The 54,022-nt window shown below is 40.2% G+C and carries 48 protein-coding genes and 8 tRNA genes; 39 read left to right on the top strand and 17 right to left on the bottom strand.

Going from position 1 to position 54,022, the window contains the following annotated elements:
• The first annotated feature begins 83 nt into the window (after positions 1-83).
• Positions 84-1,316 carry a LamG-like jellyroll fold domain-containing protein gene (locus AB1721_01780; protein ID MEW5805435.1) on the top strand — a complete coding sequence of 411 codons (1,233 nt, stop codon included), beginning with the start codon at positions 84-86 and terminating at the stop codon, positions 1,314-1,316.
• A gap of 287 nt (positions 1,317-1,603) precedes the next feature.
• Here AB1721_01780 and AB1721_01775 read toward each other — a convergent pair whose 3' ends face one another.
• Complete coding sequence (locus AB1721_01775; protein MEW5805434.1) at positions 1,604-2,092, bottom strand: NUDIX domain-containing protein; 489 nt, start codon at positions 2,090-2,092, stop codon at positions 1,604-1,606.
• Between the two features lie 179 nt (positions 2,093-2,271).
• Between AB1721_01775 and AB1721_01770 the strand changes: the two genes are divergently transcribed.
• From AB1721_01770 to rpsR, 20 genes are all read left to right on the top strand, one after another.
• Positions 2,272-2,943, top strand: a complete 672-nt coding sequence (locus AB1721_01770) for a TIGR00730 family Rossman fold protein (protein ID MEW5805433.1) — start codon at positions 2,272-2,274, stop codon at positions 2,941-2,943.
• Positions 2,944-3,004: 61 nt separating this feature from the next.
• Positions 3,005-3,268 carry a hypothetical protein gene (locus AB1721_01765; GenBank protein MEW5805432.1) on the top strand — a complete coding sequence of 88 codons (264 nt, stop codon included), beginning with the start codon at positions 3,005-3,007 and terminating at the stop codon, positions 3,266-3,268.
• Positions 3,269-3,338: 70 nt separating this feature from the next.
• Positions 3,339-4,490 (top strand): aromatic amino acid transport family protein, encoded by a 1,152-nt coding sequence (locus AB1721_01760; protein MEW5805431.1) that lies wholly within the window; start codon positions 3,339-3,341, stop codon positions 4,488-4,490.
• Between the two features lie 6 nt (positions 4,491-4,496).
• The gene (locus AB1721_01755; GenBank protein MEW5805430.1) at positions 4,497-5,132 is read left to right on the top strand and encodes an endonuclease; all 636 of its coding nucleotides are present in this window, start codon (positions 4,497-4,499) and stop codon (positions 5,130-5,132) included.
• A 1-nt stretch (position 5,133) separates the two neighbouring features.
• A tRNA-Arg gene (locus AB1721_01750) sits at positions 5,134-5,205 on the top strand.
• Between the two features lie 106 nt (positions 5,206-5,311).
• Positions 5,312-5,695 carry a hypothetical protein gene (locus AB1721_01745; GenBank protein MEW5805429.1) on the top strand — a complete coding sequence of 128 codons (384 nt, stop codon included), beginning with the start codon at positions 5,312-5,314 and terminating at the stop codon, positions 5,693-5,695.
• 157 nt (positions 5,696-5,852) lie between these two features.
• Entirely contained in the window at positions 5,853-7,151 is a 1,299-nt protein-coding gene (locus AB1721_01740) for an endonuclease Q family protein (GenBank protein ID MEW5805428.1), read from the top strand.
• 45 nt (positions 7,152-7,196) lie between these two features.
• Positions 7,197-7,541: a hypothetical protein gene (locus AB1721_01735; GenBank protein MEW5805427.1), complete on the top strand. Its 345-nt coding sequence runs from the start codon at positions 7,197-7,199 to the stop codon at positions 7,539-7,541.
• Positions 7,529-10,060 carry an ATP-dependent Clp protease ATP-binding subunit gene (locus tag AB1721_01730; GenBank protein MEW5805426.1) on the top strand — a complete coding sequence of 844 codons (2,532 nt, stop codon included), beginning with the start codon at positions 7,529-7,531 and terminating at the stop codon, positions 10,058-10,060. Before AB1721_01735 ends, AB1721_01730 begins: the two co-directional genes overlap by 13 nt.
• 83 nt (positions 10,061-10,143) lie before the next feature.
• On the top strand, positions 10,144-10,329 hold the full coding sequence (locus tag AB1721_01725; protein ID MEW5805425.1) for a hypothetical protein: 186 nt from the start codon (positions 10,144-10,146) through the stop codon (positions 10,327-10,329).
• A 62-nt stretch (positions 10,330-10,391) separates the two neighbouring features.
• Positions 10,392-10,631, top strand: a complete 240-nt coding sequence (locus AB1721_01720; protein MEW5805424.1) for a hypothetical protein — start codon at positions 10,392-10,394, stop codon at positions 10,629-10,631.
• Between the two features lie 160 nt (positions 10,632-10,791).
• The gene (locus tag AB1721_01715) at positions 10,792-14,010 is read left to right on the top strand and encodes a DNA-directed RNA polymerase subunit beta (protein ID MEW5805423.1); all 3,219 of its coding nucleotides are present in this window, start codon (positions 10,792-10,794) and stop codon (positions 14,008-14,010) included.
• Between the two features lie 10 nt (positions 14,011-14,020).
• Positions 14,021-17,737 carry a DNA-directed RNA polymerase subunit beta' gene (gene rpoC / locus AB1721_01710; protein MEW5805422.1) on the top strand — a complete coding sequence of 1,239 codons (3,717 nt, stop codon included), beginning with the start codon at positions 14,021-14,023 and terminating at the stop codon, positions 17,735-17,737.
• 60 nt (positions 17,738-17,797) lie between these two features.
• Positions 17,798-19,942 (top strand): DNA translocase FtsK, encoded by a 2,145-nt coding sequence (locus tag AB1721_01705; GenBank protein MEW5805421.1) that lies wholly within the window; start codon positions 17,798-17,800, stop codon positions 19,940-19,942.
• Positions 19,929-20,585 carry a helix-turn-helix domain-containing protein gene (locus AB1721_01700; protein MEW5805420.1) on the top strand — a complete coding sequence of 219 codons (657 nt, stop codon included), beginning with the start codon at positions 19,929-19,931 and terminating at the stop codon, positions 20,583-20,585. The genes AB1721_01705 and AB1721_01700 overlap by 14 nt, the downstream gene beginning before the upstream one ends.
• Before the next feature lie 41 nt (positions 20,586-20,626).
• Positions 20,627-21,655: a recombinase RecA gene (recA, locus tag AB1721_01695; protein MEW5805419.1), complete on the top strand. Its 1,029-nt coding sequence runs from the start codon at positions 20,627-20,629 to the stop codon at positions 21,653-21,655.
• Positions 21,656-21,662: 7 nt separating this feature from the next.
• Positions 21,663-22,892 (top strand): LamG domain-containing protein, encoded by a 1,230-nt coding sequence (locus tag AB1721_01690; GenBank protein MEW5805418.1) that lies wholly within the window; start codon positions 21,663-21,665, stop codon positions 22,890-22,892.
• Between the two features lie 46 nt (positions 22,893-22,938).
• The gene (locus AB1721_01685) at positions 22,939-23,376 is read left to right on the top strand and encodes a 30S ribosomal protein S6 (GenBank protein ID MEW5805417.1); all 438 of its coding nucleotides are present in this window, start codon (positions 22,939-22,941) and stop codon (positions 23,374-23,376) included.
• Positions 23,366-23,827 (top strand): single-stranded DNA-binding protein, encoded by a 462-nt coding sequence (ssb, locus tag AB1721_01680; GenBank protein ID MEW5805416.1) that lies wholly within the window; start codon positions 23,366-23,368, stop codon positions 23,825-23,827. The genes AB1721_01685 and ssb overlap by 11 nt, the downstream gene beginning before the upstream one ends.
• Positions 23,828-23,881: 54 nt before the next feature.
• Positions 23,882-24,085 (top strand): 30S ribosomal protein S18, encoded by a 204-nt coding sequence (rpsR, locus tag AB1721_01675; protein ID MEW5805415.1) that lies wholly within the window; start codon positions 23,882-23,884, stop codon positions 24,083-24,085.
• A gap of 93 nt (positions 24,086-24,178) precedes the next feature.
• Here the strand turns inward: rpsR and AB1721_01670 are convergent.
• The 6 genes from AB1721_01670 to AB1721_01645 form a co-directional block, all read right to left on the bottom strand.
• Positions 24,179-24,253: transfer RNA gene (locus AB1721_01670), tRNA-Asp, on the bottom strand.
• The gene (locus AB1721_01665; protein MEW5805414.1) at positions 24,254-24,907 is read right to left on the bottom strand and encodes an LAGLIDADG family homing endonuclease; all 654 of its coding nucleotides are present in this window, start codon (positions 24,905-24,907) and stop codon (positions 24,254-24,256) included.
• 478 nt (positions 24,908-25,385) lie between these two features.
• Positions 25,386-25,462 (bottom strand) — tRNA-Met (locus AB1721_01660).
• 236 nt (positions 25,463-25,698) lie between these two features.
• On the bottom strand, positions 25,699-26,880 hold the full coding sequence (locus tag AB1721_01655) for a putative glycoside hydrolase (GenBank protein MEW5805413.1): 1,182 nt from the start codon (positions 26,878-26,880) through the stop codon (positions 25,699-25,701).
• Entirely contained in the window at positions 26,873-28,258 is a 1,386-nt protein-coding gene (locus AB1721_01650; GenBank protein MEW5805412.1) for a L,D-transpeptidase family protein, read from the bottom strand. The genes AB1721_01655 and AB1721_01650 overlap by 8 nt, the downstream gene beginning before the upstream one ends.
• A gap of 546 nt (positions 28,259-28,804) precedes the next feature.
• Positions 28,805-29,098 (bottom strand): hypothetical protein, encoded by a 294-nt coding sequence (locus AB1721_01645; GenBank protein MEW5805411.1) that lies wholly within the window; start codon positions 29,096-29,098, stop codon positions 28,805-28,807.
• Between the two features lie 163 nt (positions 29,099-29,261).
• Between AB1721_01645 and murB the strand changes: the two genes are divergently transcribed.
• From murB to murA, 8 genes are all read left to right on the top strand, one after another.
• Positions 29,262-30,197: a UDP-N-acetylmuramate dehydrogenase gene (murB, locus tag AB1721_01640; protein MEW5805410.1), complete on the top strand. Its 936-nt coding sequence runs from the start codon at positions 29,262-29,264 to the stop codon at positions 30,195-30,197.
• Between the two features lie 418 nt (positions 30,198-30,615).
• Positions 30,616-30,978, top strand: a complete 363-nt coding sequence (gene raiA / locus AB1721_01635) for a ribosome-associated translation inhibitor RaiA (protein ID MEW5805409.1) — start codon at positions 30,616-30,618, stop codon at positions 30,976-30,978.
• On the top strand, positions 30,979-33,411 hold the full coding sequence (gene secA, locus AB1721_01630; GenBank protein MEW5805408.1) for a preprotein translocase subunit SecA: 2,433 nt from the start codon (positions 30,979-30,981) through the stop codon (positions 33,409-33,411).
• Complete coding sequence (locus AB1721_01625) at positions 33,389-34,102, top strand: ScpA family protein (GenBank protein MEW5805407.1); 714 nt, start codon at positions 33,389-33,391, stop codon at positions 34,100-34,102. The genes secA and AB1721_01625 overlap by 23 nt, the downstream gene beginning before the upstream one ends.
• Complete coding sequence (locus tag AB1721_01620) at positions 34,092-34,673, top strand: SMC-Scp complex subunit ScpB (GenBank protein MEW5805406.1); 582 nt, start codon at positions 34,092-34,094, stop codon at positions 34,671-34,673. The genes AB1721_01625 and AB1721_01620 overlap by 11 nt, the downstream gene beginning before the upstream one ends.
• Complete coding sequence (locus AB1721_01615; protein ID MEW5805405.1) at positions 34,660-35,604, top strand: serine hydrolase; 945 nt, start codon at positions 34,660-34,662, stop codon at positions 35,602-35,604. Before AB1721_01620 ends, AB1721_01615 begins: the two co-directional genes overlap by 14 nt.
• 19 nt (positions 35,605-35,623) lie before the next feature.
• Positions 35,624-36,673: a hypothetical protein gene (locus AB1721_01610; GenBank protein ID MEW5805404.1), complete on the top strand. Its 1,050-nt coding sequence runs from the start codon at positions 35,624-35,626 to the stop codon at positions 36,671-36,673.
• Positions 36,674-37,957: a UDP-N-acetylglucosamine 1-carboxyvinyltransferase gene (murA, locus tag AB1721_01605; protein ID MEW5805403.1), complete on the top strand. Its 1,284-nt coding sequence runs from the start codon at positions 36,674-36,676 to the stop codon at positions 37,955-37,957.
• A gap of 21 nt (positions 37,958-37,978) precedes the next feature.
• Here the strand turns inward: murA and pyrH are convergent, their stop codons facing one another.
• On the bottom strand, positions 37,979-38,674 hold the full coding sequence (gene pyrH, locus AB1721_01600; protein MEW5805402.1) for a UMP kinase: 696 nt from the start codon (positions 38,672-38,674) through the stop codon (positions 37,979-37,981).
• Between the two features lie 816 nt (positions 38,675-39,490).
• On the opposite strand from pyrH, the gene AB1721_01595 reads away from it, so the two are divergent.
• Entirely contained in the window at positions 39,491-39,739 is a 249-nt protein-coding gene (locus AB1721_01595; GenBank protein MEW5805401.1) for a hypothetical protein, read from the top strand.
• A gap of 62 nt (positions 39,740-39,801) precedes the next feature.
• On the opposite strand, the gene AB1721_01590 is transcribed toward AB1721_01595, so the two are convergent.
• The 6 genes from AB1721_01590 to AB1721_01565 all read right to left on the bottom strand — a co-directional run bounded on the left by AB1721_01590 (position 39,802) and on the right by AB1721_01565 (position 42,716).
• A tRNA-Leu gene (locus AB1721_01590) sits at positions 39,802-39,883 on the bottom strand.
• Positions 39,878-40,387 carry an HNH endonuclease signature motif containing protein gene (locus AB1721_01585; GenBank protein ID MEW5805400.1) on the bottom strand — a complete coding sequence of 170 codons (510 nt, stop codon included), beginning with the start codon at positions 40,385-40,387 and terminating at the stop codon, positions 39,878-39,880. Before AB1721_01585 ends, AB1721_01590 begins: the two co-directional genes overlap by 6 nt.
• Positions 40,388-40,471: 84 nt before the next feature.
• Positions 40,472-40,669, bottom strand: a complete 198-nt coding sequence (locus AB1721_01580; GenBank protein MEW5805399.1) for a hypothetical protein — start codon at positions 40,667-40,669, stop codon at positions 40,472-40,474.
• A gap of 36 nt (positions 40,670-40,705) precedes the next feature.
• Positions 40,706-40,777 (bottom strand) — tRNA-Cys (locus tag AB1721_01575).
• 11 nt (positions 40,778-40,788) lie between these two features.
• The gene (rbfA, locus tag AB1721_01570) at positions 40,789-41,130 is read right to left on the bottom strand and encodes a 30S ribosome-binding factor RbfA (GenBank protein MEW5805398.1); all 342 of its coding nucleotides are present in this window, start codon (positions 41,128-41,130) and stop codon (positions 40,789-40,791) included.
• A gap of 23 nt (positions 41,131-41,153) precedes the next feature.
• Positions 41,154-42,716 (bottom strand): translation initiation factor IF-2, encoded by a 1,563-nt coding sequence (locus tag AB1721_01565; GenBank protein ID MEW5805397.1) that lies wholly within the window; start codon positions 42,714-42,716, stop codon positions 41,154-41,156.
• 186 nt (positions 42,717-42,902) lie between these two features.
• Between AB1721_01565 and AB1721_01560 the strand changes: the two genes are divergently transcribed.
• The 6 genes from AB1721_01560 (at position 42,903) to recG (ending at position 46,606) form a co-directional block, all read left to right on the top strand.
• Positions 42,903-42,989, top strand: a tRNA-Ser gene (locus AB1721_01560).
• 20 nt (positions 42,990-43,009) lie between these two features.
• Positions 43,010-43,507 carry a hypothetical protein gene (locus AB1721_01555; protein MEW5805396.1) on the top strand — a complete coding sequence of 166 codons (498 nt, stop codon included), beginning with the start codon at positions 43,010-43,012 and terminating at the stop codon, positions 43,505-43,507.
• A gap of 112 nt (positions 43,508-43,619) precedes the next feature.
• A tRNA-Arg gene (locus tag AB1721_01550) sits at positions 43,620-43,691 on the top strand.
• A gap of 41 nt (positions 43,692-43,732) precedes the next feature.
• A tRNA-Ser gene (locus tag AB1721_01545) sits at positions 43,733-43,822 on the top strand.
• A gap of 57 nt (positions 43,823-43,879) precedes the next feature.
• Positions 43,880-44,353, top strand: coding sequence for a hypothetical protein (locus AB1721_01540; protein ID MEW5805395.1), 474 nt, complete (start codon positions 43,880-43,882; stop codon positions 44,351-44,353).
• 51 nt (positions 44,354-44,404) lie between these two features.
• The gene (recG, locus tag AB1721_01535; protein ID MEW5805394.1) at positions 44,405-46,606 is read left to right on the top strand and encodes an ATP-dependent DNA helicase RecG; all 2,202 of its coding nucleotides are present in this window, start codon (positions 44,405-44,407) and stop codon (positions 46,604-46,606) included.
• Between the two features lie 2 nt (positions 46,607-46,608).
• Here recG and AB1721_01530 read toward each other — a convergent pair whose 3' ends face one another.
• The 3 genes from AB1721_01530 to AB1721_01520 form a co-directional block, all read right to left on the bottom strand.
• On the bottom strand, positions 46,609-46,821 hold the full coding sequence (locus AB1721_01530; GenBank protein MEW5805393.1) for a hypothetical protein: 213 nt from the start codon (positions 46,819-46,821) through the stop codon (positions 46,609-46,611).
• Positions 46,822-46,925: 104 nt separating this feature from the next.
• Complete coding sequence (locus AB1721_01525; GenBank protein MEW5805392.1) at positions 46,926-47,315, bottom strand: hypothetical protein; 390 nt, start codon at positions 47,313-47,315, stop codon at positions 46,926-46,928.
• 445 nt (positions 47,316-47,760) lie between these two features.
• Positions 47,761-48,390, bottom strand: coding sequence for a ribonuclease HII (locus tag AB1721_01520; protein MEW5805391.1), 630 nt, complete (start codon positions 48,388-48,390; stop codon positions 47,761-47,763).
• A 71-nt stretch (positions 48,391-48,461) separates the two neighbouring features.
• Here AB1721_01520 and AB1721_01515 point away from each other — a divergent pair, with 71 nt between their 5' ends.
• The 3 genes from AB1721_01515 to AB1721_01505 form a co-directional block, all read left to right on the top strand.
• Positions 48,462-51,644: a DNA polymerase III subunit alpha gene (locus AB1721_01515; protein MEW5805390.1), complete on the top strand. Its 3,183-nt coding sequence runs from the start codon at positions 48,462-48,464 to the stop codon at positions 51,642-51,644.
• Positions 51,645-51,685: 41 nt separating this feature from the next.
• Entirely contained in the window at positions 51,686-53,551 is a 1,866-nt protein-coding gene (gene ftsH, locus AB1721_01510) for an ATP-dependent zinc metalloprotease FtsH (protein MEW5805389.1), read from the top strand.
• A partial coding sequence (locus AB1721_01505; GenBank protein ID MEW5805388.1) for an HD domain-containing protein occupies positions 53,548-54,022 on the top strand: 475 nt, incomplete at its 3' end. The genes ftsH and AB1721_01505, both read left to right, overlap by 4 nt.

Genomic DNA, 54,022 nt, shown 5'->3' with positions numbered 1-54,022 from the left:
CGAGCTTTAGAAGAATATCATCAGAGATTATTAGAATGGCAAAAACAGCAGGAAAAGAAAATATAGATAATTTATAAGTTTTTATGAGATTCTCTCTTAGAGTTAGGTCTGTCCAATCCTTTACCCTTCTCGAGCTTCTGATCGTTATCGGCATCTTGGCAGTCTTAGCCAGTGTGAGTTTTATTGCTTTAAACCCAGTGGAACAGCTAAGAAAAGCAAGAGATTCTCAGCGCTTAGCTGATTTAAGGTCATTGAACAACTCTCTGGCTATCTATGAATCTCAAACCCTGAATCCAGTCATGGGTTCTTCTACTAAGATCTATCTCTCTTTACCAGATACAAGCAGTTCTTGTGCTTCTTATTCTTTACCCCCAGCTCCGTCTGGATATAGCTATGCTTGTGTCACTGAAACTAATCTCAGAAAAACCAATGGCTCTGGCTGGGTACCAGTTAATCTGGCTGGTTTAGAGATTGGCTCTCCTTTAGCTAAATTACCAGTTGATCCAACTAATAATAGCCAGTATTACTATACCTATACCACTGGAGGCAGTTTTATGCTCACTGGTTTAATGGAATCAACTAATAACAAGGTGGCTGACCAAGCAATTAATGATGGTGGCAGAATGCCAGGAGTGTTTGAGCTTGGCTCTAATCTTAATCTTGGACCATTTACCCGAGACAAAGGCCTAGTAGGCTACTGGACCTTTGATGAAGGAACAGGAACAACAGCTTATGATTACTCAGGCAACAATAACACTGGCACCTTAACCAATGGACCAACCTGGCAAACCAGTACCAACTGCAAGAAAGGAGGGTGCTTGTTGTTTGATGGGGTGGATGACTATGTGATGGCGTCTGATTCCCCAAGTTTGGACATAACGCCCAACTTCAGTACTGGGGCTTGGATTAAGGCAGATTTGTTTCCCACTTTTTCTTCAATATTATCAAAAGCTTTTCAGGGTAGCGCAACTACTTTCAATTATGGCTTCTGGTCCTATTCCGGAGGCACAGTGAGGGGTGCGATAGGGGATGGTATAAATTATAACCTAGGAGATTATTCCTCGTCCCTTTCAACAGGACAATGGTATTATGTTATTTTCACGGTAGATGGTTCTAAGCTTAAGCTTTTTATCAATGGGCAATTAGATAGATCTACATTACAAACAGTGACACCCGCTGTAAATAATTATAATGTTTATATAGGTTCAGACAGCTCAAATAGCTATCGTTTTGATGGCACCATTGACGAAGTCCGCATCTATAACCGCGCTTTATCCGAAGCAGAGATAAAAGCAATTTACGAAGCCACGAGATAAACTAATAACCTACAACCGGTAACTAACAGCAAATAATTTCAATCGATTGGTTTCCGGATTTTGACTTATTCTTCACTTATCATGTCTTAGTCAGTTAGCGACACCGCAAGATCTATTTTCGACATACTCCTCAACCAAACCCTAGCAACTAGTTCGCGATCGCGAACTAGTTGCTAGGGTTTAAACTTAGACCTTAGACTCTGAACCCGTTAGACTTCAACCAAATCTTGAGATTTAACCCAGTTTCATACTTTAAAATATGGAAGTGGGTTAAAGTATAGTTAAGTTTAGAATTGAGTTTTATCAGTGGTTATCTCTTCCAGTCTCTCAATCAATTGTTTTTGGCTGGAATGGATTTTTTGTTTGGCAATCTCGACCGGGAAGAACCCGCCTCGGTCTATCTCTGGAAACTGGTATTTTTTACCCGAGCCCTTTTTGAACTCAAGCTCAAATAAATTGCTTTTTATTTCAAAATTTTCCGGCAGGTTATATTCAATTGCCCAAGCATAAACTTGTTTGTAGTTTTTGTAAGCAATAAAGCCGAGTTTAGTAAACTTTTCTTCAGACAGACTAAACAGATCGATGCCGGTTTCTTCTTTTAATTCTCTTAGAGCAGTTTGGAATAAGTCATTATCTTCATTACCATTTTCTCCCTTGGGAATAGACCAAAAGCCATTGTCTTTGTTTTTGAAAAATGGCCCGCCAGGATGAACTAAGAAAATTTCTAATTTTCCTTGATTAAAACGATAGATTAGGATTCCAGCACTTGTTTTCATTGCTTGATTGTTAAATTACTGTATCCTGCCAATTTACTAATCAGCACCAATAATACTGTAAGATTGATTGGTAATTATCAGTAATAATTCATAAATTAGTAGGGTTCTATTAGAAATTAAAAATTGGAAATTTTCTTTGTGGCCGTGCTATACTTTATTAAATATAACAAAAATATACTATGGTAAACAAGCATTATGATTTTCGCAACACGATTATCTGGCGGATCTTCCGGATTATGGCTGAGTTTGTTGATGGGTTTGAGCTGATCTCTGATTATAGAAAAAGCGCCAGTATCTTTGGTTCGTCCCGGGTGAAAGAAGATGATTTTTATTATCAAGAAGCGAGAAAGCTGGCTAAGCGGTTAGGAAAAGCGGGTTTTGCGGTGGTAACCGGCGGAGCCGCCGGAATTATGCAGGCAGGCAATCAGGGCGCTAAAGAGGCTGGAGCTGAATCAGTCGGGCTGAATATCAGCTTGCCCCATGAGCAAAAGCCCAATCCTTACACCACTAAATCAATCAATTTTCATTATTTTTTCACCCGAAAGGTAATGTTGGCTTTTGCGGCTGAAGCTTATGTGTTCTTTCCGGGCGGGTTTGGCACTCTGGATGAGTTTTCAGAATTAACCACTCTGATTCAAACAGAGAAGATGAAGCCCGTGCCGATTATTCTGGTGGGCAAGGATTATTGGCAGCCATTAATAGATTGGCTTAAGGGCACGCTTTTAAAAAATGAGTATATCAGCCCAAAAGATTTAGAAATTTTTCAGTTAGTGGAGACTGCCGATCAGGCTTTTGAGCTGATTCAAAAATCAGTTAAGGAGATAGACAAAGACGGTCGAGCAGAGTTTTAGAGATCTGTTATAATAATAACAATAAGTTAAAATAAGAGGTCGAAACAATTTTTTAAAATTTATGGCAAAAAAAATCGGCACAGTTACCCATCTTTACGGTAAAATCAGCGTGGTGATTTTAGAGCTGGATAATGCCTTGAAAGTTGGCGATACGTTAGAATTTCAAACCAAAGACGGTGGTTTGTCGCAAAAAGTTGACTCAATTCAGATTGAGCACGAACAAGTGGAAAAAGCAAAAAAAGGCGATGCGATCGGCTTGAAAGTTTCCGCTGAAGTTTTGGAGAGCGTTAGAGAAGGCGACGAAGCGTTTTTGGCTGAAGCTTAGTTTGGGCTTTGGCCGGAGTTTGAATCAGCTAAGCTTAGCTGAGTGATAGTTTGGTTTGACTCTGAAGAGCATGAAAAAACAACTGGTCTTTTTTGAAGCGGTTTTTCTTTTGGTCGGCACGATTATCGGCGCCGGCTATTTAGTTTTGCCTTACTCATTTTTGAAAGCCGGTTGGCTGGCAAATGTTTTTTGGCTGGCAGCATTTGGATTTTTTGTTACTTTGCTTCATCTGTTCTATGCTGAAGTGATTCTGGCAACCGGCAATAGCCATCGTTTCCCCGGCTATGTTAGAATTTATTTGGGCAAAAAGGCGGAGATCGTTGCCGCGGCCTCTTTTGTTCTGGGCGTGTTCGGCAGCTTGTTGGTTTATCTGCTTTTAGGGGCAAGATTTTTGGGGCTGTTAATTAAACCGGTTTTGCCACTTGCTCAAGAGTTAATTATTTTTGTTTTCTGGCTTTTAGCTACGGCCTTGGTTTTGGCAAAGCTGAAACTCTCGGCCAGAATTAATTTCTATATCACGACGATTACTTTGTCTTTATTTTTGATTCTTAGTAGTTTGGCTTTTTTAAAGATTGATTATGCTAATTTTGCCATTTCTCCGGCCGAATCATTTTTCTTTCCTTATGGGTTGTTCTTGTACGCCCTAATCGGCTCAATGGTGATTCCGGAGATAGTTAATCTGCTGAAAATTGAGCATCAAAAAATTAATTTAATCAAACCGGTGATTATTGTTGGCACCTTGATTCCGGCTTTGGTTTACCTATTTTTTTCTTTGTCTATCTTCGGCGCCAGCGGAGCTAAAACTTCAGAGGAAGCGATCAGCGGCTTAACTTCGGTTCTGCCCGCTTTTTGGGTTTATGCCGGAATCTTGCTGGCGTTTTTGGAGATTATGACTTCTTATCTGGCTTTTGGCATTAATACGGTCCAGACTTTTGCTAAAGATTTTAATTTTGGCAAGTTAGGCTCAAAAGCAGCAGTGGCGCTTTTGCCTTTAGGTTTGTTTTTTATCGGAATCAACAACTTTGTCCAGGTGATGGGCGTTTTGGGTTCGGTTTTGATAAGCACTGATTCTATTTTCGTAGTTTTGATGTTTATTAAACTTAAGAAAAAATATCCTGATTATCGCCATCAGCTGATTTCAATCTCAAAACCAGTTGTTTTGGCTTTAATAGGAATTTTACTGGTTGGCGGCGGCTTGGGGCTGTATTATAGTTTGTTTTAATCAGAGATGAAAAACAGGATTTATTCGCTTTATCAAAAACTTCTTAATCAATATGACCAGCCAGTTGGGTATTGGCCGAACTGGTGCGCTCGGAATAAAACCCTAAAACAAAAAGAGATTATTATAATTAGCGCAGTTTTAACCCAAAGAACCACCTGGCATAATGCCGAGTTGGCTCTGAAAAATTTAGATCGGATCGACGTTCTGTCAATTAAGAAAATTGTCGGACTAAAAGAAAAATTTTTAGCAAAGTTAATTAAACCAGCCGGGTTTTATATCGTTAAGTCCAAACGATTAAAGGATTTATGTTCTTTTTTAATCAAAGACTATGCCGGCTTAAAAGGTTTTTTAAAAGAAGATTTAATTGTCGCGAGAAAAAAACTGCTCTCGCTTTATGGTATTGGCCCGGAAACTGCTGATTCAATTTTGCTCTACGGTTGCGATAAACCAAGTTTTGTTATTGATGAATACACTCGCCGCTGGGTAAAAAAACATCGTTTGGCGAAAAATTTAACCTATGATTATTTAAAGAATTTATTTGAAAAAAATTTGCCTAAAGATTATCGGCTGTATCAGGATTTTCATGCTTTAATTATTATTGACCAGAAAGGAGCAGAAAAATCAAAGATGGCAAAGTTTTGATGTCCCTGTAGTTTAATGGACAAAACGCAACCCTCCGGAGGTTGAGATAGCAGTTCGATTCTGCTCAGGGATACTGGTTGGAGTTTCCGCCAAAGGCGCTTGCTGGCTTCTGGCAGGGATTAGTTTTTGGTTAGTGATTCTTTTCAGGGGCGCTTGCAGTTGTGGTATAATTTTTTTATATGAATACCAATTTTTTGCTTACCCTTGCTTTGGTTTCAATTCCTGTTAGCCTTTTTGGCTTTTGGCTGGTTTATCTATACGGCAGAAAAACCAAAAGATTTCGCTGGAGCGAATACTTGGCTCTTGTGACGGTGCCTTTATTGCCGATTGCAGTCCTGTCCTATTTCGAGGGAATTAAAATTTGGGTTTTGTTTTTAGTTTATGCTGTTGTCGGCACTTTTGCCGAGTATTTTTTAGGCTGGATTTATAATAAAATTTTGAATAAAAAGCTTTGGGTTTATAAAAAATATTCTATTAGTGGCTATACTAGCTTTTTAAGTCTGCCTTTATGGGGGGTTGGTGGCTTTATTTTCTGGTTTTTAGCCAAAGCTATTGGCTTATGAATCTCGTTAGAGACAGGCAATGCTATTATGTCTATGTTCTCAAAAGTAATAAAAAGAATAATCTTTATTAAGCGAATTAGCTTTTTAACTAAGGCGAAGCCAACTATTGTCTTCGTCTCTTTGAACAAAGAATTAGCTTTCTTAAATTTCTAATGAGATGAAGATTGTTGCTGATTTACAGATTCACTCTAAATATTCTCGGGCGACCAGCGCTAAAATGGAGCTAGAGAGTTTAAGCGCTTATGCCAAGTTAAAAGGCATTCAGGTAATCGGTACTGGCGATTTTACTCATCCGGATTGGTTTAATGAGTTGAAGAATAAGTTGGTTCCGGCAGAATCGGGCCTTTTTGTTTATAAAAACGACCCCGATTTTGGCTCTGAAAAAGCAACTCGGTTTATGCTAACCGCGGAAACCAGCCATATCTATTCAAAAACAGGAAAAACCAGGCGAGTTCATATCTTAATCTGGGCGCCTTCTTTAGAAGCAGTAGAAAAAATCAATACCCGGCTCTCTTGGGTAGGCAACCTGAAGTCTGACGGCCGGCCGATTATTGGCATGGATTCTAAGGAGTTGGCTAAGATTGTTTTAGAGTCCAATCCAGACTGCATGGTGATTCCGGCTCATGCCTGGACTCCCTGGTTCTCAGTTTTTGGCTCAATGTCAGGTTTTGATTCTTTGGAACAGTGTTTTGAAGAATTAACTCCGCAGATTTATGCGATTGAAACGGGATTAAGTTCAGATTCAGCAATGAACTGGCGCCTGTCCCAACTGGACAAAGTCGCTTTAGTGTCTAATTCAGATTCACATTCTTTAGTACGGATTGGCAGAGAGGCAAATGTGTTTGAGTTAGAGGGGTTAAGTTATCAAAATATTATTAAAGCAGTAAAAAACAGTTCGCCGGCAAAACTTTTATCCGGGCAAGGGGATCCGAAAGCAAAGCTGGCTTATACAATTGAGTTTTATCCTGAAGAGGGCAAGTATCATTATGACGGGCACCGAGACTGCGGTATCAGCTTTGCTCCAAGCCAGACTAAAGAGCATCAAGGCCTTTGTCCAAAATGCGGCAAACCGCTGACAATCGGCGTTTTGTCCCGGGTCGAGCAGTTAGCTGATCGGCCAGAGGGTTATCAGCCGGAGAAATTTGTGCCTTTTAAAAACCTAGTGCCTCTGGACGAGTTAATTGCTGAATCTTTAGGCCTGGTTACTAAAGGCAAACAAGTTTATGCGCTTTATAACCAGCTTTGTCAGCAGTTCGGCGGCGAGGTTAATATCTTGACTGATCTGGAAATTGAAGAGATTAAATCCATTGGCCAGCCGATTTTGGCTGAAGCAATCAAGCGCGTTAGGGAGGATAAGGTGATAAAAAAAGCGGGTTACGACGGCGAGTATGGCAAAATCAGTGTTTTTGAGGAAAGCGAGAGAGAAGATTTAAAAACCCAGAAATCTTTGTTTTAACAATGAAAATCCGTAATCTAAAACCCTTAATCAATAATTCAAACAATGTTAGAGTTTATTTTTAGAAAAATTTTTCAGGAGATTATTGGTTTTTTCCGGGGTTGGTATATTGGCGGGACAGCTCGTTTTTGGTCTTTGGCCCTATCCTTTTTGGCTGTTTTAGACCAGCAGTTTGCTGTGGTAATTAATTTAAAACTGATTAATAAGCCGCTTTATGGCGATTATTCAGCGGTTGGGCGGGTTATTGGCCCGATCTTCCGTTTGTTCCGAATTTTGCTTGGTTCAACGATTTATCTGTTAATCTTTATTTTGGCTCTGTTAATTTGGCTGGTTTGGGTTTTAGTCCTGCCAGTCGCGGTTTTCTTAATTATTAGTCAATGGGGAACTTAATTTTTGACAATTCTTTTTTTAGGCTTAGCCGGACCGAAAGGTTTTTAGTTGAGGCAATTTTTTATTTTTTGTTTATTGCTTCGTTTATCTTGGCTTTGATTTTTTTAGGAGATCCGAAGCTCAGTTTTAGAGTTTTGGGCATGCTGTTATTGATTTTTCTTGCCGGGGTTGGTTGGCGAATACTTCAGGGCCAGCATTTGGTTGATTCAAAAGTTGTTCAAGCTTATCAGGAAGGCGGGAAAATTCTTTTAAATCAGTTTATTGATTTAAAAACATTTAATTTTTTAAAGACTTGTTTTAACCGGGCTGAAAGTTTGTCTGCCGAAACTTTGGGAGTTTTTATTTTGGCCGAGCTTTTGAACTATAAAGAGATTAAGCAAATCTGCTTGAGGATTGGGATTGATCAGGCGCTGTTAAAACAAGCAATTGAAGAAACCTTTCGCCAAGACCAGAGCTTTCAACTTGATTCTTTAGCTAAACAAAAAAAGCAAGAATTCTTGGCTGAACTGGAAAAAGTCATCAGTAAATCTTTTGAGGAATCAATTAGCCTGAACCAGAAAACCATTGTTCCGGAAGCGATTTTTTTAGCGGTTTTTTCTTTAAAAACCAAGTCAATCCAGGAATTGGCCCCAAAAATTAATTTTTCCCGGGAAGATTTTAAAAATGCGATTATCATTGCCGGGCTGTCAAAAAAAATCAGTCAAAGGATTATTAGAAAAAGAGCCTTGGCAGATAAACCCATTAAAAAAAAGCCGAGAATTAATCGGGCTTGGACTTCAAAACCAACGCCTTATTTAGACTCTGTTTCTGAAGACTTAACCGAAACCGCCCGTCAGGGTTTGGTTGGGTTTTTGATTGGCCACGAAAACGAATTGGCAACCATAATGAATATTTTGTCCCGAGAAGAGCGGAATAACTTGGTTTTAATTGGCGAAGAAGATATTGGCAAGACAACAATTATTGAGCATCTGGCCCTGCGAATAATTAAAGATACGGTGCCGGAAAAGATCTTTGATAAAAGGCTGGTTAAACTTGATCTGGCCCAGATAACTTCAGGGGCAACCACTGCCGGCGAGGTTCAGGAACGGTTTCAAAAATTAGTTGACGAGATTCTTTTGGCCGGCAATATAATTTTGTTTATTCCTGACCTGCATAACTTAGCCTTAACCGTCAAAGAACAAGAATTAGGCGGCTTTGAAGTGATTGAACCGGTTTTAGCGGCTTCTTTGATTCCGGTGATCGGGACGACCACGCCAAAACTCTATCGGGCAATTATTGAAACTAATCCAAAGTTTGAACAGCTGTTTGAGCCGGTCAAGGTTAAAGAGCTCAACCAAGAGCAAACAATCCGGCTTTTGGTTTATGAAGCGTTTATTTTAGAACAGAAATGGAAATTGACCATTACTTATCCGGCAATTAAAAAAATTGTTGAGTTGGCCTATCGCTATCTTCATTCTCGGCCTTTGCCTCGGGTTTCAATTGACCTGCTTCAGGAAGCGGCAGCGGAATTAAGAAGTAAAAACCAATCAGTTTTAACCCCGGAATTAGTGGCTGATTTAGTTGCCAGAAAAACCAATATCCCAATTAAGATTGCTGGGGGCAAAGAGGCAAAAGAGCTTTTAAATTTAGAAGAGAATATTCATCAAAGATTAATTAACCAAGACGAAGCAGTTAAGCAGGTTGCTTCAGCTCTGCGTCAGTACCGGGCTGGTCTGTCTCGGCCTAAAGGTCCGATTGCCAGCTTTCTTTTTGTTGGTCCAACTGGAGTGGGCAAAACCGAGCTGTCAAAGGTTCTGGCCAGCTTATACTTTGGCTCTGAAGACAAGATGATTCGGTTTGATATGTCAGAGTACCAAGAACAAAAATCGATCTGGAACTTTATTGGTTCGCCTGATGGAGAGATTCATGGGCTTTTAACTGAAAAAATCAAAGCTAATCCGTTTTCTCTGATTCTCTTTGATGAGTTTGAAAAAGCTAATGAAAAGATTGCTGATTTGTTTCTGCCTTTGTTTGACGAGGGCATTTTAGTTGATAACCTAGATGAGAAAATTGATTTCCAAAACGCGATTATTATCTGCACCTCAAATGCTCATTCTAATTTTATCCGGGAAAAAATCGAGAGCGGCAAAACTGTGCCGGAGTTTCAAGAAGAATTAAAGCATAAATTAACCGAGATCTTTAAGCCCGAACTGCTTAACCGGTTTGACAATATTATTGCTTTCCGTCAGTTAAGCTTGGCAGAGATTGAAAAGATCGCCGCGCTTCATTTAAACAAATTAGCCAAGCAAATTCAGCAAACCCAGGGGATTTTTCTGGAGTTTGCTCCGGAAACAATCAGGTTTATTGCTGGACAGGGTTATGACCCGGTTTTTGGCGCCCGGCCTTTACGCGGAGTAATTTCCCAAAAAATTAAAGACGTTTTAGCTCGGCAGATTTTAGAAGGAAAGATTGGCCAGAGTGATAAGATCAAAGCGGTTTTAAATCAAGCTGAAGTCAGGTTTGAAAAAACTCTCTCTTGACGTGGACTCTTAATCGTGTTATTATTTTGATTGAAAGGAGGTAAGATGGAAAATTTAAAGTTTTTAACGGCCATAATGTTTTTATGGCCGATAATTTCTTGTTTGGTTCTCGTTGCCGCAGTTTGGCTGCGGCAATGGGAAATAGCCAAGTGGGCAGGGATTTGCCTGCTTGGCTGGATTCTGGGAACGCTGGCCTATGTTTGGCAGGCCAGCAGAAAACCCAGGAATTAAGCCGGGTTTTGCCCGGCTTAATTTATGATAAAATTTAGAAAGTATTTTAGGGGAACCTTGTTCATTATTTATTATTCTTAGCTCGCCCTTTGGTTTTTACATGATTACAGTTTCTTTTTCAGTAAAAAACAAGCTTTACAGCTTTGAGACAGAAAAATCCGGCCAGATAATTCTTGGGCTTGACAAATTTTTAAAATCGCATAAAATAAAATCCAGCGCTTTAGATTTTTTTCATATTCAAGCTTCGGAGAAATCTGGCTTATTGGACTGGTATTTGGTTCAGGCGATTATCAAAGCCAAGCAGACAGCTAATTTTTTTGATCAAATAAAGACAAAATAGTCTCAGCGCTTTTATTAACCATTGCCAAAGGTATTATTCCCACTGAGATTAGCAATTAAAGATTGAAAACAATTTTTAAAAACTCTTAATCAAGAGGATTTTTATTTTTCTTTTTTTATTATTTGTTAAAAAATATTTTTTAGATTTTTGATTTAGTTATATGTTTGCCAAAACAAAAGTTTTTTCTTCAGCTTCAAAAAAGTCTTTAAGCTTGCCTCAACTGGACCAGGTTCAGTTTGATTCTTTTCACTGGTTTATTGAAAAAGGCATTCGCCAGGTGTTTGATGAGTATTCTCCGATTAAGGATTACACCGGCAAAGAATTTGAGCTCTATTGGGGGGATTACTGGTTTGATGATTCCAAAACTACCGAGACAAAAGCTCGGCGCGATTTTTTAACTTACGAAGCGCCTTGGCGGGTAATGGTTAAGCTGATCAACAAGCAAACTAAAGAAACAAAAGAGCAGGAGATCTATTTAGGTGAGCTGCCAATGATGACCTCAAAAGGCACTTTTATTGTTAATGGGGTGGAAAAAGTGGTGATTTCCCAGTTGATTCGTTCATCTGGGGTTTATTTTGTTGAGAGCTCGCTTCGGGGCGGGAAACAGACTTTTGGCGCCAAAATTCTGCCCAACCGGGGTTCTTGGCTTGAATTTGACATTGACGCCTATGGGACAATCGGAGTCAAGATTGATAAAAAAAGACGGGTAGCAATTACTTCGCTGTTAAGAATTTTTGGTTTAGAAACCGATGAACAGATAAAAAAACAGTTTGCTGAGGTTGATAAAAGTTCCGGTTTTATTGAGAAAACCTTAAAGATTGATTCGGCTAAAAGCGTTGCCGAAGCCCATTTAGAGATTTATAAACGGTTAAAGCCGGGCGAGCTGCCGGTTTTGGAAAATGCCAAATCGTTTTTAGAAGCAATGTTCCAGCGGCCAGAAAGGTATGATCTGGGCGAGGTGGGCAGATTTAAACTTAACCAACGGTTGTTCGGTGATTCTAAGCCGAAAAACTATTCCCAAGCCGAGCGGCTGTTAAACCAGCAAGATTTAGTTGCTGTGGTTAAAGAGATGATTCGGTTGAGCAACACTCCAGGAGCAAAGCCGGATGACATTGATCATCTGGGCAATCGAAGAATCAGGGCGGTGGGCGAACTTTTGAAAGAGCGTTTGGTTGTTGGCATGGGTCGGGCCCGAAGGATTATTCAGGACAGGATTTCAACCGTTGATCCGGCGACAATCAATCCGGCTCAATTAATTGTTCCTAAACCGATTATTTCAGCGATTAAAGAGTTTCTAATGCTCTCTCAATTATCTCACTATAATGAGCAAACCAATCCCCTGTCTCAATTGGAGCATAAAAGAAGAATCTCAAGCACAGGGCCGGGCGGATTGAAGCGAGAGCGGGCTGGTTTGGAAGTCCGAGATGTTCATTTGAGTCATTACGGCAGAATCTGTCCAATTCAAACGCCCGAAGGCGCTAATATCGGCCTGGTTGCTTCTTATGCTTGTTTGAGCCGGGTCAATCACCTTGGTTTTATTGAAACTCCTTATATAGAGGTTAAAAATGGAAAAATCACCGGCAAAGTAATTTGGCTAGATGCCTATGAAGAAGAAAAGTATAAAATCGCTCATGGTGCCGCCGAATTAAATGAAAAAGGAGAATTGATAAAAAATATTGTTCGGGTTCGGATCAGTGGCGGAGTTGATGCGGTCAGAAAGCAAGACGTTGATTTAATTGACGCCTCAGCCCATCAGTTAGTTTCTATTGCTGCCGGCTTAATTCCTTTTTTGGAAAACACTGACGGCAATCGGGCTTTAATGGGTTCGAATATGCAGCGCCAAGCGGTGCCTTGTATTATTCCTCAAGCGCCATTAGTTGGCACCGGATTTGAAGAAAAAGCCGCTTATGATTCTGGTCAGGTGATTGTTAGCCAGGGCGAAGGCGAAGTAATTGAAGCTGATGCAGAGAAAATAATCATTAAATATTTAAAGCCAGAGAAAAAACAGATTGTTTATCAATTGAGCAAGTTTTTAAAAACTAATCAATATACTTGCATCAACCAAAGGCCATTAGTTAAAAAAGGCGACCGGGTTCAAAAAGGCCAGGTTATTGCCGATGGCGAATCAACAGACAAAGGAGTTTTAGCTTTGGGCCAGAATTTATTGGTGGCTTTTCTGCCCTGGTACGGTTATAACTTTGAAGATGCGATTATTATCTCTGAACGAGTGGTGAAAGAGGATTTATTCAGCTCAGTCCATATCCATGAATTTAGTTGCGATGTCCGGGAGACCAAGCTCGGAAGCGAGATGACTACTCCGGACATTCCTAATGTTGCTGAAGAAAAATTAAAAGATTTAGATGAAGAAGGTGTTGTCAGAATCGGCGCCGAGGTTAAAGAAAATGACATTTTAGTCGGCAAGATCACGCCTCGGGGCGAAGAGGAGCTGTCTGCTGAAGAAAAGCTCTTGCGGGCAATTTTCGGAGAAAAAGCTAAAGACGTAAAGGATAGTTCTTTGCGGTTGGAGCATGGTCGGAGGGGCCGGGTGGTTGGGGTTAAAGTTTTTTCCCGAGATAAAGGTGATAAGCTCCAGCCCGGAGTAATTAAAAGAATTTATATTGAAGTAGCAGAATTAAGAAAGATCACTGTTGGTGATAAATTGGCTGGCCGGCACGGCAATAAGGGCGTAGTTTCAATCATCGTTCCGGTCGAGGACATGCCTTATTTAGAAGATGGCACGCCGGTTGATATTGTTTTAAATCCAGTTGGCGTAATCAAAAGAATGAACTTAGGCCAGATTTTGGAAACTCATCTTGGTTGGGCCGCGTCAAGATTGGGCTATCGGGCGGTGACCCCGGTTTTCAGCGGCGCTAAAGAAGATCAGATAAAGCAAGAGTTAAAAACAGCTGGTTTGCCCGAATCTGGACAGGCCAGGGTTTTTGATGGCCGGACCAATGAGGCTTTTGGGAACAAGATTACTGTTGGTTATATTTACATTATGAAACTGAACCATCTGGTTGAAGACAAGATTCATATGCGTTCAATCGGACCTTATTCTTTGATTACCCAGCAGCCATTGGGCGGTAAAGCTAGGGGCGGCGGCCAAAGATTTGGCGAGATGGAAGTTTGGGCTTTAGAAGGTTATGGCGCCGCCCATACTTTACAAGAAGTGATGACAATAAAATCTGACGATATCTTTGGTCGGGCGGCAACTTATGAGGCTTTGGTTAAAGGCGAAGAGATCAAAAAACCCAATATTCCGGCTTCTTTTGCGGTAATGGTGAGTGAACTAAAGGGAATGGCCCTGGGGACCGAACTGATTGGCGAAAAAACCCAGGCCGAGAGGCGGGCTGAAGAAGCTGAAGACGAAGAAGATTAAATTTTAAGCCATGGTAACAAAACTCCAAAAACAAATAAAAAAACACCAGAGCATTTTAAACATTGTTGATTTTGAAGCAATCCGGCTCTTTCTTGCTTCTGAACAAGAGATTTTGTCTTGGTCTTATGGTGAAGTAACTAAGCCGGAGACAATTAATTACCGAACCCAGCGGCCGGAAAAAGACGGTTTGTTTTCCGAAAGAATTTTTGGCCCAACCAAAGATTTTGAGTGTTATTGCGGCAAGTATAAAAAAATCCGTTATAAAGGCGTGGTTTGCGACCGTTGCGGGGTTGAGGTGACTAACTCAATTGTCAGGCGAGAACGGATGGGCCACATTGCTTTGGCAGCTCCTTGCGTCCATATCTGGTTTTTGCGCGGCATTCCCTCACGAATTGGCAGTTTGCTTGATCTTTCTTTGCCCCAGTTAGAAAAAGTGATTTATTACACCGGCTATATTATTACCCGGGTTGACCAAGAGGTGAAGAAGAAAGTTTTGGCTGATTTAGAAACCGAGTTTTCTTCAAAAACCAAAGTTCTGAAAAAAGAAAAAAAGGGTAAAACCCTGGCTGATGATCTGAAGAAGCTGGAGAGCATTTACAAAAGGATAAAAGATAGCATTCTTTCTATTGAAGAAAAACGAATTTTAACTGAACTTGAATATCAGCAATTGGCAATGAAGTTCGGCCATGTTTTTGAAGCAGAGACCGGCGCTGAACCGATTAGGAAAATTTTGGAAAACTTAGACTTGAAGAAACTCTATCGTTCCTTAGTAAAGGAGTCAAAAGAAAAAAAATCGCAATCAAGGAAAAAGCTTTTACAGAGATTAAAATTCGTTAAGTCTTTAATTAATTCCGGGGTCAATCCGGAAGCGATGTTCTTTACGACTTTGCCAGTAATTCCGCCAGATTTGAGACCAATGGTTCAGTTAGACGGCGGCCGCTATGCTTCTTCGGACCTAAATGATCTTTATCGCCGAATTATTAATCGGAACAACCGATTGAAAAAATTGATTGAATTGAACTCTCCTGAAGTGATTGTTAGGAATGAAAAAAGAATGCTTCAAGAAGCGGTTGACGCCCTGATTGATAATTCTAGTCGGAAAACCCAAGCCGGGTCCCGGACTGCAATGACTGCCGGCCGCCGGCCGCTGCGTTCTTTAGCGGATATTTTAAAAGGCAAACAGGGCCGGTTTAGGCAAAATCTTCTTGGCAAAAGGGTTGATTATTCTGGACGTTCAGTAATTGTTGTTGGCCCAGGGCTTGGTTTAAATGAGTGCGGAGTGCCGAAAAAAATGGCTCTGGAAATTTTCAAACCCCTAATTATCCACGGTTTAATTGCAAAAGAACTGGCCCACAATACTAAAACTGCTTCTAGAATGATTGAGGACCAGGATCCGGTTGTCTGGGATATTTTGGAAGAGGCAATTCAGAATAAATACATTCTTTTAAACCGGGCGCCAACTTTGCATCGGCTTTCGGTTCAAGCTTTTAAGCCGGTTTTAATTGAAGGATTGGCAATTCAGATTCCCCCTTTGGTTTGTCAGGCATTTAATGCTGATTTTGACGGCGATGCCATGGCAGTGCACTTACCTTTATCAAAAGAAGCCCAGGCCGAAGCTGAAGAATTGATGCTTGCCTCAATAAATGTTTTAAAACCGGCCACTGGCGATCCAATTGCCGAGCCGACCAAAGGAATCATTCTTGGGCTTTATTGGTTAACTGATTTTAGTCAACCAGAAGCAGGGGCTTTAAAAGTTTTTTCTTCGTTTGAACAGGCAATTTATGCATATGAACTTGGGCAAATTGGCCTAAAGGAAAAAATTAAAATTTTAGTTGACAAAAACAATTCTCGCTTAAAGCGAATTGAGGAAAAATATTTAGAGACAACCGTTGGCCGGATAATCTTTAACCAGATTTTGCCAGAAGAAAGTTTATTTGTTAATCAGGCGATTGACAAAAAAACAGCCCAGAAAATCATTAATGAGCTGATTAGATTAAAGGGGCCGGAATCAGCCGGAGAGTTTTTGAATGGTTTTAAAGATTTGGGCTTTAAATATGCGACTCTATCCGGAACTTCTTGGGGCATGGATGATTTGATTATTCCCGAAGAAAGAGAATATTTGGTTAACGAGGCAAAAAAGCAGATTCAGTTAATTACTGACCAACTGGTGAACGGCCTGATCTCTGAAAAAGAAAAAGAGATCAGAGCGATTGAGATCTGGACTAGAACTATCTCTGAACTAAAGGGATTAATTAGCAAAACTCTGCCTGCTGATGGTTCGGTTTTGAACTTGATTAAGTCAAAAGCAAGCGGCAACGAAGATCAAGCCCAGCAGATGATGGTGATGAAAGGTTTGGTTTCCGGGCCATCAGGCCGGGTTTATGAAGTGCCGGTTGAGGGCTGCTATAAAGAAGGCCTGAACCCCTTAGAGTATTTTATCTCTGTTCATGGGGCGCGCAAAGGTTTGGTTGATACTGCCTTGCGAACCGCTGATGCCGGTTATTTGACTCGACGTTTGGTTGATGTGGCTCAAGATGTAGTGATTCGGGAACAAGATTGCGGCGATAAAGTTGGCCGCCTAATCAGCAGAAAAAGAGTCGAAAAAGTAATGATGCAGGATTTTTTCAAGGTTATTTATGGCCGGGTTTTGGTTGAAGATGTTAAGCTGGGCAGGAAGGTTTTAGCCAAAAAAGGCGAGGTAATTGATTGGACTAAAGCAAAATTAATTGTTGAGAGCGAGATTGACAAAATCAGGGTTAGGTCGCCGATGTATTGTCGGACCAGGTTTGGGCTTTGCCAAAAATGTTTTGGCTATGATCTGGGTCGGGATAGACTGGTTAATTTAGGAGATGCGGTTGGCGTTGTTTCAGCTCAATCTATTGGCGAACCCGGCACCCAGCTGACCCTAAGAACTTTCCATACCGGCGGGATTGCTTCTGCTGTTGATATTACCCAGGGTTTACCCCGGGTGGAGGAGATCTTTGAGCTTCATTCACCGAAAGGTAAAGCTGGTTTAGCAAAAAGAGCCGGTCTGGTTAAAGATATTATCAGTGTCGGAGCAGAAAAAGTAATTCAGATTAAGCCAGAATCAGAAAAAACAAAATCTAAATCTAAGAAAAAACAAGCGCTTGATGAATATCCAGTTAGCTCGGGCTTAGATGTTTTAGTCAAAACTGGACAAGCAGTGAAAAAGGGTCAACCTTTGTCAGAAGGAAACTTTGATATTGGGGAAATTTTAAATATTCTGGGTAAAAAAACAGCCGAAGAGTATATTATTAAAGAGATAAAGAAGATTTATCTTGGCCAGGGAGCTGATATTGATGACCGGTATATTGAGGTAATTGTCAGGTTGATGTTCTCTCGGGTTCAGATTAAGGATCCGGGGGATTCTGGATTTCTGCCCGGAGAGGTTATTGATCGGTCAAGATTTTTGTTAGTTAACGACCAGCTGAAAAAAGAAAAGAAAAAATTAGCCAAAGCCGGTCAGTTGATTACCGGAATTACCAAAGCCGCCTTGAGCGCTGAAGGATTTTTGTCAGCGGCTTCTTTCCAGCACACTTCCCGGATTTTGATTAACGCCGCTTTAGCCGGTAAGGTTGATTATCTCCGCGGCCTTAAAGAAAATGTGATTATCGGCAAGATGATTCCGGCTGGGACCGGATTTAGAAAACAAGATCGGACTAGATTCGGTGGAGCTAAATCTCAGAAAAAGAAAAAATCCCGCTAAGCGGGATTTTTTCTTTTTAATTTGAAAATTGTTCGGAGACGGGCTACAATTTCAATAGCAATGGCAAGAAAAAGAAAAACTAAATCTCGCTTGAAAACACCACTTCGTCTGTTGGGCATCTTTAATTATCTCAAATTCGGCAAGCTGAATCCCGAGGCAAAGAAAGTTATTCTCGGCGCCGGCTCGGTATTTTTTGGATTTTTATTTGTTTTAGCCTTTTTTAATTTAGCCGGACCGCTGGGCAGGCTATTGTTGGCTTTGTTTGAAGATTTATTTGGCTGGGGCAAGTGGCTGGTGCCATTGAGCTTTTTTGTTTTTGGTTTTTTCACTTTATTTAAACCGGATCAGGAAAAAAATTATTTTGATACCGGTTTTGGCCTGTTTTTAATTTTAGTTGCTTTGCTTGGTTCGGGCGACTTGCTTGGTCCGGGTTGGTTTGGGATTTTGGGCCGCTTTTTTGGCAGTTTGGAAAAGATTATTGGTTTTTGGCCAAGCTTGATTGGCTTTTTGACCCTTTTAATCATTGGTTTTGTCCTGGATTTTGGCAATCTGGCTAAAGATTTCTTAGCCGCAAGAAAGCAGCGGCCTTTAGTTAAGTTGGACAAGATTCGTTTGCCTGTTTCTGAACCAATTCAACCGGATGGTTTAGAAGAAAAAATTGAGCCAAAATCCGTTGTTCAGGCAGAGAGAAAAATAACCGGTGTCCAGAGATTTAAAAAACCTTTTATTGATTCTTCGGGCTGGCAGTTTCCGTCTTTAGATTTATTAGAAACCGATGGTACTAAACCGACTGTTGGCGATATTCGAGTTAATTCCCAAATTATTCAAAGAACTTTAGCGGATTTTGGCATTGCCGTGGAGATGGGGGAGATTAATATCGGCCCGACCGTAACCCAGTATACTTTAAAACCAGCCCAAGGGATTAAGCTTTCCCGAATCGTGGCGCTTCAGAACGACTTAGCTTTAGCTTTGGCCGCCCATCCATTACGGATTGAGGCACCAATACCAGGCAAATCTTTGGTTGGGATTGAAGTGCCGAACAAAACTCCGAGCTTGGTTAGGTTGAGATCTTTAGTTGAATCCCCTGGCTTTGCCGATTCCCCGGCGCCTTTGCTTTTTCCTTTAGGCCGAGATGTAATGGGCGCTCCGGTTCTGACTGATGTTTCCAAGCTGCCCCATTTGCTTATTGCTGGCGCGACCGGCGCCGGTAAATCAATTTTTATTCATAGCATCTTAACTTCATTGGTTTATCGCAATCCGCCTGATTCGCTTCGGTTTATTTTGATTGATCCAAAAAGAGTTGAGCTTTCTGCTTACGAGGATATTCCTTATCTTCTTTGTCCGGTGATTACTCAAGGTAAAAAAGCGATTTTGGCCTTAAAATGGGCGATTACTGAAATGGAACGGCGTTATGATCTTTTGCTTGAAGAAAAAGCCAGGGATATTCTTTCTTACAACCAAAAAATCGGCAAAAACAAAGAAAAAGCCCTGCCTTATATTTTGATTTTTATTGACGAGTTAGCTGATTTAATGTCAGTTTACGGCAAAGAGCTTGAAGCAATTATTATTCGTTTATCCCAGATGGCCAGAGCAACCGGAATCCATTTAATTGTTTCAACTCAACGGCCCTCGGTTGAAGTGATTACCGGTTTGATTAAAGCCAATATTACTGCCCGAATCGCTTTTCAGGTTGCTTCTCAGGTTGATTCAAGAACAATTTTGGACGCGGCTGGAGCAGAAAAGCTTTTGGGCCGGGGCGATCTGCTTTTTATCTCTGCGGAAACTTCTAAACCAAAAAGAATTCAAGCTTCTTATATCAGCGAAAAAGAAGTTGAGCGGGTGGTTGATTACTTGAAGCAAACAGGCAAAAAAATCTTGGGTGAAGAGTTTGGCTATGATTCAGATATTTTAGAGATGCTCAATCAGGATTTGGCTGAGGTTCGGGAGTCAGAGCTTTTGGGCGATGAAGACGAGCTTTATCAAAGAGCTTATGAAGTGGTGGTTCAATCGCGAAAAGCCTCTGCTTCTTTGCTTCAGCGGCGCTTGCGAATTGGTTATGCCCGGGCGGCCCGGCTTTTGGATATGCTTGAAGCCAGAGGCGTAATTGGCCAGGCTCAAGGGGCAAAACCCCGGGAAGTTTACATTCAAGATCAGGAGTTTACCGGCCAAGATAATTCAGATGAGTTTAATTATGAAGCAGACTGAAAACCAAAAACAACCGTTAGGTATTGGCGAGCAGTTAAAAACTCTTCGGGAATCAGCTGGCTTGAGTTTAGTTCAGCTGTCCCAGCTCTCGGGTTTGTCCGAAGAGCTGATGATGGAAATTGAGGCGGATAATTTTTCTCGGATTTCTTCTCTGCCTTATCTAAAAGGCATTTTAAAAAAATACGCCCGTTTTTGCCAAGCTGATTACCAAGAGCTGTTTGGGTTGGCTAAAAATCAGGTCGAGTTTAAGCAATCAGGCAAAAATGATCTGCTGCCGCCGAATCGGTTCAAGTTGAATCGGTTTTTCTTTCGGTTTAATTGGCACCCTTTACTGATAGTTGTTTTTATTTTTTTGGCTTATCTAATTTATCAGCTGGCTTCTTTAGCTCTGCCGCCAAAAATTATTCTGGCTGATTTTTCTGAAACCAGCAGTTCAAGCTATTATTTAGTTTCCGGCAAAGTCTGGGGCAAAACCAAGGAGTTTTTCATTAACGGGGAACGGGTTTTTTTGAAAAACAACCATCAGTTTGAAAAAAATCTTTATTTGAGCGGCGAGGTTAATTTGATTGAGCTTAAAGCGATTAATTATTTTGGCCAAGAAACCAAGCTTAATAAAATGGTGATTTTTCAGTCGGCGTTTTGAATGGTATAATTTTATTAAGCTATTAAATTTTTATTTTATTTATGTCGCCCCAGAAAGCAAAAAAAACAAAAAAACTCTCTTCAGCCAAAGAAGAAAAACTTGAGGAATTAATCAAAGATCTTCAGTCGCGCTATGGCGAAGGCACAATTATGGTCCTTGGCCAAGTGGCAAGAGTTGATGTTGATGTGATTCCGACCGGATCTATTTCTTTAAACCTGGCTTTAGGCGTCGGCGGCTTGCCTCGGGGCAGATTAATCGAGATCTATGGTCCAGAGTCTTCCGGCAAAACCACTTTGGCTTTGCATGTTGTTGCTGAAGCCCAGAAACAAGGCGGCCAAGCGGCTTTTATTGACGCAGAGCACGCTTTAGATCCGGAATACGCTAAAAAAATCGGAGTTAAGGTTTCTGATTTATTGATTTCTCAGCCGGATACAGGCGAGCAGGCCTTGGAGATTGTTGAGTCTTTGGTTCGGACCCAGGCCCTGGATGTGATTGTGATTGATTCGGTTGCGGCGCTGACTCCGCGGGCAGAGATTGAAGGAGCAATGGGAGATCAGTTTATTGGCTTGCAAGCCAGATTAATGTCTCAAGCTTTGAGAAAGTTGACCGCGATTGTTTCAAAATCAAAAACCGTGGTTATTTTTATTAATCAGATCAGGATGCAGATCGGAATGTACGGAAATCCAGAAACCACTCCCGGGGGCAAGGCGCTGAAATTTTATTCTTCGGTCAGGATTGAGGTCCGCCGAGCGGCCCAGATTAAAAAAGGCGATGAGATTGTCGGCAATCGGGTTAAAGCCAAAGTCGTGAAAAATAAAGTGGCGCCGCCATTCCGGACCGCTGAGTTTGACATTATGTATAACCAGGGAATCTCTTATCTTGGCGACTTGATTAATACTGGAATAAAATACAATCTGGTTAAGCGGGCCGGGGCGAGCTATGCTTTTAATGAAGAAAAGCTCGGAGTTGGTTTTGAGGCAGCCCAGTCCTATTTAGCAGAAAATCCCCAGACCGCGAAAAAAATTGAATCAGCGATAAACCAATTATTTAAAAAACCGCCGGAGAAATAAAATCCTTATGAATTTTTTTGCCTTCTGGCACAAACCGGGTCAGGTGGTTGGAAAGGCTAAGAGTTTTTTAAGCTTTTCTTTTATAGAGCTTCTGCTTGCTCTCGGAATTGTTTCGATTATTTTTTCTTTGGCGGTTTTTTATTCTAATCCGATTTTTTTATTCAAGGGAGTTAGGGACGGCCAGAGGGTTAAAGACCTTAATCAATTGTTTTTAGAAATTAATCATTTATCAGAAAAATTTCCTTCTGAATCATTAGGCAATAGCAGTGTTGTTTATCTTTCTCTGCCTGATAGCGCTGCCGATTGCTCAAGCTATAATTTGCCTGCTTTGCCTTCAGGCTGGAGCTATTATTGTTCAGACTTCCAGAACTATAGAAAATCAAACGGCTTGGGTTGGCTGCCGATTAACTTCAGTTTAGATTCAATTGGTCCCCTGCCCGAAGACCCGCTGAACAGTAAAGATTATTATTATGCCTATGTTGTTGATAATAACCGGCAATTTGTTTTAACTTCGTTGCTTGAGTCAGAAAAATATTTAAAGGGATTCGCTTTTAAAGACGGCGGCATTGACGACTCCCGGTTTGAGATTGGCGCCAATCTTTTTCTTTGGTCTTTACCCTTAGGCTTGAGCGGATATTGGGATTTTGACCAGCTTTCTGGCAGTTTAGTTTTAGACCGTTCCGGTTATGCTAATAATGGCGATGTTTTTGGAGCGGTTTTGGTTCCAGGGAAAACTGGCTCGGGCTTGAGTTTTGATGGTAATGGCGATTATGTTCAGTTTAGCAATCTGCCGGTGGACACTGCGTCTGGGGGATTTAATTCAGTTGAACTTTGGATGTATTGGAACGGCCAAGAAGATGAGATAGTTTTTGGCTGGGATGCGCCTTATGGTTTGAGTTTAGATCATGGCTGCTTAGGGTTTAATGTTGGCCAGGGCAATCTCTTGGGCGTGTCGCACCAAGGTTTGGCTCAAAATTGGGCTCATCTGGTGGCAGTTTTTTATAATGGCGTACCTGCTTATGATAATGTCAAGCTTTATTTAAACGGCAAAAGCCAAGATCTGCAGAACTGCCACGGTTCAACTACGCCGGCGAAAAACGCGACTCAAACCGGTTTTGTTGGCACTTGGGGAGCGGGTCAGCAAAGCCAGTTTAACGGCATTATTGACGGGTTTAAGATTTACAATCGCATTTTAACCGAGGCCGAGGTTCAAGCTTTGTACCAAGCGACTAAATAATCAGTTAAATTGACTAATTGCTTCAGCTGTGTTAAATTCTTTAATAATGGGAACAGGAATTTATCAGATCTGTTTTTGGCTGAAAGATCCGGGCGCGGACCGGATTCCGGAAGCAGAGCAGAAAAAAATTGAACAAGCAATTAGCCGCGCCGGAGGCGCGATTATCTCTTCTCGGCCATTGGGAAAACGGCCAATGGCTTATCCGATTAAAAAACAAACCACCGGCTTTTGGGGTGAGGTGGTTTTTTCTTTGACTCCGGGAAAATTAAAACAAGTAGAAAAATTGCTTTTATATGAAGATCAAATCTTGAGAAAAACTATTTTTACGGTTTTGCCGGAGAAACGTAAAAAAGCCGTTAGGCCAAGAAAGCCGGCGCCGGTTTTTGAAACAGCTCCGACTGATTCTGCCAAAGAAATAAAAGAACCGGTTTCTGATAAAGTTTTAGAAACAAAATTAAAAGAAATTTTAGAGGATGAATCTTAATAAAGTTGTTTTAATTGGTCGGGTGGTTCGGGAGATCGAGCTTCGGACTACGCCTCAAGGCCAGTCAGTGGCCAGCTTTCCTTTGGCGACCAACCGGTTTTGGACTGACAAAGCCGGGCAAAGGCAGGAAGAAACTGAGTATCACAATATTGTTGTCTGGGGCCGGCAAGCCGAAATCTGCAAGCAATATGTTGATAAAGGCAGGCTGTTAATGGTTGAAGGCAGATTGAAAACCCGGTCCTGGGATGCGCCGACAGGCGAGAAAAAATACCGGACCGAAGTGGTTGCTGATCGGGTTCAGTTTGGGCCAAGAGCTGCATTCAGCCAAGAAAAAATGGACCTGCCCGAAGTTCCGGAAGAAAAAATTTCTGACCAAAACGAGATTCCGGTGATTGAACCGGGCGAGCCGGTTGAGTCAGACCTGGATTTAGACGAAAACCTGCCGTTTTAAATTATGGCTAAATGGCTTTATTCCTCAACCAATTTCTAATTTAACGATAAAATAATGAAAAAGACAAAACAATGTTATTTTTGCGGCCGAGCGCCAATAAATTGGCAAGACGCTGAAACCTTAAGGCGTTTTTTAGCGGTTTCCCAAAAAATCAAACCTCGGGCAAAAACCGGACTTTGCGCCAAACATCAGCGGGAGCTGGCCCGAGCAGTTAAACGAGCCCGGCAGATGAGCTTGTTGCCATATCTGCCCGAGTAAACAGAGAATAAAGAATTGGGAATTAAGAATAAAAACAAGCCCCAAGAGCTTGTTTTTTTGTTTTATTTTCTAAGTTTAGTTAGAAATTTTTAGCGGGCCAGACGGGATTTGAACCCGCGACCTTCTCCGTGACAGGGAGACGAGCACTCCGGGCTGCTCCACTGGCCCTTAATTTTTATATCTTTCAAAAATCCTCTTTTTTCTCGTTAAAAATAAACCATTTTCGACGTTCTGATAAAGAAAGTTATAGAGAGATAAAGAATCATGAATGGAAAACCAAAGACGGTAGCTACGTTCATGAAAATATAGGGTCCCACCAGCTATAATTTTCTTCAGTTTTAGATTCCGCCATATTTGTTTTAGAATCAATTTGCCGCCAGAAGTAAAACCCGAGCTTAAAACCGTTGATTTTTTGTTTCTGTCTTTTCGTTGATATGTACAGATGTTGACACTTCCGTCGCCATCAAAATATCCTCTCAAAAAGTCAGAAAAGTATTTACTGGGAATTTTGGGCAGTTTTTCATGACAACTTTTCTTTGGTTTTATGCCGAGTTTTAAAAGATCTGTAAATATTTTTTTAGAACCAATCTGAAGACGGTATCTTATCCGGCCCTTTTTGGGTTTGTAAACGCTGATTTTTAAATCCGAATCAAAAACTTTCCTTATTTTCACGATAATTTCTTTATCTATAGATTGAATCTCTGTAAAATAAGCGCCTCGTTTATTTTTGATTAAGGAGCCATCTGCTAAAATATATCCCAAAACATAAGCCATTTGACTAGTCCATTTTTCAAAGAGCACTTCATTCTTTCTTCTAAACATTGGGCTCATGAAATTTTATTTTACTAAAAAAACTTAGTTTTAGCAATGAAAAACCCCTCGCAGTTGCGAGGGGAGAGTTGTTTGGGGGTGTCCGCAAAAGACAGAGTCTTTAGGCGGCTAAGGCCGCCAGCCTTCTGACAACCCCCGATTATACTTATATTATAGCATACTTCCTTATGATTGTCAAATAGATGTTAGGTCAAACTGTTTTAAGCAAAAAATATGCTAAAATTTCTTAAACAAAGTTTTAAAGGAGGTTGCTATGAAAACCAAAATAATTTCCTGGATAATTTCCTGGATTTGGTTTTTGGTCCAAGGAGTTTTGATTTTTTTCTTGGCTCTTTGGATTTTAAAAAATTTCTTTTTTAAATAGCCCGTCTAGGAGAACGGGCTATTTTGTTTTTAAATAAAAAATCCAGGCAATGCCTGGGTTAGAAAGCCATCGGCTAAGAGCCGATGACCGCAATGAATAATTTTTTGGTGCCAGGGGAGAGGCTTGAACTCTCGACCTCGGCGTTATGAGTGCCGCGCTCTAACCAGCTGAGCTACCCTGGCCTAAAGTTTTTTCTAAAGCATTATAATCGTTAAACAGGACTAAATCAACGAATAACGAATCAGTTGCGAATAAGCGAATATACGAATAACAAATAAAGAAAAATTCGTTTATTCGTAAATTCGTATAAATTCGTTATTCGTTGGGATTGTTCCATTCATCTTTAATCTAAAATCTGATTTTTTCTCGTCTCGCGAGATCTGGCGTAGCCAGAAAATTGGTAATTGAAAATTAATGTTTATTCTTTTTTAAGCGCTTTGGGGTTGTAAATGTTGTTCGGGTTCCATAAATACCAGCCAAAATCTAAGCCATTATCATCAATTGCTTGAATCTGCTTTCTGACTATTTCCGGGGTATAGTCAGCGCCCAGATTAAATGCTTGGAGCCAGGGCCGGAGTTCAGCCAACTTGATTTTTTTCTGTTCTAATTCAGTCGTGCCAGAAGCTAATCGGCTGAATAGCTCAACTCGGCGCTGGATTGCGCTTTCTAAGGAATAATCAATTACTTCATAAGGATATAAAGCCGGGTTTTTATAGCCTAAAAAGCCGTTAGCATAATGAGACGGATAAACCATTGGTGAAACATAATCAAAATATAAATAAGCATCTTCAATAATTTGGCCAATATTCATATCTGATTCATCAAAAGTCGCCTGGCCAAATAAATCTGCAGAAAGAATTATCCCCTCGGGTTTTAGGCTTTCATTTAAGTATTTAAAAAACCTTTTGATAGTTTCGAACTTGGTTTCTGTTTCCGGATTATAAACCGGATAAGCTAAATTAGAGATATCGCCATCAGAAGGGAACCGGATATAATCAAAATTAAGCTCGTCAACTCCTAAAGCAATTGCTTGTTTGGCAATCTCTAAGTTATAATCCCAGACTTTTCGGCTGGCCGGATCAACCCAAGCTAAGTTTTTCTGGTCACGCCAGATCTTGCTGTTGGTTTTATTTTTCACTGCCAGTTCTGGTTTGGTTTCAGCCAGATAAAGGTCCTGAAAAACCGCGATTCTGGCAATGATATAGATATTTTCCTGATGAAGTTTTTGGATTAGCTCTTTAAAATTTTTAATTCTGATTTCTTTTGAACCAATCTGTTTGATTAACTCGCTGTTTGTTTCAAACGCGACTTTGCCGGAATAATCTTTGATATCAATCACCACCGCGTTAATCTCGGTAGTTTTCGCTAACTCAATAACTTGATTGATTTTTTCCGGATTACCCGCAGACCAAGAAGTTAGATAAACTGCTTTGACAGTTTTGGGTACAGGATTTAATCTTTGCGGTATTGGACTGGGCGAGACTTTGGCGATTAGTTTTTTCAGTTCCAAATCAGCGGAAAAGTTATATCTGCTTTTTAAAAGCAAAGCGCTAGTTAAAAAAGCGCCGGCTAAGCCAAGAACAATCAGTTTTTTACTCATAAGCCGCTTTTATCTGGTTGACAATCGCTTCAACATCCTGGAAATAATTATCTGAACCCAAAACAATCACGGCGACTGGCCTTTTTTCGCCTCTAATCTCAAGCTCAAACAAAGAAACAATTGTTTCCTTGCTCGCCCGAGTTAGACCAATCTTGCCGCCGATAAAATTATCCCAGATTGAGCCGGAGTATTTTGGTTTATTAAAGTTAGCCAAGCCGGTAAATTTGGGCTGGCCGTAAGCCGAGGCCAAAGTCTCGCCAGTGCTGATTTTTAAGATAAAGTTGCGGTTAAAATAAAGGTATTTTGCCAGAACAAACAAGTCTTCGGCATTAGAAGCGCTGACCGGACTGATGCCGGAGGAGTCGGCAAAAATAGTTTTTTCCATTCCTAAAGCTTTGGCTTTTTTGTTCATTAGCTCAATAAACCTTTGGGGTCCGGTGAAGTAGCTTAACGCCTGAGCTGCTTCATTAGAAGATTCTAACATTAACGGGAAAAGCAGATCATAAGCAGAATAAACCTGGCCGATCTTTAGTCTTGGCACAGTGGTATAAGTCAGCATTGTGCCGGTAATCGTGATTTCTTTTTCCAAATTAATATATTCAGTGGCAATTAAAGCAGTCATTAGTTTGGTTAACGAGGCAATCGAGACCACCTCTTGAGAGTTTTTTTGGAAAAAAACAAAATTGTTTTTCAAATCAACTGCTAAATATTGGTCAGCCGAGACTTTTGGCTGTTTGACTGAATGAGAAAACTGGTCAGTTTCAAAATCTTTTTCAAAAACTAAAACCGGCATACCTAACTCGGCTTTTTCAAAGATTTCTTTGGCGTCATTGGTAAAGAGCTTAATACAGCCGCCAGTATAACTTAGCTCGGTTTCTCGGCCGTCAGGATAATAAGGAATGCCGTGAATAAAAAAATTGCCTTGAAACTGCATTGAATAAGGCATATAAACCTGGCCGATTGAGGAAAAATGGATCTTCTCTTTGGTTTCAATTTTATAAACTCCAGCCGGGGTTTCCCACCAAGAACCTTCCTTGCCCTTGCCGACTATCTTGGCCTTTTTTATTTCTTGGCCGCTTTCATAAAGAGCAATTTCCATAGTTGAGAGATTGGCTTCAATAAAGTTAGCTCTATCATTGACGAGCTGGTTTTTGACTCGGCTGAAAAATCCTGGTTCAGCCATTTTGGGCCAAGAGCCGTATTCTAAATTAAAAGCTGAAGCGATCTGGTTTTCATCCTGAAGCACTAATTGGTATTGATAAACTACTTGCCGGTAAATAAAAAATAAAACTATAGCAATGATTAGAAAAATAAAAATGGCTGTTAAGGAAAGCCAGAAAGGAATTTTTTTTGCCAACAGAGCTTTTAATTTAAGCATACCCGGTAGTGAAAATTTGACTAATTTTTAACTATCTTTGGTTTTTTTGAATTTAATTATTTTTAAACTCGATTTTCCTGTATTTCTTGTTCCCCAGTAAATAGATGGCGTCAGGCGCTGTCAAATTTCTACTGCCGGGCATATTGATAAATATACCATAAATTAAATCACGCCTCTATAAATAAAGGCGTGATTCAATGACAGGAGCTGTCTGCTTCGTGAAAAATCGCGAATTAGACACACTCGCTTATGTTGCTATTATAGCACAGACTTACGGAGAAATCAACCCCGTTAGAGAAAAGTCGCTGTAAATCCCGTTAGAGATGAAATCTCTAACGGGGTAAACAACTGAAGTCGCGCCTTTGGCGCAGCGTTCTCTAACGAAGCCAACCCCGCACTGAATTTTGGCGGTGGCTCAACACTTTTTGTTAATTGCTTACAAGCATTGATGATGCTTAATAAAAGAGTTAGACCAGCTCTGGATTATTTTATTAGGTTTTAGCTTCGCCGCAAAAAGTTGCCAAAAATCTAGTCTAGAGCTTGCCCCTATGCTTTGGCTAAGTGATTTTGGGCACCCCGCAGCTCTTGCTGTTTTGTTTGAATCTGTGATTCTAAAGAATGGATTGCTCTGCCGGTTCCCAGTTGTGCCTCGGCCTTTCCTGATTCTGAATTTTGCCTTAAAACACCTAGTCTTGCCTGAAGCGCTTGAAGTTCTTGTCTTATTCGTTGAATCTCGGCTTGCAAATAAGCAATTGTTTCCGGACTAGATTCTGATTTTCTAATCGCTTTCTCGGTGTCAAATGATTCTCTCACCGGCTTTTTATAGAAGTTAAATTTCATTGAATTGATCGGGATTAATTATGCTTTGTTTCTCTATCCTGGTCCCGGCTAAGAGTTTACTCCTGTCAAAATAAATAAGCGAGTGCTGCTTAGCCGGGGCCAGGCCGGAGAAAACTGCTATAATTATAGCATTAAGAGTTTTTTTGCCAAGATAATCTGATTAATGTTTAAGGTTCAAAAAAATATTTCCCTAAAGCCTTATACCAGTTTTAAGATTGGCGGCAAAGCCAGATTTTTTATTCAGGCAAAAACCAAACAGAATTTAGTCACCGGCTGCGAGTTGGCTTTAAAAGAGAGTTTGCCAATTTTAATTTTAGGCGGAGGCAGCAACTTATTGATTAATGATAAGAAAACAATCAATGCTGCGGTAATCCTGATTACCAATCAAGACTTTGAAATTTCTAAAAACAAAATTAAAGTTGGCGCTGGTTTTGGTTTAGACAGTCTAGTTAAGAAAAGCGTTGAAAACAATCTCCGCGGTTTGGAATATTTGTCCGGTATTCCCGGAACAGTTGGCGGCGCTATTTACGGCAATGCCGGCGCTTATGGGAAATCAATCTCTGATTATTTAGTTGAAGCAGAGGTTTTTAATGGCAGAGATTTTAAAAAATTTTCTAAACTTAATTGTCAGTTCAGCTATCGGGACAGCTTTTTCAAGAGAACTAAATTTGCTATCTGGCAAGGTTTATTTGAATTGGAACCGGGCAACAGAAAGGTTTTGGAGAATATCCGACAGGCAATTTTGGCTTATCGCCAGATTCGTTATCCAAATAAATTTAAAAGCGCGGGCAGTTTTTTCAAAAACGTTTCCCAGGGCAAATTTGCCAAAAAAGCCTTAAAAAACTTGCCTAAATGCGCCTTTTCCGGCCAGGAGGTGGCAGCCGGTTTTTTGATTGAGCAAGTTGGTTTGCTGGGTAAAATCTTTGGCGGAGCAAAGATCGCTGATCATCAAGGCAATTATTTGATTAATTTTAAAGATGCTAAGGCCGAAGACGTGATTAAATTGGCAAAATTAGCAAGAAAAAAAGTCTTCCAAAAATTTGGAGTTGAATTGGAGCCAGAAGTGCAGTTGATTGGTTTTAGTAATAAAGTTTTTTAAGTACTTTATTTATTGGGTTTTGATTAAAAATTAAAAGTTGATAATTGAAGATTTAAAATCAAGAATTTTTCAAAAAATTCTTGATTTTGAGTTATCCACAATTGCCAAACAAATTTTATTTACTTAAAATTAAATTAAAAGATTGTTTTAATTTTTTTGTAAGTTCTTTTGGCAAGTGTTGAATTTTTTCAAGGTCGACGCTTGCCAATTAAATTTTTTTAAAAACCATGGCAGTAAAAAAAAGAAAAGCCGCGGCTAAAAAGGCAGCGCCCAAAAGAAAAGCGGCGCCAAAGAGAAAGGCCGCAGCTAAAAAAAGAAAATAATTCAGGGATAGGAAAACAAAGCCCCGCTTTTAATTTAAGCCAAAGCGGGGTTTTTGTTTGTCAAAACAAAGATTTTGAGTTAAACTTGATTAATTATGAAACTTCAGCTTTCTACTAATGATTTTCAACTGACTCCGGCGATTGAAAATTACTTAGAAAAGAAGCTTGGCAAAACAGAAAAGCTTCTTTCTCGGTTTGATGGCGAGTTTTTGTTTGAGGTTTCCATTGCCAGAATTTCCCATCAGCGAGAAGGCAAGATTTTAGAGCTGGTTCTGAACCTGCATCTGCCGAAGAAAATTATTCGGACCCAAGAGAAAGGCGGCGATATCTACGCCTTGATTGATATTGTCGAAGAAGAAATAGCTCGCCAGGTCAAAACTGAAAAAAACAAATCATTAACTAAGGTTAGAAAAGGGGCGAGGCAAGCAAAGAAAAAAATTGTTTCTGACAAAGGCTAAGTGTTTAAATTTTTTAGAAAATTTTTTAAAGATGCTAACCAAAAAGCAATTGAAAAATTATTGCCTTTGGTTGAGTTGGTTAATCAGCAAGAAAAAGATTTAGCTTCTCTTTCTGATCAAGAGATCAAGCAGAAAAGCTTGACTTTAAAGGGGCAGGTTCAGTCTGGGAAAGAAAAAGATTTGGGAGCGGTTTTGCCCGAAGCTTTTACTTTGGTCAGAGAAGCGGCGAAAAGAACTTTAGGCCAGCGGCATTTTGATGTCCAGGTCCTGGGCGGGATAGTTTTGAGCCAGGGGAAAATTGCCGAGATGAAAACCGGCGAAGGCAAAACTTTGGCCGCAACTTTGCCGGCTTATCTTCATGGCTTGACCGGCAAGGGCGTTCATATTGTTACCGTAAATGATTATTTGGCTCAGCGCGATGCAGTTTGGATGGGCCAGATTTATTATTTCTTGGGATTGTCAGTTGGCTGTTTGGTTCATGAACAAGCGTTTTTATACGATCCTGATTGGAAGCAGGGGCTGGGAGATAAAGAACGGGATAAGCTGGGCGGGTTTAAAGTCTTTCACGAGTTTTTAAAACCGGTGGAGAGAAAAACCGCTTATCAGGCGGATATTGTTTATGGAACCAACCACCAGTTTGGTTTTGATTATCTCAGGGACAATTTAGCTTACCAGGAAAAGGATTTGGTCCAGCGTCCGCTTTATTTTGCTATTATTGACGAGGTTGACAGCATTCTGATTGATGAAGCGAGAACGCCTTTAATTATCTCGGCGCCGGATCAAGATGCGACCAGGATTTATAAAGAATTTGCCAAAATTATTCCTCGGCTTAAGCCGAGCGAGGATGTTGAGGTGGAAGAGAAAAAGAAAAAGGTTTTTCTCACCGAGGCCGGGGCAGAAAAACTGAAAAATCTTTTGGGCCGGGATATTTACGAAGAAAACAACTTGGTTTTAATCCACCATTTAGAAGAAGCCTTGCAAGCCAATTTTCTGTTTCAGCGGGACAGGGACTATGTTGCTAAGGATGGAGAGATAATTATTGTTGATGAGTTTACCGGTCGGTTGATGCATGGCCGGCGTTATTCTGGCGGCTTGCACCAAGCCCTGGAAGCAAAAGAAAATTTGAGAGTTCAAGAAGAAAATCGGACTATGGCAACAGTGACGATCCAAAATTATTTTCGGCTTTATCCAGTTTTATCAGGCATGACCGGCACCGCTTTAAGTTCAGCTGAAGAGTTCGCTAAAGTTTATCAGCTTCAGTCTTTACCGATTCCAACCAATAAACCAATGATTCGGAGAGATCTGCCGGACAAGATTTTTGTTTCTGAAAAAGCCAAGCTTAAAGCTTTAGTTGAAGAAATAAAAAAGCGGTATCAGCAAGGCCAGCCGCTTTTAGTCGGAACAATCTCAATTGAGAAAAATGAGTATCTTTCCAAACTTTTAAAAAGAGAGGGGATTCAGCACTCGCTTTTGAACGCGAAAAATCATGAAAAAGAAGCCGAGGTTATTGCCCAGGCCGGAGAAAAAAATGCGGTGACCGTGGCGACTAATATGGCCGGCCGAGGAGTAGATATTATTTTGGGCGGCAACCCTCCGGATCCAGTTGCCGCAGAGCAGGTTAAACAACTTGGCGGTTTGCATGTGATTGGCACCGAGAGGCATGAAGCCAGGCGAATTGATGACCAGTTGCGCGGCCGGGCCGGCCGGCAAGGCGATTCGGGCTCGTCCCAGTTTTTTGTTTCTTTAGAAGACGAGCTGATGAGGCGGTTTGGCTCTGATCGGATTTTGGGTTTAATCCGGAAACTTAATCTGCCTGATGACCTGCCAATTGAAAACGAGTTTGTTTCCAAAGCGATTAATTCAGCCCAGCAAAAAATTGAGGGCTTTAACTTTGATATCAGAAAGCATATTTTAGAGTATGACGATGTTCTGAACAAACAAAGAGAAGCGTTTTATCGGAAAAGAAAAACAATTCTTTTGGCTGATCAGGAGCAGCTGGATCAAGAATTAAAAGATTTGGTTCGGCAAGGTTGTGAGTTTTTCTTTAATCATTCCGGAGAATTAAAAGAACAGGTAAGCAATTTTAATCAATTAGCTCAATTGCCAGAGGAAACCGAGGCCGAATTGTTAAAAGCCGCTTCTTTGACTGAAATCCAATCGCTAATCTTTCACCAGATAAAAAACAAAACCCTTCCCGGAGAACTAATCAAGAACATTTTTTTGAGGACTTTGGATCTGCTCTGGATGGAACAGCTTGAAGCAATGGAGCACCTTCGGGATACTGTGGCTTTGCGGAGCTATGGCCAGCGCGATTCCCTGGCTGAATATAAGCACGAGGGCCATCAAATGTTCAAAGCTCTTTGGCAGAACTTTTCTTGGTCGAGCTTGATTAGTCTAATTAGGATTCAATATGATTCAGCTCAAGCTGGATAAATTTGAAGGGCCGCTATCATTGCTTTTGGAGCTGATTGAGCAGAATCAGCTTGATATTACCCAGGTATCTTTAGCCCAGGTGACTGACCAGTATCTGAATCTGGTTGAGTCTGAAAACCTGCCATTGTTTCAGCTGGCAGATTTTTTAGTCGTCGCTTCCCGGTTGCTTCTAATTAAATCAAAAGTGCTTTTGCCGTTTCTGGACTTGACTGAGGAAGAAGAGCAAGAAGCAAAAGAGCTTGAACTGGCTTTAAAAGAATACCAGCGTTATAAAGAGCAGACAAAAAAAATCAATCAATTGTTTCAGGCAAAAAACCTAATTCTTAGCCGTCAGCTTTGGCAAGGCAGGCAAGCCGGTTTTTCCCCGCCCCAAGAATTAAACCTCAATGAATTAGAAGCCGCGTTCATTTCTTTGCTTAATTCGCTGGAAAAATTTATTCTGCCCAAACAAACCGGTTATCTGGAAAAAGCGATTTCGGTTGAAGAAAAGATTCAGCAGATTCTTAAAAAAGTTGAAAATCAGGCAGTTTTGTCTTTTAATAGCTTAGTTTCCGGGCAGCCAAAGAAAATTGACTTAATTATTAATTTCTTGGCTTTGCTTTTTCTTTTTCGCCAGAAGATTGTTTTTTTGGAGCAGAAAACCCGGTTTAAGGAAATTAAAATAAGCAAGCTTAATCATAATGGAAGTTGAAAAAGAGCAGGGAATCAGGGCGGTTTTGGAAGCAATGCTTTTTGCTTATGGCGAACCATTGGCAATCAAAAAAATTGCTCAAGTTTTGTTTCTCCCCGGGGACCAGATTGAACAATTGCTTGATCAATTAGAAACAGAATTAAACCAGAATCCAGATCGGGGGGTTTATCTTATCAGAAACGGAGATCAAATTCAGCTCGGAACCAAACCAGAGCATTATCCGGTTTTAGCAGAGCTGTTAAGACAGGATTTCCAAGAAGAGTTGACCCCGGCCAGTTTAGAGGTTCTGACCATAATTTTGTATCGCAGTCCAATTTCTCGGGCCGAGATAGATTTTATCCGCGGGGTTAACTCAACCTATATTTTAAGAATGCTTCTAATCCGTGGTTTGATTGAACGAGAGATTAACCCGAAAAACCGATTGGCTTTTTTATACCGGCCGAGTTTTGAGCTATTAAAGTTTTTAGGCGTTAGCAATCCCAAGCGCCTGCCTGATTTTGATAAACTTAATCAAAAAATGACCGAGCTGATAATTAGAGAGCAAGAAAATCAAAAGCATGAAGCAGAATAGTTTTTATTATTTCTTGGGACTTGGTTTTTTAATTGTCTTTTTTCTGGCAGGAATTTTATATTTTAGTTTTAGAAATTTTTCCAGCCAAGAAGCGGTTAGCCCGGCAGTTAGTTCAGAATTAGAAGATTATCCTAAAACTACTTATCTGCCGGTTAAATTTTCTCCGGCCCCGGGTGAGGTTTTAGCTAGACCGGATTTAAAAGCTAAAGCCGGTTTACTTTTTGACTTAAATGCCAGCCAGTCTGTTTTTGAAAAAAATTCTGAAGAAAAACTGCCGATTGCTTCTTTGACTAAGCTGATGACTGCCTTGGTGGTTTTGGAAAATTTTTCCGGTCAGCGAGATGACCGATTTTTTATTTTGGATGATGATTTAAAAATAGAGAACTCCTATACAGATTTAAAGCCCGGAGATAACTTCAGTTTTGACGAACTTTTGCATTTAATGCTGATTCGTTCAGATAATGTGGCCGCTTTTGTTTTGGCTAAGACAGTTGCCGGAGATGAATCTTCATTTGTTTTAAGAATGAACCAAAAGGCCCGGTTTTTAGGAATGGAAAACACTCTTTTTTATGATTCTGCCGGTTTAGAAAATAATATCTCGACAGCTTCAGATTTGCGAATCTTAGCTAAAGAGATTTTAAGCTCCTATCCGGAAATTTTTTCTATTTCAAAGATTAATGAACTGACCATTGTCAGTCCGAATAAGAAAACCTTTGAAATAAAGAACACCAATGTTTTGATAGGTAAAATCCCCGGGCTGGTTGGTTCCAAAACCGGTTTTACTCCCGAAGCCCTGGGCAGCTTGTTAGTGGTTTTTGATTATAATCAAAAAACTTTAGTCAGCGTGGTTTTGGGGTCAGAAGACAGGTTTGGCGACAGCTCGGCTTTAATCAGTTGGTACTGGCAACTGAAGTCTGATAACATTAATTAGATTCAAGTAATCAGTTAAAATGGAATTAATTATTCAAGGTTTAAGATTTATTGTTATTGCCGTGTTTTCTTTTGGCGTTGGCATGATTTTAGTTTCTCCGGTAGAGAAGTTGATTAAAAGATTGAACAGCCGAAAAAGAATTATCAAAGAAAACGCGCCGATCTTCAGCCAACTACATGCTTCAAAAGAAGGCACGCCAGTAATGGCCGGAATAATTATCTGGGGAACCGTAGTAATTGTTATCTTTGCTTTATTTCTGCTCTCTTTCTTTTTCGACGGGTTTTGGGGACAGCTGTCTTTTTTAAGCCGGCCCCAGACTTATCTGCCTTTGGCAGGAATGGTTTTGGCTGCTTTGGCTGGCGCCGCAGATGATATTGCTGGAATAGTTAAGTTCCGGGGCAAGAACGGTTTTTCTTTAAGAGAAAGACTGGCGATTTTCTTTTTTGTTGCTTTAGCCGGCGCCTGGTGGTTTGCCGCTAAATTAGAATGGGACAGCTTGTATGTTCCGTTTTTGGGCGAGGTGGCAGTCGGAGTCTTGGCTTATGCGGCCTTTTTTATTTTAGTAGTGATGGCAACTTCTTTTTCTCTTGACCTGACTAATGGTTTGGATGGTTTGGCAGAAGGAGTGGCTTTAATTACTCTCTCCTGTCTGGCAATCGTTGCTTTTGCTAATCAAAAATATGAATTAGCAATGTTTGTTGGCAGTTTGATTGGCGGCTTAGTGGCATTTTTGTGGTTTAATATTTATCCGGCTCGGTTCTTTATGGGCGATACCGGCGCAATGTCTTTGGGAGTGGCAATTGCGATTATTGCTTTATTGACCAACACCGCTTTCCTTTTACCATTTTTCGGCTTTATTTTAGTGGTTGAATCTTTGTCTGATATTATCCAATTAAGCTCAAAAAAGTTTTTCAAGAAAAAGATTTTTATTTCGGCGCCGATTCATCATCATTTTGAGGCTAAGGGCTGGCTTGAACCTCAGATTACGATGCGGTTTTGGATTGTTTCCGGCATTATGGCCAGCTTGGGTTTAATTATCTTCTTCCTGGATAAATTTTTATTAAGTTAAATGGAAATTTTTAAGATTAAAGGCGGCAAATCTTTATCAGGAGAGATTCTTGTTTCGGGTTCAAAAAATGCTTGTTTGCCGATTCTGGCGGCAACAGTTTTAAATTCTGGAACAACTAAGTTAACAAATGTGCCTTTTATCAAAGACGCCTTAACTTTAGTTGAGATCTTAAAGTTTTGGGGCGCGGAGATAGTTCTTAAAGAGAATCAGCGCGAAATCAAGATCAATAATAGCAATTTTGAGCCAAAAGAATCTGAGCTAGCTAATGAGTTATTTAGAAAATTAAGAGGCTCGATTTTATTAGTTGGGCCAGTTTTATCAAAGTTTGGGAAGATAAAGATTCCTTTACCTGGCGGCGATTTAATTGGTGCCAGGCCTTTAGATGCGCATTTTGACGGCTTTGTTAAACTCGGCGCGATTTTGGAAAAAGAAGATAGCTTAATTAAGCTTTCAGCTCCTAAAGGCTTGGTTGGTTCCAAAATTGTTTTGAAAGAGATCTCGGTTACCGCGACAGAAAATTTAATTATGGCCGCGGCTTTTGCTCGAGGCGAAACCATAATTAAATTAGCCGCGACTGAACCCCATGTTCAGGATCTGTGTTTTTTTCTGGGAAAACTAGGCGTAAAGATTCAAGGCATTGGCAGTCATATTTTAAGGATTCAAGGATTGGCTGGTAAAGACTTAAATTTTAATTTAGAACACCAGCTTATCCCTGATTCAGATGAGACAATGAATCTGGCCGCTTTGGCCGGAGCAACTCGTTCAGAAATAGCCTTAAGAAATATCAATCCTGATTTTATTGATGCTGGTTTATTAAAGCTTGAAGAAATTGGAGTTAATTTTGAGCTGGGCAGAGATTTTTTGGCAATTAAAAAACCAACCCGGGTTTACCAAGCGGCTAAATATCAGTGCGGTTTATATCCGAAGTTGATGTCTGACCAGATTCCTCCTTTGGCAGTTCTGGCCACCCAAGCTCAGGGCGTGTCAATGATTCAAGAATGGATGTATGAAGGCCGATTGGGCTATATTAATGAATTGGTAAAGATGGGCGCTAATGGAGTAATTTTAGATCCGCACCGGGCTTTGATTATCGGGCCAACTCCGCTTCAGGGCGCGGAGTTAAAAAGTTTGGATATTCGGGCCGGGATGACTGCAATTATTGCTGGTTTGGTGGCTGAAGGGGAAACAACAATTTCAGATGCTCAAGTAATTGACCGGGGTTTTGAAAAAATTGACAAGCGCTTGCGGCAGGTTGGCGCAGAAATTAAAAGACAAGCGGCTTAATTAAAACTGTCAGCAGTTTTGTTATTGGATAACAGTTCCGAGAAACTTTTGGTTTTTAAAGTATTTATTTAAATTAGCAAAATCTCTGCCGTTTAAAATTACTACTTTTAACCTTTGTTTTTCTGCGGCTTTGCTGGCAACTGGGTCAAACGGCAGATTCATTCCCGGAGTCCATTTATTGCCAATAAGTTTTCTATATTCTTTCCAAGAGATTTTGTTAATTGATTTTGCTTTTGAGCTCTTTTTGGGGTCTTGAGTATAGACTTGGGAGATATTAGTTAAATTCAGGATTGTTTTGATGCCATAATCTTGGCAAACCAAAACAGCACAGTAATCAGTTGACCAACCGGGTTTCCAGCCAGCGCAGACAACAACTTTTTCTTTGGCTTTTCTGATGATTTCATAATGTTTTAAAACATAAGGATGAGCAATATCTCGGAAAATCGTTCTGATTAAGTGAGCATTTAACCTGGTCGCATGAATCCCAAGCCAGTCTAAATCATCATAAGTTAGCCGGTGGCTTAAAACTTTTTTACCCGCATCGCGATAATGTCTGGCAATTTGACCTCCGCCAACAACAATAAAAAACTGGCTGTTTTTATTTTCAGCCAGTTTTTTGCGAATAAATCTATTGAATTTTTTTAAAAAAGCAATATCAATTCCATTTGGAACAACAAGAGAGCCCCCAAGGGAAATTACTAATTTGTTCTTAACCATTGTTTTTTAATAATAAAGAATAAAAATTTTTTGTCAAGACTAGAGTTGATTTGTTATCTTTGAGTTTAACAATTATAGCTATAGTTGACAATCTTTTAGTTCTTGATAGAATTCATTTCATAGCAGAAAATGCTTTATTTAACCGCAAAACTGCATAAATACAATCAAAATTTAGCCCTTCTTAACTTGGGAATGGTGATTTTGGCTATTATTCTTTTTGTCACTATTCAAAAGCTGGGGGGTTTATTAGAAAAATTTCCAATTACCAATTAACTAATTTCTAATAAAATTAATTTAAAACCTCCCAGCTCAAACCGGGAGGTTTTTAGTTCTTTGAAAATTAAATTAAAAAATAGGGGACTGGCGCTTAGATTAAAAATCTTTTTAATTTAAGCGCTGGTCTTCTGCTCATCTTCTTAAAGGAGAAGGAGATGGGTAAATTTTAAAGGACCAGCGGAGGAAGAAATGAAAAAAATAAAAACCTGTTGTTTTTATTTAATACTGGGTCCGGATCCGGGACCGGCACCCCCGGATCCTCTCCCTATGCCGCCGCCCGAGCCGGGCGACGGCGAATAACAATTTGTCCCGTCCTTTCGCAAAAAGGACGGGACGGCCTTCTTTAATTTTATTAAATTATGTCAAAATCAAACAAAATTATCTTTGCCGCGATGGCTCGGGATAATTTTTATCTTCGGGAGCATACTGTTAAGTTCATCCCGTTAAAAGATGATTAAAAAATGAAGAACATTAAGTTTAATCAGAGATCTTCTAACGGGATTTATTCTAGAACAAGGCGCTACTCCGGTTTGCGCTTTTATGATGTTTTCTTATTTTTTACTTGACAGTGTGGAAAGGCAGAGATTGATTGAGGCAAATAATGACCTGGTTAAAATTTCTGACGAGCTTTGGGTTTTTGGACAGATTACTGAAGGTGTGAAACAAGAGATTAAACTAGCTAAATCTTCGGGTTTGCTAATAAAGCATTTTTCCATCACTCCCTTGGGAAAAATTGATTCAGAAATCTTCTTTGAAGAGATAGATGAACTAGAACTAGGGCAGATTTAATCTTAATTTAAGCCGCTTAAAACAAACAGCCTCGGCTGAATAGCCGAGGCTGTTTGTTGGTGTGGGTGAGGAGGGACTCGAACCCTCAAGCCTCGCGGCACAGCATTTTAAGTGCTGCGCGTATACCGATTCCGCCACTCACCCAGGTTTCTTTTTATTTTTTCTTGCTCTATAAGTTGGTTTCAAACTATGACAATTGGGGCAAAGGATTCTTAAATTTTTGATTCTGTTATCGGTTCTGTCTCCGTTAATATGGTCAAGTTCGAGCGGCAGATATCCATCAAGTGTTTTTTCGGCCCAACCACATTCTTCACAGTATTGAGGTTTTAATCCTTCTTTGAAAAGTCTCTGTTTTACTTTATAAGTTTGAAAAGAACTGTTTTTGACTAATATTTTTTTGGTTGGAATTCGCGGCTTGCCGATACCCCGAAGTCCCAGATTCCATCCCTTTCCTTTGAAATGTGTGGTATCTGCCTTTAATTCTTTGATATATTTTTTAATTTGGTGATAATTTCCACCCGTGGGGCGTAACCCTAATTTAATCAGCGTTTGTCTATAACTAAAACTCTTTTTAACTGCTTCCTGAAGTTGTTTTTCTTCCCACGAACGTCCCTTTGCCATATATAGATTGTAATAAATGGTAAACACATCGTCAATATTTTTTTATGTGTTTTCCCATTAATCTAATGGCAGTTTTGCATCTTCTTTAGTTTTATCACCCGAGCGAATGAATTATTTTAATAATTTATCAATAAATTTTTCAAGAGGCGTCCTCCAATCATCTTCAAGCTGAGAAAACATCATTTTGATTAGATCTTTTTGTTCACGGTTTAACTTTTTCTTGGAAAATTTCATCAGTTTCTGAAAAATTCTTTTATCTTGAGCATTGTCAAAAATATATTTTGTTTTTGATTTTGGCGGAAACTTCATTTTAATTTTTAGCCGCAAGTTGTTAGTTAATTTTTGAGGCCTAGGCCGGATTCGAACCGGCGCATAACTGTTTTGCAGACAGTCGCGTTACCTCTTCGCCACTAGGCCCTGGGTTTATTCTACTTTTTCTCTTTATTTTTTTCAATTAAATCATAAACTTTGGCTTCATTGGAAACGCTTGGGTCGTATTTGAAATAAAGTTTGGGCAAGTTATAGGCCCTCATTCGCTTAGAAAGAAAAGAGCCCAAAAACCCGCTTGATTGATTTAAGTTTTTAATAATCTCTTCTTGATCTTGTTCCGGGAAAACAGAAACAAAAATGGTAGCCCGGGTTAAGTCTTTGCCTAAATGGACTCGAGTAATAGAGACGAAGTCTTTTGAAGAGTGTTCAAATTCGCGCTGGATTATCTGGCCCAGCTCTCTAAGAATTAACTCCTCTAATCTGGGAACCCTGTTTTTCATTCTCCCAAATACTTAATACTTGGTTAAGCTTTAAACTCTAAGATATCTCCCTTGGCAAATTCAGCCAGAGATTCGGTTTGTAAACCAATCTCCACCACAGCTTCAGCTGAATCCAATTCCTGCTTGTTTTTCTTGATGCTTAAGATTTTTCCGGCTTCGGTTCTTTCTTGATCTGGCTGATCTGGTTTGATTAAATAGAATTTTTGATTTTTCTTTGCTTTGCCTTCAAAAAGCTGGCCGCCGATTACTTGCCGGTTTTTTTTGTCTTTTTCAGAAAAAATTTCCAAAATCTTTAGTTTGCCAGAAATTTTTGCTTCAGTCGGTTTAGCCAATTCATCTAGGTATTCAGTTAGCTTTTCCATTAGCTCGTAAATAATCTGGCTTTGGAAGATAGCAATTTGCCTGTCTTTTAAATAATTTCCCAGTTCCTGATCCGGGCTGGACCTAAAACCAACAATAATTGATTTGGTTGTTTCTGCGGTTTTGATGTCAGTTAAGGTGATTGGCCCAACTGATTTTTCTATGATTATTGGAGCAAAGTTTGTTTCTTGAAAAATCTGCCTGATTATCGTTTCTAATGCCTCTAAAGAGCCGGTGACATCAGCTTTGAGAATCAAGAAAATGTTTTTTGTCTTATCTGCGACCGCGGTTTCTGGCGATGAATCAACGCTGGATTTTGTTTCTTTTTCAATTGCTTGAGCAACAAGGGGGCGAGCAGAAAATTTTTCTCCAACTTTAGGTTGATTGTCCCAGCCGGTGATAATTGCCGGCGAAGAAAAACTTAAAGATTTTTCTCTTTGGCCAAGAAAGTTTTCCAAGCTTTTTATCTTTGCCTCTGCCGAAGCAGTATAAATGGTTTTGCCTTGTTCAAGGGTGCCATTAAGAATAATTGCGGTGGCAATAATACCGCGATTAGGGTCAAGCGAGGATTCAATGATCACGCCTTCTGGTTCGGCATCAGGGCTTGCTTTTAAGTCTTCTAATTCAGCTACCAGAAGAATCATTTCTAACAATTCATCAATGCCCTGGCCGGTTTTGGCTGAAACTTGGACGCAAGGGATTTTCCCGCCCCAGTCTTCAACAAAAACTTCTAATTCAGCTAAATCTTGTTTAACTTTATCCGGATTGGCTTGGGGCAGATCAATCTTGCTAATCGCAACAATAAAAGGCAGATTTTCTTTCTGAATATAAGACAAGGCTTCTTTAGTTTGGGGCTTAATGCTTTCTTCTGCGGCAATAACCAAGACAGCAATGTCAGCAACCTTGGCGCCTCTTTCTCTGATTTTAGAGAACGCTTCGTGTCCCGGAGTATCAATAAAAGTGATCTTTGCGGTTTGTTTTGACTTTGTTAAAGAATGTTCTATTTCGTAAGCGCCGACATGCTGAGTGATTCCGCCAGCTTCCCGCCCCGCGACTGGGCGGGCGGCTTTTTGACCACCATGAATACGGATATAATCCAAAAGCGAAGTCTTGCCATGGTCAACATGGCCCATAACGACAACTACCGGCGGCCGCCCCATTAAACTGGGTCGAGTCTCGCCTTTGGCGGGCCGCGGAATCAAGTTTTCAGCACTTTTTTCAGTCATCTTGGTTTAATTTAACAAGCAGCCAATGGGCTGCTTGTTTATTTTAACAGATTTTTAAAAGTTTTGCGAAAAGATTTGCCACTAGCGGCAAAAATGTTAGAATAGAGAGTCAAGAAAAAGTGCCCGATTATTTTAGAATTGTTGATTCTCATAATGAGAAGCATTTACATAAAGTTAGATTTTCGGGGAGGAGTCGCATAGTTGGTCCATTGCGAGGGTTTGCTAAACCCTTGAGTCGAAAGGCTCGCGTGGGTTCGAATCCCACCTCCTCCGCTAGCCAAGAAAAAAACATTATGATAAAAAAAGTTTCACAAAAACTTCATAACGGGGAGAAAATTTTGGCCGAATGGAAAGCGCCTGAATTCAGAAATATTAAAAAACTGAAAAACTATTGGTTCGGCGCTTTGGCGGTTGGATTTTTTTTGGTTTTCTGGGCGATTTATTACTCTAATTACCTGTTTGTTTTTATTATTCTTATCAGCTTGTTTTTAATTTATTCTTTATTAGATTATCGGCCGAAAAACTACAAATTTATCATTACTGATTCAGGGGTTTGGGTTAATGACAAACTTTATCGGTTTATTGAGTCAGACCGGTTCTGGGTGGCGCCTTACGCGACTAAAAAAGATCGGTTTTTTATTCTGCACTTTCCTGGGCATCGAGACAGAGAACTTCGTTTGCCAATTCCCAGAGAAAGATTAGAGGAGCTTCGGTTGCTGATTAATGAATACGTGCCCCAATCAGAACACAAGTTGAGTTTATTTGACTTGATTGAGCAGACATTTCTGTAAATATTACTTTTGCGGTTTGGTTGCGGCGGGTGCGGCGGAATGGGCAAAAAATACAAATCCTGTGCCGTATTTTCTTTGAAAATATGGCGGGTAAAATAAAGCAGTTTATTTTGCCCCCATAGTTTAATGGATAGAATACAAGATTGCGGATCTTGCGATGGAAGTTCGATTCTTCCTGGGGGCACTAAACTTGGTATAATTTTAAGCTAGAAAAATTAAAATTTAGGTGGGGTGCGAGAGCGGTTTAATCGGGCAGTCTTGAAAACTGCTGTGTCAGAAATGGCACCGTGGGTTCGAATCCCACCCCCACCGCCAGTTGGGAAAAGAAAGGTTTGGCTTGCCTGTTATTTACACCTATTTCATTACAATACGATGGCAGATTTTGACAAACAAAAAATCATTGCTTTGGTTTTGGAAGAGCTTAAGAAAAGAAAGCTTGAGCTGATTAAAGTTGCTGAAGGGCTTTCTCAATCTGCTAAAGAAGCGCCAAAAAGCATGGAATCTTGGTCTGATTCTTCTCGGGTGGAGTTTAATTTAATGGGCAATCAAATTCGGACAGAGTTAGCCAATCTTGGCAAGGCAATCAGTTTTTTTGAAAAGTTTGAGAGTAATTTAAACGAGATTGTTCAGATCGGTTCGCTTGTTGGTTTAGTCAACAACAGCGAGAAAAAGTATTTTTTCTTAGTCCCAGAAAACAGCGGCGGGATTAAAATGGGATTATACAAACAGGAAATTTATACTGTCTCTGTTGAGTCTGAATTGGGCAAAATGCTGTTAGGCAAAAGAATTGGCGAAGGGGTAATTTTACCAAATAATAAAAAGTTTAAGATTGAAACCATAGCTTAAATTTTTGTCCTGCCAATCAAATTCTTCCAAAACCTGTTATGATAAAAACTGATGGACTCAGATTTTTTTACTATTTCGGTTGAAGAGTTAAAAGGCATTGGGCCTTATTATCTTAAGCGTTTAACCAAGTTAGGGATAAAAACAATCCGAGACTTGCTTTGGCATTTTCCGGTTCGGTATGAAGACTATTCGGATTTGAAAAAAATCAGCGAGATAAAAACCGAAGGCATTTGTTCGGCTTTGGGCAAGATAGAAAAAATCAGCACCCGGAAAGCGTTTCGGAAAAGATTGTTTATTACTGAAGCGGTTTTATATGATAAAACCGGCACAATTGATATTGTTTGGTTTGGCCAGCCGTATTTGAAAAGAACGATTCCTGAAGGCGCGATTGTGATTGTGTCAGGCAAGGTTCAGAAAAAAGATAATAAATTATTTTTTAATAATCCGGTTTATGAAGTGATTTACCGGTCAGCGCCGGCTTCGGTTTCAGAAGAAGAGATAGATTTTTCTCAACTAAAACATACCGCCGGGTTGATCCCGGTTTATCCGGAAACAAGAGGTCTGACTTCGCGGGGAATCAGGTTTTTGATTAAGCCGTTGATGGAAAAAGCAAAAAAACTGCCTGAATTTTTGCCCGAACCGGTTCTGAAAAATGCCGGGCTGATGGATTATAAAAAGGCGATTAAACAGGCTCATTTCCCAGATTCTTTAGAATTGGCCGAACAAGCAAAAAAACGTTTTGTTTTTGAGGAGATCTTTTTGACCCAGCTATTGCTTTTAGAGTTAAGGCAGAAAAACGCTTTATTAAAAGCGCCGCAAATTCCGATTGACATAGATTTTGTTAAGCAGATTTTAAAAACCTTAAGTTTTGAGTTAACCGAATCGCAGAAAAAAGCCTTGTGGCGAATAATCCGAGATCTGGCAAGGAAATATCCAATGAATCGGCTTTTGAACGGAGATGTTGGTTCAGGCAAAACCATTGTTGCTTTAATCAGCTTGGCTTGCGCGGTTAAAGCTGGATTTCAAGGCGTGTTTATGGTGCCGACCGAGATTTTGTCTTATCAGCATTTTCAAACTGCCGGCAAACTGTTAAAAGATTTTGGAATTGACATCTGTCTTTTGATTTCTAAAGAAGCGAGGATTGTTTCCGGAGAATTAGAAGGCGAACTGAAAAAATCAGCTTTAAAAAAAATAATTCAAGAAGCTAAGCCGGTGTTAGTGATTGGCACTCAAGCTTTGATTCAGAAAGATGTTGATTTTGTCAATCTAGGTTTAGTGGTGGTTGATGAACAGCATCGGTTCGGCGTTAGGCAAAGGCAGCAGCTTTTAGTGAATAATGAATCAAGAATTAAGAATAATGAACACAATAAAAGCATAATTCATAATTCGCCATTCCTAATTCCTCATTTATTGACGATGACCGCAACGCCGATCCCTCGGACCTTAGCTTTGGGACTCTGGGGTGATTTAGATGTCAGTTTTATTGCTGAACTGCCCAAGGGCAGGAAAAAAATTATCACTAAAATTATTTCCCAGAAACAGAGGGAGCAGATGTATCAATTTATCAGAGAAAAGGTTAAGGCCGGCGAACAAGTTTTTATTATCTGTCCCAGGATTGAAAAACCCGAAGATCAGGAATTTAGCTATGAAAAATATTTAAGGTTAGATACTAAAGCAGTTAAAGAGGAATATGAAAAGCTTTCAAAGGAGATATTCCCTGATTTGAAGCTGGATATTTTGCATGGCAAGCTTAAGTCTCGAGAAAAAGAGCTGGTAATGAAAAAATTCAGCGGCAAGGAGGTTGATATTTTAGTTTCCACTTCAGTAATTGAGGTTGGGATTGATGTTCCGAATGCGACGATAATGGTGATTGAGGGCGCGGATTATTTTGGTTTGGCTCAACTCCATCAGTTTCGGGGCCGGGTTGGCCGGGGGGAAAAGCAATCATATTGTTTTCTTTTGACTGAATCAGAATCTAAAGCTGCTCGCCAACGGTTATCGGCTTTTTCAAAGATTTTTGACGGCTTTAAATTAGCAGAACAGGATTTAAAGCTCCGCGGTCCGGGCCAGTTTTTTGGCGTTCGGCAATCAGGCATTCCAGATTTAGCCACCAAGGCGCTGAAGGATTTTTCTTTAGTGCTTTTAGCCCGGGAACAAGCCGAAGCAGTTTTGCAGGGTTCACCTAGATTAGAAAAATACCCTCGGTTAAAACAAGAATTGGAAAATTTCAGGCAACGAGTGCATTTGGAGTAAGATTAAGTTTTTTCTTTTATGCCTTCAACCCACCCCATTATGTTGTGGAATAAGTTTGTATTGTTAACTCTTATCATGACTGTTCCATAAGGGAGTCGATTAAATGGTCGTTTATTAGAGCTAGATTTGCTGATACCTAAATAAATTTTTCCGAAACGATTTTTGGGGAGACCAGTAATTTCTTGCCAAAAAGAAATAGTTTTTTCTCTCCTCATATGTTTATACATTCTTATATCTATTTTGATATTTTTTTCTTGTACTTGACAGATCTCAATTAAAAAACGGAGGAATATTTTAATAAGTTTTGGGTCGCTGTTTGTTAAAGGTTTGTTAAAGCAACAGGATGAGAGGTAATTTCTTTATTGTTGCGGATAATCGGGCGTTTATATCCTTCTGCCCAATAAAGGGAAGCCCCAATCAATTTGAGATCTTTTTGGCTCAATTTTGAAATGCTGCTCTTAGCTAATTTTCTTGTTTGTTTCATTCTTTCTTGAGCCTTTTTCGTCTGTTCTTTGCTTTTTTTAAGCAGCCCCTTTAACGATTTTTCTTTTATCCGTTTTCCCAATCGCGACTTTGCTCTTAGCGGAAGATTTAAATTATGAAACCAGCCAGAAAGAGTGCTTTTAGGAATTTTCAGAAGTTTATGTATCTCATTATAACTTCTCCCCATTTTTCTTAATTGTAATGCTTTACTTTTGTCTTTTCTCATAGTATTTATAATTTAAATTATACTACCTACTACCTTTAGTTCAATTATATAAAATTTGTTAAATATGGACAAGACTTTTTAACTTGATTTATTTGGGAAAATCTTTAAAATAAATTTTAAGCCGCAGTAGCTCATTGGTAGAGCAGATGCCTAATCTCTTCGGGCCGTTTCGCAGTAATGCGGAAATGAAAACCGGGTGAATTCGGGGGAAGTTCTGGTTAATAGAATAATCCCGAGCCAAGCCTCGCAGGACATTGGTAGCGAGGAAGGTGTAGAGACTAGCAGATGAGTTCCAACAATAATTCTGCATTTAGGACCTGGCACCCCTTATCGGGGTGATGAGATAGTCCCTTTCTTTGGTTTTTATATAAAAACAAAGGCTAGGAAGAGCATCGTGTAGGGGGTTCGATTCCCTCCTGCGGCACCAAAGTAATTCCAAAGCGAGTTAAAATTTTAGATTTTTTCGCAAAAAACTTTTTCGGTGAATCGGTGATGGGCCGTGTTTTTTTATTTTTTGAAAATGTTTTTTGGTGCCATAGCCCTTATGAACCTCAAAATTATATTGGGGATATTTTTTTGCCAATCTTGTCATTAGTTTATCCCGATAAACTTTAGCAATAATTGAAGCGCAGGCTAAAGAAAAAATCTTTTCATCGCCTTTGACAAAAGCATATTGATTTTGTTTAATTCCGGGAACTTTATCTTTGCCGTCAACAAAAACAATAAATTTCTTTTTCCTAAACTTTTTTATTGTTTGTTTCATTGCCAATAAAGTTGCTCGGCGGATATTAAGCTTGTCAACCGTCTTTGCTTGGCAAAGCGAGACTCGGAATTCAAGATTTTTTTGTTTTTTTAACCATGAAGATAAAATTTTTCTTTGATTTGGAGTTAGCTGTTTAGAGTCTTTGATTTTGATCGGCGGTTGAAGCGGTTTTTTGGCGGTTTTTTTAAAATAGACACCGGCAACTACCACCGGACCGGCCAAAGCGCCTCGGCCGGCTTCATCCAGAGCAATAATGGGTTTTTTATCCAGTTGAAAAAACTTGCTTTCCTGTTTAAAATTTGGATAGGTCATAAAAGCAATAGCAGTTAAGACCCCAGAGGCTTGCCTCAATTCTTTAACTGCGATTAATTTTTTAATTGGCTATGAAATTTGTCCATCTTCATCTTCATTCACACTACTCGTTGCTTGATGGTTTGTCAAAAATCAATGAGATTGTTAACCGGGCAAAAGAATTGAAGATGGACGCGATTGGCTTGACTGACCATGGCGTGATGTATGGCGTGGTTGAATTCTATAAAAAAGCAACTGCAGCCGGAATCAAGCCGATTGTTGGTTGCGAACTTTATTTAGCTAAAAGAACTCTGCATGACAAAGAGCCGCAGCTTGATAGCGGTTATTTTCATTTGCTTGCTTTTGCTAAAAATCAAATCGGGTATAAGAATTTAATGAAGCTGGTTTCAATCGGCCACCTGGAGGGTTTTTATTATAAACCGAGAATTGATAAAAATGTCTTGCGCCAGTATCATGAAGGGTTGATCGGCACTTCTGGCTGTTTGACCGGAGAAATTTCCCGAGCAATTTTGAATAACAAAAAAGAAAAAGCAAGAAAATTGGTTCAAGAATATTTAGATATTTTTGGCCAAGAGAATTTTTATTTAGAGGTCCAGCACCATCCGGAGATAAAGGAACAGCAGATTGTTAACGAAGAGGTGAAAAAGATTGCCAAAGAATTTGGCTTGAAAATGATTTTGACCTGCGATTCGCACTATCCCCGTCCGGAGGACCGCGATGCCCATGATGTATTTTTGTCAATCCAGACCGGCTCAAAGATAGATGATGAAGAAAGGATGTCAATGAAAGAGGCAGATTTTTCGATTAAAGACCCAGAAGTAATTTGGCAGGATATTAAAGATGATCCGGAAATGATTTCCGCTTTTGAGAACACGGTTGAGTTGGCAGAAAAATGCAATTTAGAAATTAATTTAGGAGAACCGGTTATGCCGGTTTTTCCTGTACCTCAAGGCGAAGATCCTAAATCTTATTTAAGGGCTTTAGTTAATCAGGGGTTAAAAGACCGCTATCCGGAAATAACCAAGGAGATAAAGCAAAGAGCAGAGTATGAACTGGGCATTATTATAGACAAGGGCTTTGCTGATTATTTTCTGATTGTTCAGGACTTTGTTAACTGGGCAAAAGATAACAGCATCTTTGTTGGTCCGGGCCGAGGCTCGGTGGCCGGTTCAATCGTTGCTTATGCGCTAAAGATTACTGATGTTGATCCGATTGAGCATAAAATAATTTTTGAACGATTTTTAAACCCGGAAAGAAAGATGTTCCCGGATATTGATCTGGATTTTCAGGACAACCGGCGCCAAGAAGTAATTCATTATATTGAGGAAAAATACGGCAAGAATCAGGTCGCCCAGATCCTGACTTTTGGGGTAATGAAAGCCAGGTTGGCAGTTCGCGATGTCGCCCGGGCTTTGGGCCATCCTTATAGTTTAGGCGACCAGATCTCCAAGTTGATTCCGTTTGATTCTAAAATTGAAGAAGCTTTAGCTTCGTCCCGGGAGTTGAAAGATCTTTACGAGACTAATCCCGATGCCCGCCAGGTAATGGATTTGGCCAAACGTTTTGAAGGCGTGGTTCGTCACGCCTCAACTCATGCGGCAGGAATTGTCATCGCTCCGGGAGAGATTACTGATTACTGTCCGCTTCAAAATGCCGCCCGTGGAGACAGCAATATCTGTACCCAGTATGATATGTATGCGATTGAGGATGTTGGCTTGGTTAAGATAGATATTTTGGGTTTGGCAAACCTGACCACAATTAAAAACGCTTCAAGAATCGTTAAGAAAATTTACAATCCTGATTTTGATCCGGACAAAATTCCCGAGGGCGACAAAAAAGCTTATGAGTTGCTTTCCCGGGGCGAAACCATTGGCGTCTTTCAAGTAGAGTCTTCGGGAATGCAGCGCTATCTGCGCGAGCTTAAGCCAACAGTGTTTGAGGATATTTTGTCTATGATTGCTTTGTATCGTCCCGGGCCAATGGATTCAATTCCTGATTTTATTGCCGCTAAGCACGGGAAAAAACAAGTTAAGTATCTTCATCCGGGCTTAAAACCGATTCTTGAACGAACCTATGGAGTGATTGTTACTCAAGATCAGGTGTTGGAGATTGCCCGATCTTTTGCCGGTTTTAGTTATGCTGAAGCGGATTACTTGAGAAAAGCGGTGGGCAAGAAGATTAAGAGTCTGCTTAATGAGCAAAAGGACAAATTTATTAGCGGCGCGGTTAAAACTTCAAAGGTTTCCAAAGACTTAGCCCAAAGAGTTTGGGATTTTATTGAGCCGTTTGCCCGTTATGGCTTTAATCGGGCTCATTCGGCTTGTTATGCCAGGATTGTTTATAAAACCGCTTATTTAAAAGCCCATTATCCGAGCGCTTTTATGGCCGCGCTTTTGACCTCTGATTTTGGCAATCTGGATCGGGTTGCCAATGAAATTAACGAGTGTTATCGCTTGGGCATTAAAGTGACCCCGCCGAGCATTAACGAATCGTTTGTTGAGTTTGGCGTTGTGCCGGAAACCGGAGATATTATTTTCAGCTTAGCGGCAATCAAAGGCGTTGGTGTGGGCGTGACTGAAATTATTCAGGAAGATCGAAAGCAGAACGGGCCATATTTATCTTTGACGAACTTTGTTGAGCGGATGCCGAAGAACATAATTAATAAGAAAACTATGGAGAGCTTGATAAAAGCCGGCGCTTTGGATGAGTTTGCTGACCGGGCCCAGCTTTTAGCCGGCCTGGAAGAGACTTTGAGGTTTGCTACTGCTTTGAGCCGAAACAACAACCACAACCAGATTGGTTTGTTTGGCGCGGGTATGTCTAAATCGGTGATTAAACTGCCCCGGGTGCCGCCAGCATCCAAAAAAGAAAAATTAACCTGGGAAAAAGAATATTTGGGTTTGTATTTGTCAGAACACCCTTTATCCGGGTATAAAAACCTGTTGGCTAAGCTAACTACGCCCTTGGCAGAACTTGCCAGCAGCAAATACGTTAATGGCAGAAGGATTAAGATTGGCGGGGTGATTGCTAACTGCCAGAGGATTATTACTAAAACCGGCAAGCCAATGCTTTTTTCCAAGCTGGAAGATTATTCAAACACCAGAATAGAGGTGGTGGTTTTTCCCAGCACCTTGGAAAAAAATCCGGTTCTTTGGCAAGAAGATAATGTTGTTTTGATTGAGGGCAAACTGAATAACTCAAATGGTGATTTAAAGGTTGTTTGCGAAAGAGCCGAGTTGGTTGAGAATATCTGATTATTGCTTTTCATTTCCGGTTCCTGTACAATGTTTATGCTATGAAGGTTTTGAACCGTTTTTTTCGGAGTTTTATTATTGCTTTGTTTGTCCTGATTGGATTATCAGTGCTTTTTTCTTTTTTTACCGGTTCGGAAGCGAAAAAACCCGAAGAGATTTCTTTATCAGAATTAGCCAGAAAAGTTGAAAACCAGGAAATTAAGAAAATCGAGATCTCTGAAGATCAGTTAAAAATTATCGATTATCAGGAGAAAGAGTTTGTTTCAGAAAAGGAAAAAGAAGCGTCTTTGACCGAAACATTGGTTAATTATGGCGTTAGCCAAGAAGCTTTAAATTGGGTGGAAATAAAAGTCAGCTCGAATTTGTTTGGCGGAGTTTTTTGGCTCTCAATATTGATTCAGGTGATTTTGCCGTTTTTGCTGATTTTAGGAATTTTCTTTTTCTTGTCTCGGCAAGCGCAAAAAGGCATGATGCAGAGCTTTAATTTTGGCCGAGCTAATATCCGTTTATTTGTTAACCCAAAAGAGAAAGTCAGCTTTAAAGATGTTGCTGGTTTAGATGAGGCAAAAGAAGAGCTGAAAGAAGTAGTTGATTTTTTAAAAAATCCAAAGAAGTTTTTAAATATCGGCGCCAGAATTCCCCGGGGTGTGCTTTTAATGGGCGCGCCCGGCACGGGGAAAACCTTACTGGCCAGAGCAGTCGCAGGTGAGGCCGGAGTGCCGTTTTTCCACATCTCTGGCTCTGAATTTGTTGAGCTTTTTGTTGGTGTTGGCGCTTCCCGGGTCAGAGATTTGTTTGTTACTGCGAAAAAAGCGGCGCCGTCAATTATTTTTATTGATGAAATTGATGCGGTTGGCCGGCAGCGAGGTTCTGGTTTGGGCGGCGGCCATGATGAACGGGAACAGACCCTAAACCAGATTTTGGTGGAGATGGACGGGTTTGACCGGGATACCAATGTGATTGTTGTTGCTGCAACTAATCGGCCTGATGTTCTGGATCCAGCTTTGCTTCGGCCGGGCAGATTTGACCGCCGGGTGATTTTGGATTCGCCTGATATAAAGGAAAGGGAAGAGATTCTGAAAATTCATATTAAGGATAAAAAATCTTCAGCTGCGATTAACTTGAACAAAGTTGCCCAAAGAACCCCGGGATTTTCCGGCGCTGATCTGGCCAACTTAATTAACGAAGCGGCAATCTTAGCGGCAAGAAAAAACAGAAAGCAGATTGAGCAGGAAGATTTGTTTGAAGCAATGGAAAAAGTGATTTTGGGGCCGGAAAGAAAAAGCCATATTTTGACTCAAAAAGAAAGAGAGATTACTGCTTATCATGAAGCTGGCCACGCTCTGGTGGCCGGATTTTTGCCCCACACTGATCCGGTTCATAAAATCTCTATTATCTCCCGGGGCCGGGCGGCTGGCTATACTTTAAAGTTGCCGGTTGAAGACAGGCATCTTTATTCCCAAACCCAGCTTTTGGATGAACTGGCAGTGATGTTGGGCGGTTATGCCGCAGAGAAGATTGTTTTTGGCGAATTAACCACCGGCGCCAGTAATGATTTGAAGCAAGTTTCAGAGCAAGCAAGAAAATTGGTTACTCAATACGGGATGTCGGAAAAAATCGGTCCCTTGTCTTATGGTCATTCAGAGGAGCTGGTGTTTTTAGGTCGGGATTTGGTAATGGAAAAAAATTATTCTGAGAAAGTTGCCGAAGAGATAGATAAAGAGATTAAAAGGTTGATTGATGAGGCGTTTGACAAAGCCAAAAAAATTATTAATCAGAAAAGAAAGTTCTTGGATAAAATTGCCAGAAGGCTAATCGAAGCAGAAACAATTGAAAAAGAAGAGTTTGAGCAGATGTTAAAATTGGAAAGCTCGCCTAAAAAAACTTCAAAAGAAGGTAAAAAATGAACTCAACCCAGATCCAAAAGCTGACTCAATTTTTTTATGAAATCGGGGCTTTAAGAAAAACTCTCCGAGCTCATCAGCAGACTTTGCTGGTTAATGACCCGTCTGACAATATTGCCGCTCATTCTTTTCGGGTGGCAGTGATTGGCTATTTTTTAGCCAAAGCTTTAAAAGCAGATGCAGATAAGGTGATAAAAATGTGTTTGATTCATGATTTAGAAGAGGCTCGGTCAGGAGATCAGAACTGGGTGAATAAAAAATACGTTAAAGTTTATGAAGAAGAGATTCGTGAAGAACAGCTGAATGGCTTAATTGGCGCTGAAGAATTAAAAAAAATAAGCCAAGAATATCAAGAGAGAAAAACTAAAGAAGCAAAGATTGCCAAAGATGCCGATTTATTAGACCAAATTCTTCTTTTGAAGGAGTATGAACATCAGGGTAATAAAGAGGCGTCCAATTGGTTAAACCCGGCAA

The organism is Patescibacteria group bacterium, from assembly GCA_040753135.1.
GTDB lineage: Bacteria > Patescibacteriota > Minisyncoccia > UBA6257 > Brennerbacteraceae > JBFMGR01.
The sequence above is the reverse complement of the archived record's forward strand: the minus strand, read 5'-3'. Positions and strand labels throughout refer to the sequence as shown.

What these genes read in the sequence shown, in the direction of transcription:
- AB1721_01755 (MEW5805430.1), top strand. Translation starts at nt 4,497, where the DNA reads ATGAAAAACAGGATTTATTCGCTTTATCAAAAACTTCTTAATCAATAT.
- murA (MEW5805403.1), top strand. Translation starts at nt 36,674, where the DNA reads ATGGAAATTTTTAAGATTAAAGGCGGCAAATCTTTATCAGGAGAGATT.
- pyrH (MEW5805402.1), bottom strand. Translation starts at nt 38,674, where the DNA reads ATGGTTAAGAACAAATTAGTAATTTCCCTTGGGGGCTCTCTTGTTGTT.
- AB1721_01625 (MEW5805407.1), top strand. Translation starts at nt 33,389, where the DNA reads ATGATTCAGCTCAAGCTGGATAAATTTGAAGGGCCGCTATCATTGCTT.
- AB1721_01715 (MEW5805423.1), top strand. Translation starts at nt 10,792, where the DNA reads ATGTTTGCCAAAACAAAAGTTTTTTCTTCAGCTTCAAAAAAGTCTTTA.
- AB1721_01645 (MEW5805411.1), bottom strand. Translation starts at nt 29,098, where the DNA reads ATGAAATTTAACTTCTATAAAAAGCCGGTGAGAGAATCATTTGACACC.
- AB1721_01530 (MEW5805393.1), bottom strand. Translation starts at nt 46,821, where the DNA reads ATGAGGAGAGAAAAAACTATTTCTTTTTGGCAAGAAATTACTGGTCTC.
- AB1721_01690 (MEW5805418.1), top strand. Translation starts at nt 21,663, where the DNA reads ATGAATTTTTTTGCCTTCTGGCACAAACCGGGTCAGGTGGTTGGAAAG.
- AB1721_01655 (MEW5805413.1), bottom strand. Translation starts at nt 26,880, where the DNA reads ATGAGTAAAAAACTGATTGTTCTTGGCTTAGCCGGCGCTTTTTTAACT.
- AB1721_01740 (MEW5805428.1), top strand. Translation starts at nt 5,853, where the DNA reads ATGAAGATTGTTGCTGATTTACAGATTCACTCTAAATATTCTCGGGCG.
- ssb (MEW5805416.1), top strand. Translation starts at nt 23,366, where the DNA reads ATGAATCTTAATAAAGTTGTTTTAATTGGTCGGGTGGTTCGGGAGATC.
- AB1721_01745 (MEW5805429.1), top strand. Translation starts at nt 5,312, where the DNA reads ATGAATACCAATTTTTTGCTTACCCTTGCTTTGGTTTCAATTCCTGTT.
- AB1721_01610 (MEW5805404.1), top strand. Translation starts at nt 35,624, where the DNA reads ATGGAATTAATTATTCAAGGTTTAAGATTTATTGTTATTGCCGTGTTT.
- AB1721_01540 (MEW5805395.1), top strand. Translation starts at nt 43,880, where the DNA reads ATGGCAGATTTTGACAAACAAAAAATCATTGCTTTGGTTTTGGAAGAG.
- rpsR (MEW5805415.1), top strand. Translation starts at nt 23,882, where the DNA reads ATGAAAAAGACAAAACAATGTTATTTTTGCGGCCGAGCGCCAATAAAT.
- AB1721_01515 (MEW5805390.1), top strand. Translation starts at nt 48,462, where the DNA reads ATGAAATTTGTCCATCTTCATCTTCATTCACACTACTCGTTGCTTGAT.
- AB1721_01620 (MEW5805406.1), top strand. Translation starts at nt 34,092, where the DNA reads ATGGAAGTTGAAAAAGAGCAGGGAATCAGGGCGGTTTTGGAAGCAATG.
- AB1721_01615 (MEW5805405.1), top strand. Translation starts at nt 34,660, where the DNA reads ATGAAGCAGAATAGTTTTTATTATTTCTTGGGACTTGGTTTTTTAATT.
- raiA (MEW5805409.1), top strand. Translation starts at nt 30,616, where the DNA reads ATGAAACTTCAGCTTTCTACTAATGATTTTCAACTGACTCCGGCGATT.
- AB1721_01580 (MEW5805399.1), bottom strand. Translation starts at nt 40,669, where the DNA reads ATGAAGTTTCCGCCAAAATCAAAAACAAAATATATTTTTGACAATGCT.
- recA (MEW5805419.1), top strand. Translation starts at nt 20,627, where the DNA reads ATGTCGCCCCAGAAAGCAAAAAAAACAAAAAAACTCTCTTCAGCCAAA.
- ftsH (MEW5805389.1), top strand. Translation starts at nt 51,686, where the DNA reads ATGAAGGTTTTGAACCGTTTTTTTCGGAGTTTTATTATTGCTTTGTTT.
- AB1721_01720 (MEW5805424.1), top strand. Translation starts at nt 10,392, where the DNA reads ATGATTACAGTTTCTTTTTCAGTAAAAAACAAGCTTTACAGCTTTGAG.
- AB1721_01525 (MEW5805392.1), bottom strand. Translation starts at nt 47,315, where the DNA reads ATGAGAAAAGACAAAAGTAAAGCATTACAATTAAGAAAAATGGGGAGA.
- recG (MEW5805394.1), top strand. Translation starts at nt 44,405, where the DNA reads ATGGACTCAGATTTTTTTACTATTTCGGTTGAAGAGTTAAAAGGCATT.
- AB1721_01555 (MEW5805396.1), top strand. Translation starts at nt 43,010, where the DNA reads ATGATAAAAAAAGTTTCACAAAAACTTCATAACGGGGAGAAAATTTTG.
- AB1721_01700 (MEW5805420.1), top strand. Translation starts at nt 19,929, where the DNA reads ATGAAGCAGACTGAAAACCAAAAACAACCGTTAGGTATTGGCGAGCAG.
- murB (MEW5805410.1), top strand. Translation starts at nt 29,262, where the DNA reads ATGTTTAAGGTTCAAAAAAATATTTCCCTAAAGCCTTATACCAGTTTT.
- AB1721_01765 (MEW5805432.1), top strand. Translation starts at nt 3,005, where the DNA reads ATGGCAAAAAAAATCGGCACAGTTACCCATCTTTACGGTAAAATCAGC.
- AB1721_01705 (MEW5805421.1), top strand. Translation starts at nt 17,798, where the DNA reads ATGGCAAGAAAAAGAAAAACTAAATCTCGCTTGAAAACACCACTTCGT.
- AB1721_01735 (MEW5805427.1), top strand. Translation starts at nt 7,197, where the DNA reads ATGTTAGAGTTTATTTTTAGAAAAATTTTTCAGGAGATTATTGGTTTT.
- AB1721_01775 (MEW5805434.1), bottom strand. Translation starts at nt 2,092, where the DNA reads ATGAAAACAAGTGCTGGAATCCTAATCTATCGTTTTAATCAAGGAAAA.
- AB1721_01725 (MEW5805425.1), top strand. Translation starts at nt 10,144, where the DNA reads ATGGCCGATAATTTCTTGTTTGGTTCTCGTTGCCGCAGTTTGGCTGCG.
- AB1721_01665 (MEW5805414.1), bottom strand. Translation starts at nt 24,907, where the DNA reads ATGTTTAGAAGAAAGAATGAAGTGCTCTTTGAAAAATGGACTAGTCAA.
- AB1721_01650 (MEW5805412.1), bottom strand. Translation starts at nt 28,258, where the DNA reads ATGCTTAAATTAAAAGCTCTGTTGGCAAAAAAAATTCCTTTCTGGCTT.
- AB1721_01595 (MEW5805401.1), top strand. Translation starts at nt 39,491, where the DNA reads ATGATGTTTTCTTATTTTTTACTTGACAGTGTGGAAAGGCAGAGATTG.
- AB1721_01565 (MEW5805397.1), bottom strand. Translation starts at nt 42,716, where the DNA reads ATGACTGAAAAAAGTGCTGAAAACTTGATTCCGCGGCCCGCCAAAGGC.
- rpoC (MEW5805422.1), top strand. Translation starts at nt 14,021, where the DNA reads ATGGTAACAAAACTCCAAAAACAAATAAAAAAACACCAGAGCATTTTA.
- rbfA (MEW5805398.1), bottom strand. Translation starts at nt 41,130, where the DNA reads ATGAAAAACAGGGTTCCCAGATTAGAGGAGTTAATTCTTAGAGAGCTG.
- AB1721_01780 (MEW5805435.1), top strand. Translation starts at nt 84, where the DNA reads ATGAGATTCTCTCTTAGAGTTAGGTCTGTCCAATCCTTTACCCTTCTC.
- AB1721_01730 (MEW5805426.1), top strand. Translation starts at nt 7,529, where the DNA reads ATGGGGAACTTAATTTTTGACAATTCTTTTTTTAGGCTTAGCCGGACC.
- AB1721_01685 (MEW5805417.1), top strand. Translation starts at nt 22,939, where the DNA reads ATGGGAACAGGAATTTATCAGATCTGTTTTTGGCTGAAAGATCCGGGC.
- AB1721_01770 (MEW5805433.1), top strand. Translation starts at nt 2,272, where the DNA reads ATGGTAAACAAGCATTATGATTTTCGCAACACGATTATCTGGCGGATC.
- AB1721_01760 (MEW5805431.1), top strand. Translation starts at nt 3,339, where the DNA reads ATGAAAAAACAACTGGTCTTTTTTGAAGCGGTTTTTCTTTTGGTCGGC.
- AB1721_01520 (MEW5805391.1), bottom strand. Translation starts at nt 48,390, where the DNA reads ATGACCTATCCAAATTTTAAACAGGAAAGCAAGTTTTTTCAACTGGAT.